This is a genomic window from Pseudomonas sp. G3-19, from assembly GCF_054855875.1.
The window spans coordinates 2,920,042-2,977,712 of record NZ_JBMPIQ010000003.1; the positions used below are offsets into that span (position 1 = coordinate 2,920,042).

45 protein-coding genes (2 of these 45 only partly in view) are annotated in these 57,671 nt (G+C 60.9%); 31 read left to right on the forward strand and 14 right to left on the reverse strand.

Annotated elements, in window-relative coordinates; translation table 11 throughout:
• Both ACOYXI_RS13410 and ybaK read right to left on the reverse strand, forming a co-directional pair.
• A protein-coding gene (locus tag ACOYXI_RS13410; protein ID WP_461674944.1) for a PhzF family phenazine biosynthesis protein crosses the window boundary here: on the reverse strand, nucleotides 1-620 show its 5' portion. It extends 163 nt beyond the left edge of the window; the window shows 620 of its 783 coding nt (coding positions 1-620); the start codon lies at nucleotides 618-620; its stop codon lies beyond the left edge, outside the window.
• Nucleotides 621-715: 95 nt separating this feature from the next.
• A complete protein-coding gene (gene ybaK / locus ACOYXI_RS13415) occupies nucleotides 716-1,186 on the reverse strand; it encodes a Cys-tRNA(Pro) deacylase (RefSeq protein ID WP_003227741.1) in 471 nt (156 codons plus the stop codon).
• A gap of 362 nt (nucleotides 1,187-1,548) precedes the next feature.
• Between ybaK and ACOYXI_RS13420 the strand changes: the two genes are divergently transcribed.
• The 14 genes from ACOYXI_RS13420 (at nucleotide 1,549) to ACOYXI_RS13485 (ending at nucleotide 16,189) form a co-directional block, all read left to right on the forward strand.
• Nucleotides 1,549-2,400 carry an MIP/aquaporin family protein gene (locus ACOYXI_RS13420; RefSeq protein WP_027612073.1) on the forward strand — a complete coding sequence of 284 codons (852 nt, stop codon included), beginning with the start codon at nucleotides 1,549-1,551 and terminating at the stop codon, nucleotides 2,398-2,400.
• Between the two features lie 78 nt (nucleotides 2,401-2,478).
• Nucleotides 2,479-3,981 carry a glycerol kinase GlpK gene (gene glpK, locus ACOYXI_RS13425; RefSeq protein ID WP_027612074.1) on the forward strand — a complete coding sequence of 501 codons (1,503 nt, stop codon included), beginning with the start codon at nucleotides 2,479-2,481 and terminating at the stop codon, nucleotides 3,979-3,981.
• 238 nt (nucleotides 3,982-4,219) lie between these two features.
• Complete coding sequence (locus ACOYXI_RS13430; RefSeq protein ID WP_007916700.1) at nucleotides 4,220-4,975, forward strand: DeoR/GlpR family transcriptional regulator; 756 nt, start codon at nucleotides 4,220-4,222, stop codon at nucleotides 4,973-4,975.
• Nucleotides 4,976-5,297: 322 nt separating this feature from the next.
• Entirely contained in the window at nucleotides 5,298-6,833 is a 1,536-nt protein-coding gene (gene glpD, locus ACOYXI_RS13435) for a glycerol-3-phosphate dehydrogenase (protein WP_461674945.1), read from the forward strand.
• A 492-nt stretch (nucleotides 6,834-7,325) separates the two neighbouring features.
• Entirely contained in the window at nucleotides 7,326-8,252 is a 927-nt protein-coding gene (locus ACOYXI_RS13440) for a glutamate/aspartate ABC transporter substrate-binding protein (protein WP_027612076.1), read from the forward strand.
• Nucleotides 8,253-8,442: 190 nt separating this feature from the next.
• Nucleotides 8,443-9,189 carry an amino acid ABC transporter permease gene (locus ACOYXI_RS13445; RefSeq protein WP_027612077.1) on the forward strand — a complete coding sequence of 249 codons (747 nt, stop codon included), beginning with the start codon at nucleotides 8,443-8,445 and terminating at the stop codon, nucleotides 9,187-9,189.
• On the forward strand, nucleotides 9,189-9,860 hold the full coding sequence (locus tag ACOYXI_RS13450; RefSeq protein WP_007963949.1) for an amino acid ABC transporter permease: 672 nt from the start codon (nucleotides 9,189-9,191) through the stop codon (nucleotides 9,858-9,860). The genes ACOYXI_RS13445 and ACOYXI_RS13450 overlap by 1 nt, the downstream gene beginning before the upstream one ends.
• Entirely contained in the window at nucleotides 9,857-10,591 is a 735-nt protein-coding gene (locus ACOYXI_RS13455; protein ID WP_007963947.1) for an amino acid ABC transporter ATP-binding protein, read from the forward strand. The genes ACOYXI_RS13450 and ACOYXI_RS13455 overlap by 4 nt, the downstream gene beginning before the upstream one ends.
• A gap of 216 nt (nucleotides 10,592-10,807) precedes the next feature.
• Nucleotides 10,808-12,709 (forward strand): two-component sensor histidine kinase AauS, encoded by a 1,902-nt coding sequence (gene aauS / locus ACOYXI_RS13460; protein WP_461674946.1) that lies wholly within the window; start codon nucleotides 10,808-10,810, stop codon nucleotides 12,707-12,709.
• Nucleotides 12,706-14,034 (forward strand): two-component response regulator AauR, encoded by a 1,329-nt coding sequence (gene aauR / locus ACOYXI_RS13465; protein WP_139054272.1) that lies wholly within the window; start codon nucleotides 12,706-12,708, stop codon nucleotides 14,032-14,034. Before aauS ends, aauR begins: the two co-directional genes overlap by 4 nt.
• An 8-nt stretch (nucleotides 14,035-14,042) precedes the next feature.
• Nucleotides 14,043-14,372 (forward strand): GlpM family protein, encoded by a 330-nt coding sequence (locus ACOYXI_RS13470; RefSeq protein WP_178082099.1) that lies wholly within the window; start codon nucleotides 14,043-14,045, stop codon nucleotides 14,370-14,372.
• A 110-nt stretch (nucleotides 14,373-14,482) separates the two neighbouring features.
• Nucleotides 14,483-15,403 (forward strand): arginase family protein, encoded by a 921-nt coding sequence (locus ACOYXI_RS13475; RefSeq protein WP_461674947.1) that lies wholly within the window; start codon nucleotides 14,483-14,485, stop codon nucleotides 15,401-15,403.
• Nucleotides 15,400-15,774, forward strand: coding sequence for a DMT family transporter (locus ACOYXI_RS13480; RefSeq protein ID WP_098965385.1), 375 nt, complete (start codon nucleotides 15,400-15,402; stop codon nucleotides 15,772-15,774). The genes ACOYXI_RS13475 and ACOYXI_RS13480 overlap by 4 nt, the downstream gene beginning before the upstream one ends.
• 31 nt (nucleotides 15,775-15,805) lie before the next feature.
• Nucleotides 15,806-16,189, forward strand: coding sequence for a DMT family transporter (locus ACOYXI_RS13485; protein WP_098965387.1), 384 nt, complete (start codon nucleotides 15,806-15,808; stop codon nucleotides 16,187-16,189).
• A gap of 103 nt (nucleotides 16,190-16,292) precedes the next feature.
• On the opposite strand, the gene ACOYXI_RS13490 is transcribed toward ACOYXI_RS13485, so the two are convergent.
• Together ACOYXI_RS13490 and ACOYXI_RS13495 are read right to left on the reverse strand one after the other, a co-directional pair.
• On the reverse strand, nucleotides 16,293-17,165 hold the full coding sequence (locus tag ACOYXI_RS13490) for a fatty acid desaturase family protein (protein WP_461674948.1): 873 nt from the start codon (nucleotides 17,163-17,165) through the stop codon (nucleotides 16,293-16,295).
• Between the two features lie 72 nt (nucleotides 17,166-17,237).
• Nucleotides 17,238-17,999 carry a MipA/OmpV family protein gene (locus ACOYXI_RS13495; protein WP_134787239.1) on the reverse strand — a complete coding sequence of 254 codons (762 nt, stop codon included), beginning with the start codon at nucleotides 17,997-17,999 and terminating at the stop codon, nucleotides 17,238-17,240.
• 230 nt (nucleotides 18,000-18,229) lie between these two features.
• Here ACOYXI_RS13495 and ACOYXI_RS13500 point away from each other — a divergent pair, with 230 nt between their 5' ends.
• Genes ACOYXI_RS13500 through ACOYXI_RS13525 form a run of 6 tightly spaced genes read left to right on the forward strand, consistent with a single transcriptional unit; the run spans nucleotide 18,230 to nucleotide 25,517 of the window.
• On the forward strand, nucleotides 18,230-18,940 hold the full coding sequence (locus tag ACOYXI_RS13500; protein ID WP_098965392.1) for an HAD-IB family phosphatase: 711 nt from the start codon (nucleotides 18,230-18,232) through the stop codon (nucleotides 18,938-18,940).
• Nucleotides 18,933-20,327 carry an aspartate aminotransferase family protein gene (locus tag ACOYXI_RS13505; protein WP_098965393.1) on the forward strand — a complete coding sequence of 465 codons (1,395 nt, stop codon included), beginning with the start codon at nucleotides 18,933-18,935 and terminating at the stop codon, nucleotides 20,325-20,327. The genes ACOYXI_RS13500 and ACOYXI_RS13505 overlap by 8 nt, the downstream gene beginning before the upstream one ends.
• Entirely contained in the window at nucleotides 20,324-21,202 is an 879-nt protein-coding gene (locus ACOYXI_RS13510) for an alpha/beta hydrolase (RefSeq protein WP_134787240.1), read from the forward strand. Before ACOYXI_RS13505 ends, ACOYXI_RS13510 begins: the two co-directional genes overlap by 4 nt.
• A gap of 37 nt (nucleotides 21,203-21,239) precedes the next feature.
• Complete coding sequence (locus ACOYXI_RS13515) at nucleotides 21,240-22,367, forward strand: GNAT family N-acetyltransferase (protein WP_461674949.1); 1,128 nt, start codon at nucleotides 21,240-21,242, stop codon at nucleotides 22,365-22,367.
• Nucleotides 22,364-24,136, forward strand: coding sequence for a sensor histidine kinase (locus ACOYXI_RS13520; protein WP_134787242.1), 1,773 nt, complete (start codon nucleotides 22,364-22,366; stop codon nucleotides 24,134-24,136). The genes ACOYXI_RS13515 and ACOYXI_RS13520 overlap by 4 nt, the downstream gene beginning before the upstream one ends.
• Complete coding sequence (locus tag ACOYXI_RS13525) at nucleotides 24,126-25,517, forward strand: sigma-54-dependent transcriptional regulator (RefSeq protein WP_098965400.1); 1,392 nt, start codon at nucleotides 24,126-24,128, stop codon at nucleotides 25,515-25,517. The genes ACOYXI_RS13520 and ACOYXI_RS13525 overlap by 11 nt, the downstream gene beginning before the upstream one ends.
• 10 nt (nucleotides 25,518-25,527) lie before the next feature.
• On the opposite strand, the gene ACOYXI_RS13530 is transcribed toward ACOYXI_RS13525, so the two are convergent.
• On the reverse strand, nucleotides 25,528-26,193 hold the full coding sequence (locus ACOYXI_RS13530) for a DsbA family oxidoreductase (RefSeq protein WP_134787243.1): 666 nt from the start codon (nucleotides 26,191-26,193) through the stop codon (nucleotides 25,528-25,530).
• Nucleotides 26,194-26,371: 178 nt separating this feature from the next.
• Nucleotides 26,372-27,406, reverse strand: coding sequence for an alpha/beta fold hydrolase (locus tag ACOYXI_RS13535; protein WP_461674950.1), 1,035 nt, complete (start codon nucleotides 27,404-27,406; stop codon nucleotides 26,372-26,374).
• Nucleotides 27,407-27,664: 258 nt separating this feature from the next.
• Between ACOYXI_RS13535 and ACOYXI_RS13540 the strand changes: the two genes are divergently transcribed.
• Entirely contained in the window at nucleotides 27,665-32,830 is a 5,166-nt protein-coding gene (locus tag ACOYXI_RS13540) for a dermonecrotic toxin domain-containing protein (RefSeq protein ID WP_461674951.1), read from the forward strand.
• A gap of 118 nt (nucleotides 32,831-32,948) precedes the next feature.
• The gene (gene metR / locus ACOYXI_RS13545; RefSeq protein ID WP_007968856.1) at nucleotides 32,949-33,866 is read left to right on the forward strand and encodes a transcriptional regulator MetR; all 918 of its coding nucleotides are present in this window, start codon (nucleotides 32,949-32,951) and stop codon (nucleotides 33,864-33,866) included.
• Between the two features lie 217 nt (nucleotides 33,867-34,083).
• Here the strand turns inward: metR and ACOYXI_RS13550 are convergent, their stop codons facing one another.
• The 4 genes from ACOYXI_RS13550 to ACOYXI_RS13565 all read right to left on the reverse strand — a co-directional run bounded on the left by ACOYXI_RS13550 (nucleotide 34,084) and on the right by ACOYXI_RS13565 (nucleotide 37,109).
• Nucleotides 34,084-34,581 (reverse strand): GNAT family N-acetyltransferase, encoded by a 498-nt coding sequence (locus ACOYXI_RS13550; protein WP_096795595.1) that lies wholly within the window; start codon nucleotides 34,579-34,581, stop codon nucleotides 34,084-34,086.
• Between the two features lie 2 nt (nucleotides 34,582-34,583).
• Nucleotides 34,584-35,222, reverse strand: a complete 639-nt coding sequence (locus tag ACOYXI_RS13555) for a LysE family translocator (protein WP_134787245.1) — start codon at nucleotides 35,220-35,222, stop codon at nucleotides 34,584-34,586.
• Nucleotides 35,223-35,245: 23 nt separating this feature from the next.
• Nucleotides 35,246-35,680: an NUDIX hydrolase gene (locus ACOYXI_RS13560; RefSeq protein WP_134787246.1), complete on the reverse strand. Its 435-nt coding sequence runs from the start codon at nucleotides 35,678-35,680 to the stop codon at nucleotides 35,246-35,248.
• Between the two features lie 67 nt (nucleotides 35,681-35,747).
• A complete protein-coding gene (locus ACOYXI_RS13565; RefSeq protein ID WP_134787247.1) occupies nucleotides 35,748-37,109 on the reverse strand; it encodes a response regulator c-di-GMP phosphodiesterase, NosR family in 1,362 nt (453 codons plus the stop codon).
• 241 nt (nucleotides 37,110-37,350) lie between these two features.
• Between ACOYXI_RS13565 and ACOYXI_RS13570 the strand changes: the two genes are divergently transcribed.
• From ACOYXI_RS13570 to ACOYXI_RS13590, 5 genes are read left to right on the forward strand one after another with little or no spacing between them, the layout of a single operon-like run.
• A complete protein-coding gene (locus tag ACOYXI_RS13570) occupies nucleotides 37,351-39,615 on the forward strand; it encodes a GGDEF/EAL domain-containing response regulator (protein ID WP_098965413.1) in 2,265 nt (754 codons plus the stop codon).
• Nucleotides 39,612-41,486 carry a putative bifunctional diguanylate cyclase/phosphodiesterase gene (locus ACOYXI_RS13575; RefSeq protein WP_139054259.1) on the forward strand — a complete coding sequence of 625 codons (1,875 nt, stop codon included), beginning with the start codon at nucleotides 39,612-39,614 and terminating at the stop codon, nucleotides 41,484-41,486. The genes ACOYXI_RS13570 and ACOYXI_RS13575 overlap by 4 nt, the downstream gene beginning before the upstream one ends.
• Before the next feature lie 40 nt (nucleotides 41,487-41,526).
• Nucleotides 41,527-42,480, forward strand: coding sequence for a cytochrome-c peroxidase (locus tag ACOYXI_RS13580; RefSeq protein WP_202368948.1), 954 nt, complete (start codon nucleotides 41,527-41,529; stop codon nucleotides 42,478-42,480).
• Complete coding sequence (locus tag ACOYXI_RS13585) at nucleotides 42,477-44,291, forward strand: DAHL domain-containing protein (protein WP_098965418.1); 1,815 nt, start codon at nucleotides 42,477-42,479, stop codon at nucleotides 44,289-44,291. Before ACOYXI_RS13580 ends, ACOYXI_RS13585 begins: the two co-directional genes overlap by 4 nt.
• Entirely contained in the window at nucleotides 44,288-45,691 is a 1,404-nt protein-coding gene (locus ACOYXI_RS13590; RefSeq protein ID WP_461674952.1) for an ATP-binding protein, read from the forward strand. The genes ACOYXI_RS13585 and ACOYXI_RS13590 overlap by 4 nt, the downstream gene beginning before the upstream one ends.
• A 6-nt stretch (nucleotides 45,692-45,697) precedes the next feature.
• Here ACOYXI_RS13590 and ACOYXI_RS13595 read toward each other — a convergent pair whose 3' ends face one another.
• Nucleotides 45,698-47,023, reverse strand: a complete 1,326-nt coding sequence (locus ACOYXI_RS13595) for an APC family permease (RefSeq protein WP_098965422.1) — start codon at nucleotides 47,021-47,023, stop codon at nucleotides 45,698-45,700.
• 294 nt (nucleotides 47,024-47,317) lie between these two features.
• On the reverse strand, nucleotides 47,318-48,139 hold the full coding sequence (locus ACOYXI_RS13600; RefSeq protein WP_461674953.1) for a carbon-nitrogen hydrolase family protein: 822 nt from the start codon (nucleotides 48,137-48,139) through the stop codon (nucleotides 47,318-47,320).
• A 125-nt stretch (nucleotides 48,140-48,264) separates the two neighbouring features.
• On the opposite strand from ACOYXI_RS13600, the gene ACOYXI_RS13605 reads away from it, so the two are divergent.
• Nucleotides 48,265-49,065 carry a helix-turn-helix transcriptional regulator gene (locus tag ACOYXI_RS13605; RefSeq protein WP_098965425.1) on the forward strand — a complete coding sequence of 267 codons (801 nt, stop codon included), beginning with the start codon at nucleotides 48,265-48,267 and terminating at the stop codon, nucleotides 49,063-49,065.
• A gap of 241 nt (nucleotides 49,066-49,306) precedes the next feature.
• Nucleotides 49,307-50,926 (forward strand): FMN-binding glutamate synthase family protein, encoded by a 1,620-nt coding sequence (locus tag ACOYXI_RS13610; protein WP_461674954.1) that lies wholly within the window; start codon nucleotides 49,307-49,309, stop codon nucleotides 50,924-50,926.
• A 6-nt stretch (nucleotides 50,927-50,932) separates the two neighbouring features.
• On the opposite strand, the gene ACOYXI_RS13615 is transcribed toward ACOYXI_RS13610, so the two are convergent.
• Both ACOYXI_RS13615 and ACOYXI_RS13620 read right to left on the reverse strand, forming a co-directional pair.
• The gene (locus tag ACOYXI_RS13615; protein WP_461674955.1) at nucleotides 50,933-52,420 is read right to left on the reverse strand and encodes a glucosyltransferase domain-containing protein; all 1,488 of its coding nucleotides are present in this window, start codon (nucleotides 52,418-52,420) and stop codon (nucleotides 50,933-50,935) included.
• 167 nt (nucleotides 52,421-52,587) lie between these two features.
• Nucleotides 52,588-54,006, reverse strand: coding sequence for an amino acid permease (locus tag ACOYXI_RS13620; RefSeq protein ID WP_461674956.1), 1,419 nt, complete (start codon nucleotides 54,004-54,006; stop codon nucleotides 52,588-52,590).
• Between the two features lie 625 nt (nucleotides 54,007-54,631).
• Here ACOYXI_RS13620 and ACOYXI_RS13625 point away from each other — a divergent pair.
• Both ACOYXI_RS13625 and ACOYXI_RS13630 read left to right on the forward strand, forming a co-directional pair.
• Complete coding sequence (locus tag ACOYXI_RS13625) at nucleotides 54,632-55,090, forward strand: REP-associated tyrosine transposase (protein WP_098965430.1); 459 nt, start codon at nucleotides 54,632-54,634, stop codon at nucleotides 55,088-55,090.
• A gap of 341 nt (nucleotides 55,091-55,431) precedes the next feature.
• On the forward strand, nucleotides 55,432-57,671 hold the 5' portion of the coding sequence (locus tag ACOYXI_RS13630; protein ID WP_461674957.1) for a transglycosylase domain-containing protein. It continues 874 nt past the right edge of the window; 2,240 of the gene's 3,114 nt are visible here — the first part of the coding sequence; it begins with the start codon at nucleotides 55,432-55,434; the stop codon falls past the right edge of the window.

Consider the following 57,671-nt stretch of genomic DNA (forward strand, 5'->3'; position numbering starts at 1 on the left):
CAATGCGTCGAGCCGGTCACCGGATCTTCGTTGATGCCGATTGCCGGGGCGAAGTAGCGCGAGACGAAATCGTGCTGATTGCCGCGCGCCGTCACGATGGCGCCGAGCCACGGCAGTTTCGCCAGCGCTACCATGTCCGGCGTGCAGTCGAGCACTGCCTGCTCCGACTCCAGCACCACGAACAACTCGTTGGAACCGAGCACATCCACCGCCTCGACGCCCAGCGCGCGCTCGACATCCAGCGTCACGCCAATTTCTGACGGCACAATCGACGGGAAGTCCAGCCACAGGCGATCGCCCTCGCGGCTGACGCTAAGCGGCCCGGACTTGCAGATGAAGTCCAGCCGCTCGGCATTTTCCTTGTAGACCTCGAACAACACATAGGCGCTGGCCAGTGTGGCATGCCCGCACAGCGGCACCTCGGTGGTCGGGGTGAACCAGCGGATGTGCCACGCTGCACCTTCGCGCACCACGAACGCGGTTTCTGCCAGATTGTGTTCGGCGGCGATCTTCTGCATCAAATCGTCCGCGAGCCATGCATCGAGCCGATACACCATCGCCGGGTTGCCACTGAACGGCCGATCACTGAACGCATCAACCTGATGAAATTCGAGCTGCATAACCTTCTCCCTAAGTGAATCGGCAGAGCATGCAGCCACGCTGCGCTCAGCGCCAGTGACAGAACCGGGCAATTTTCTTCATACAGAACGCAAGTTCATGCACGACCGATGTCGGCAAATTTGGCTTGGGTGTGTTCAGCCAGAACCGCCGGCGCCAATTCGACTTCCAGGCCACGTCGGCCAGCACTGACATAAATAGTCGCAAAGCCTTGGGCCGAGTTATCGATGAAGGTGCGCAGACGCTTCTTCTGCCCCAGCGGACTGATGCCGCCCAACAGGTAACCGGTGGAACGCTGTGCCGCAGCCGGGTCAGCCATTTCGACTTTCTTCACGCCCGCCGCGTGTGCCAGACCTTTGAGATCAAGACTTCCGACGACCGGCACCACCGCCACCAGCAATTCACCTTTTTCGCTGGCAGCGAGCAGCGTCTTGAACACCTGCGCCGGCTCCAGCGCCAGTTTCTCGGCGGCCTCCAGCCCATAGGACGCGGCCTTGGGATCATGTTCGTAACTGTGCACGCGATGTTCGGCACGAACTTTTTTCAACAAGTCCAACGCAGGGGTCATGGCAGCTCCAGGCTCGGCATCAACAGAAAAATCCTGCGCCGGATTCTAGGCCATCACATCGCAAAAGGCTCTAGCGCGAGCCCCGTTTTCCGGGCGTTGCAGGCGAATCGCCGGACTATCGCCGCCATCTTCCGCAGGATCATTCAGCAGGCTGATAGTTTAATTGTGACCGATGGTTCACTTTCGACCTTTGACAGGTTTGTTTCTTGTCTATATTTTTTCGAATCTGAATAATGTAAGAATTATCATCACCGCAGCACCCAGCAGTAAACCGGGAACAGGATGGGGATCCTGCCCCGGGGAAAATCGCGCCTTGCCCTGACGGCAAATGCGCCAGACAACAACAAAAATCGAGGTTTTCAATGACAACTGCTTTACAGCAACCATCGCTTTCCGGCCAATGCCTGGCCGAGTTTCTGGGGACTGCACTTCTGATCTTTTTCGGCACTGGCTGTGTCGCCGCGCTCAAAGTCGCGGGCGCCAGCTTCGGTCTGTGGGAAATCAGCATTATCTGGGGCGTCGGCGTGAGCATGGCGATCTACTTGACCGCCGGGGTTTCCGGCGCGCATCTGAACCCCGCCGTGAGCATTGCCCTGAGCATTTTCGCCGACTTCGAAAAGCGCAAACTGCCGTTCTATATCCTGTCGCAGATCGCCGGCGCGTTTTGCGGTGCGCTGTTGGTGTACACGCTGTACAGCAATCTATTCTTCGATTACGAACAAACTCACCACATGGTGCGTGGCACCGCCGCCAGCCTTGAGTTGGCCTCGGTGTTCTCGACCTTCCCCAATCCGGTACTGTCCACCGCTCAGGCATTCCTGGTCGAGATGATCATCACCGCGATCCTGATGGGCGTGATCATGGCCCTGACCGATGACAACAACGGTCTGCCGAAAGGCCCGATGGCTCCGCTGCTGATCGGCTTGCTGATCGCCGTGATCGGCAGCTCGATGGGCCCGCTGACCGGTTTTGCGATGAACCCGGCGCGTGACTTCGGTCCGAAACTGATGACTTTCTTCGCCGGCTGGGGTGAAATTTCCTTCACTGGCGGCCGCGATATTCCGTACTTCCTGATTCCGATTTTTGCACCGATTGTCGGTGCCTGCCTCGGCGCTGCCGGGTATCGCGGGCTCATCGCCCGTCACCTGACCGGCGCCACACCTGCTACAAAGGATGCAGAACCGGCCATTGACGGCAAACCAAGAACTTCTTGAAACAGTCGGCGCGGGCTCCTGCCCTTTTAGAGCCCGCGCCACGGCCCACTCTCCCTTATTTCGTCCAAGGCAATCGACATGACCGACATTCAGAATAAGAACTACATCATTGCCCTCGATCAGGGTACGACCAGCTCCCGCGCGATCATTTTCGACCGCGATGCGAACGTGGTCTGCACCGCCCAGCGCGAATTCGCCCAGCACTACCCGCAAGCCGGTTGGGTCGAGCACGATCCAATGGAAATCTTTGCGACCCAGAGCGCGGTGATGGTTGAAGCACTGGCCCAGGCCGGCCTGCATCACGATCAGGTCGCCGCCATCGGTATCACCAACCAGCGTGAAACTACGGTGGTCTGGGACAAGACCACCGGTCGTCCGGTGTACAACGCCATCGTCTGGCAGTGCCGCCGCAGCACCGAGATCTGCCAGCAGCTCAAGCGCGATGGCCACGAAGAGTACATCCGCGACAACACCGGTCTGGTTACCGACCCGTACTTCTCCGGCACCAAGCTGAAGTGGATCCTCGACAACGTCGAAGGCAGCCGCGAGCGTGCGCGCAATGGCGAACTGCTGTTCGGCACCGTCGATAGCTGGCTGATCTGGAAATTCACCGGCGGCAAGGTACACGTCACCGACTACACCAACGCCTCGCGCACCATGCTCTTCAACATCCATTCGCTGGAGTGGGATTCGAAGATGCTGGAAATCCTCGACATCCCGCGCGAAATGCTCCCGGAAGTCAAAGCCTCTTCGGAAATCTACGGTCGCACCAAGAGCGGCATCGCCATCGGCGGTATCGCCGGTGACCAGCAAGCGGCACTGTTCGGCCAGATGTGCGTCGAGCCGGGCCAGGCGAAAAACACCTACGGCACCGGCTGCTTCCTGCTGATGAACACCGGCGACAAAGCGGTGAAATCGCAACATGGCATGCTCACCACCATCGCTTGCGGCCCGCGTGGCGAAGTGGCTTACGCCCTGGAAGGCGCGGTGTTCAACGGCGGTTCGACCGTGCAGTGGCTGCGCGATGAACTGAAGATCGTCAACGACGCTCACGACACCGAATACTTCGCCAATAAAGTGAAGGACAGCAACGGCGTGTACCTGGTACCGGCCTTCACCGGTCTGGGCGCTCCGTACTGGGACCCGTATGCCCGTGGCGCACTGTTCGGCCTGACGCGCGGCGTGCGCGTGGATCACATCATCCGCGCCGCGCTGGAATCGATCGCCTACCAGACCCGCGACGTACTCGACGCCATGCAACAGGACTCCGGCGAACGCCTCAAGGCCCTGCGCGTGGACGGCGGCGCGGTCGCGAACAACTTCCTCATGCAGTTCCAGGCCGACATCCTCGGCACCCAGGTCGAGCGTCCGCAAATGCGCGAAACCACCGCGCTGGGCGCAGCGTATCTGGCCGGTCTGGCGTGTGGTTTCTGGGGCAGCCTCGACGAACTGCGCGGCAAGGCCGTGATCGAGCGTGAGTTCGAACCGAGCCTGGACGAAGCCGAGAAAGAGAAGCTGTACAAAGGCTGGAAAAAAGCCGTCAGCCGCACCCGTGACTGGGCGCGTGAAGACGCTGAATAAGCCAGTCTGAAGACTGACTTAAGCTGTCCAAACAGCGTGAAAGCGTAGCGAGCGAAGGCAAGACAAGGCAAAAACAGGCGAGGACGCGGAGTTTACGGGTTTGTAAATGAGCAGTCCGAGCCTGTTTTTAACGCAGGATTGCCGAGCGCAGTAGCTTTCACGTTGTTTGGAAACTGGTCGGGAGGAGATTCCTGCGTCATCATGGGCAAATTTTGCACGGCAGCCCAAAGGAAGCCCCATGAATCTGCCTCCCCGTCAGCAGCAAATCCTCGAGCTGGTCCGCGAACGCGGCTATGTGAGCATCGAGGAAATGGCCACGCTGTTCGTTGTTACCCCGCAAACCATCCGCCGCGATATCAATCAGCTCGCGGAAGCCAATCTGTTGCGTCGCTACCATGGCGGCGCGGCCTATGACTCCAGCGTCGAAAACACCGCCTATGCGATGCGCGCCGACCAGATGCGCGACGAAAAACAACGCATTGGCGAAGCCATCGCCGCGCAGATCCCCGATCACGCCTCGCTGTTCATCAACATCGGCACCACCACCGAATCGATTGCCCGCGCCCTGCTCAATCACAACCATCTGAAGATCATCACCAACAACCTGCACGTCGCCTCGATGCTCAGTGCCAAGGATGATTTCGATGTGCTGCTGACCGGCGGCAACGTGCGCCGTGACGGCGGTGTGGTGGGTCAGGCGAGCGTGGACTTCATCAACCAGTTCAAGGTCGATTTCGCACTGGTGGGTATCAGCGGCATCGACGAAGACGGCAGCCTGCTCGACTTCGATTATCAGGAAGTGCGCGTGTCGCAGGCGATCATTGCCAATGCGCGGCAGGTGATTCTGGCGGCGGACTCGAGCAAGTTCGGGCGCAATGCGATGATTCGATTGGGTCCGATCAGCCTGATCGACTGCCTGGTGACCGATCAGCAGCCAGTGCCGGCACTGGCGCAACTGCTGAGCCAGCACAAAATTCGTCTGGAAGTCGTTTAAACCCGTTCAACATCCCCTGTGGCGAGGGGATTTATCCCCGATGGGCTGCGAAGCAGTCCTAAAACCACCCAATGCGGTGTGCCTGAGACTCCACGGTAGTTGATTGAGGGGCCGCTACGCGGCCCATCGGGGATAAATCCCCTCGCCACAAAGATCATCTCCGCCTCAATAATGTTCGAAAATTTTCTTTTAGCCGCCCTTCGATGAGTTTTTTCAATCGAACGCGACTGGCTGCGCGCGTCTTTATGGGCTACCATTTTCGCAAATGAACATTTATGTTCGATTTCCAAGACAGAAAATCAAAAGAGCCCGAGGCCAGCCGATGTCCACATCTACCTTGCGTACGCCCCCTATCTCCGAGATCTACGACGTTGCCGTAATTGGCGGCGGGATCAATGGCGTGGGGATCGCAGCGGATGCCGCCGGTCGCGGTCTCTCGGTGTTCCTTTGCGAAAAGGATGACCTGGCCAGCCACACCTCGTCGGCCAGCAGCAAGCTGATCCACGGCGGCCTGCGCTACCTCGAACATTACGAATTCCGTCTGGTGCGTGAAGCGCTGGCCGAGCGCGAAGTGCTGCTGGCCAAGGCGCCGCACATCGTCAAGCCGATGCGTTTTGTGCTGCCGCACCGCCCGCACCTGCGTCCGGCGTGGATGATCCGCGCCGGCCTGTTCCTTTATGACAACCTCGGCAAGCGCGAAAAACTGCCAGGTTCGAAAAGCCTGAAGTTCGGTGCCGACAGCGCGCTGAAAAGCGAAATCACCAAGGGCTTCGAATACTCCGATTGCTGGGTCGATGACGCCCGCCTCGTCGTTCTGAACGCCATGGCCGCCCGGGAAAAAGGTGCCCACGTACACACCCAGACCCGTTGCGTCAGCGCCCGCCGCGCCAAGGGCCTGTGGCACCTGAATCTGGAACGCGCCGACGGCAGCCTGTTTTCGATCACTGCCAAAGCCTTGGTGAACGCCGCCGGCCCGTGGGTCGCCAAGTTCATTCGTGACGACCTGAAAATGGAATCGCCGTACGGCATCCGCCTGATTCAGGGCAGCCACATCATCGTGCCGAAGCTGTACGAAGGCGATCACGCGCATATCCTGCAAAACGAAGATCAGCGCATCGTCTTCACCATTCCATACCTGAACCACTTCACCCTGATCGGCACCACCGACCGCGAATACACCGGCGATCCGGCGAAAGTGGCAATCACCGACGGCGAAACCGATTACCTGCTGAAAGTGGTCAACGCTCACTTCAAGAAGCAGATCAGCCGCGACGACATTCAGCACAGCTACTCGGGCGTGCGTCCACTGTGCAACGACGAATCCGACAACCCGTCCGCCGTGACCCGCGATTACACCCTGGCATTGTCTGGCGGTGGCGAAGAAGCACCGCTGCTGTCGGTGTTCGGCGGCAAACTGACCACCTACCGCAAACTCGCCGAGTCAGCGATGGCCCAACTGATGCCGTACTTCACGCAGATGCGCCCGAGCTGGACCGCCACCGCGACCCTGCCCGGCGGCGAAGACATGACTACTCCGCAAGCCTTGAGCGCGCAGATCCGCGACAAGTTCGACTTCGTCCCGACCGAGATCGCCCGCCGCTGGGCCACCACCTACGGCAGCCGCACCTGGCGCATGCTCGAAGGCGTGGAAACCCTCGCCGACATGGGCGAACACATGGGTGGCGGGCTCTACACCCGTGAAGTCGATTACCTGTGCAGCGAAGAATGGGCCACCACGGCGCACGACATCCTGTGGCGTCGCAGCAAACTGGGCCTGTTCACTACCCCGGCCGAGCAAGAGAAACTGTCGGCCTACCTGGGCAAGGTCGAGCAGAACCGCAAGATTGAAGCGGCGTGATTTGAACATCGCTTAAACGAAAGCCCCTGAATTGAGAGATTCAGGGGCTTTTTGCTGCGTGACTTACTTTGCCTGCCACTAACCCTGTGGCGAGGGGAGTTATCCCCGATGGACTGCGAAGCGGTCCTCGCCTTGCGCTGAAAGAAGGCCGCTTCGCGACCTATCGGGGATAAATCCCCTCGCCACAAGGGAATGTGGGCTCGAACGATCATCAATATGAGGGCAGCGATTAAAAGATCGTTCGGTTTTCCGAACGCGACCTCCCGGTCAATTCGGATAACCGGATCAGTTCCAGCCAAAAACACCGACACAAAACTTTAATCACCTTATAAATCAAGCCATTAGCCACTATCGACTGCTCTGGCACGACTCATGCTCTACACTCTCTCGACGAATGCCTGCCGTGCCAACACTTCAGGAGCCGTCAGGCATTCGAAGCACAAAAGGGCCGACGAACTGGCCCCATAAAAAAAACAATTCGAGGAAAATTTGATGCGCATCGTTCCCCATATCCTGGGCGCAGCCATTGCGGCCGCTCTGATCAGCACTCCAGTTTTCGCCGCCGAACTCACCGGCACCCTGAAGAAAATCAACGATTCCGGCACCATCACCCTCGCTCACCGCGACAGTTCCATTCCGTTTTCCTACATCGCGGATGCTTCCGGCAAGCCAGTGGGCTACTCCCACGACATTCAAGTGGCCATCGTTGAAGCCCTGAAAAAAGACCTGAACAAGCCAGACCTGCAGGTCAAATACAACCTGGTGACCTCGCAAACCCGTATCCCACTGATCCAGAACGGCACCGCGGATATCGAGTGCGGTTCCACCACCAATAACGCCGAGCGCGCCCAGCAAGTCGACTTCACCGTCAACATCTTTGAAATCGGCACCCGCCTGCTGGTCAAGAAAGACAAGGATGGCAACCCGTCCTACAAAGACTTTGCCGACCTCAAAGGCAAAAACGTCGTGACCACCGCCGGCACCACGTCCGAGCGCATCATCAAAGCGATGAACGCCGACAAGCAGATGGGCATGAACATCATCTCCGCCAAGGACCACGGCGAATCCTTCAACATGCTGGAAAGCGGCCGCGCCGTTGCCTTCATGATGGACGACGCCCTGCTGGCCGGCGAAGAAGCCAAGGCGAAGAAGCCGGACGACTGGGTCATCACCGGTACTCCGCAATCGTTCGAAGCCTACGCGTGCATGGTTCGCAAAGACGACCCGGCCTTCAAGAAGGCTGTGGATGACGCCATCGTCGGCCTGTACAAGTCGGGCAAGATCAACGAGATCTACAAGAAGTGGTTCGAAACCGCGATTCCGCCAAAGGGCCTGAACCTCAACTTCCCGATGAGCGACAAGGTCAAGGAACTGATCGCCAACCCGAGCGACAAGCCGGCGCCTGACGTAAAAATCTGATTCCTGACTAACCTTATCCCCTGAGGGAGCCACCCTCCCTCAGGCGTCTGTTACCTGCTGGTTTTACAGTGGAACACTCGACCTGGCGGTTTTCGAGCCGATCGCGTGTGCCCGGCGTTCAACGTCGGACGGGAAAGGATCTTCCCCAAGCGGGTGCTTGTACATCGATCGATTTCGAGGGGAGACCCTAATGAATTACAACTGGGACTGGGGCGTGTTCTTCAAGTCCACCGGCGTGGGCAGCGAGACTTATCTCGACTGGTACATCGCCGGCCTGGGCTGGACCATTGCCATCGCCATCGTGGCATGGATCATCGCCTTGCTGCTGGGCTCCATTCTGGGGGTCATGCGCACGGTGCCGAACCGCCTCGTATCGGGCATCGCGACCTGCTACGTCGAACTGTTTCGCAACGTGCCGCTGCTGGTGCAGCTGTTCATCTGGTACTTCCTGGTGCCCGATCTGCTGCCGCAAAACCTGCAGGACTGGTACAAGCAGGATCTGAACCCGACCACCTCGGCCTACCTGAGCGTGGTCGTGTGCCTGGGTCTGTTCACCGCCGCCCGGGTCTGCGAGCAAGTGCGCACCGGCATCCAGGCGCTGCCACGCGGCCAGGAATCCGCCGCCCGCGCCATGGGTTTCAAGCTGCCACAGATCTATTGGAACGTGCTGCTGCCCCAGGCCTATCGCATCATCATTCCGCCGCTGACCTCGGAATTCCTCAACGTGTTCAAGAACTCCTCCGTGGCGTCCTTGATCGGCCTGATGGAACTGCTGGCGCAAACCAAGCAGACCGCCGAGTTCTCGGCCAACCTGTTTGAAGCCTTCACCCTGGCCACGCTGATCTACTTCACCCTGAACATGAGCCTGATGTTGCTGATGCGCATGGTCGAGAAGAAAGTCGCAGTGCCCGGCCTGATCTCCGTGGGGGGTAAATAATGGACTTCGATTTCAGCGGCATCATCCCCGCGATCCCGGGCCTGTGGAACGGCATGGTCATGACCTTGCAACTGATGGTCATGGGCGTGATCGGCGGCATCGTGCTGGGGACGATCCTCGCGCTGATGCGCCTGTCGTCGAGCAAACTGCTGTCGCGCGTCGCCGGCGCCTACGTGAATTATTTCCGCTCGATCCCGCTGCTGCTGGTGATCACCTGGTTCTACCTGGCGGTGCCGTTCGTGCTGCGCTGGATCACCGGCGAAGACACCCCGATCGGCGCGTTCACCTCCTGCGTCGTGGCTTTCATGATGTTCGAAGCCGCGTACTTCTGTGAGATCGTCCGGGCCGGCGTGCAGTCGATCCCCAAAGGCCAGATGGCCGCCGCGCAAGCGATGGGCATGACCTATGGTCAGACCATGCGGCTGATCATCCTGCCCCAGGCGTTCCGCAAGATGACCCCGTTGCTGCTGCAACAGTCGATCATCCTGTTCCAGGACACCTCGCTGGTCTACACCGTGGGCCTGGTGGACTTCCTCAACTCCGCCCGTTCCAGCGGCGACATCATCGGTCGTTCCAACGAGTTCCTGATCTTTGCCGGTGTCGTCTACTTCATCATCAGCTTTTCCGCCTCGCTGCTGGTCAAGCGTCTGCAAAAAAGGTTTGCCGTATGATCTCCATCAAGAACATCAACAAGTGGTATGGCGACTTCCAGGTGCTGACTGATTGCAGCACCGAGGTCAAGAAAGGCGAAGTGATCGTGGTCTGCGGCCCGTCGGGCTCGGGCAAGTCGACCCTGATCAAGTGCGTCAACGCGCTGGAGCCGTTCCAGAAAGGCGACATCGTCGTCGACGGCACTTCGATTGCCGACTCCAAGACCAACCTGCCGAAACTGCGCTCGCGCGTCGGCATGGTGTTCCAGCATTTCGAGCTGTTCCCGCACCTGACCATCACCGAAAACCTGACCATCGCGCAGATCAAGGTGCTGGGCCGCAGCAAGGAAGAGGCGACCAAGAAAGGTCTGCAACTGCTGGAACGCGTCGGCTTGTCTGCGCATGCGCACAAGCACCCGGGGCAACTGTCCGGCGGTCAGCAGCAGCGTGTGGCGATTGCCCGTGCACTGGCCATGGACCCGATCGTCATGCTGTTCGACGAACCGACCTCGGCGCTCGACCCGGAAATGGTCAACGAAGTGCTCGACGTGATGGTGCAACTGGCCCACGAAGGCATGACCATGATGTGCGTGACCCACGAAATGGGCTTCGCCCGCAAAGTGGCTGACCGCGTGATTTTCATGGACGCCGGCAAGATCATCGAAGACTGCCCGAAAGAGGAGTTCTTCGGCGACATCAGCGCCCGCTCCGAACGCGCGCAGCACTTCCTCGAGAAAATCCTGCAGCACTAAAAGCAACACACCGAACTCTGTGGCGAGGGCGCTTTGTGGCGAGGGGATTTATCCCCGATGGGCCGCGAAGCGACCCCAGCATTTCAAAATCAAACCGCATCTGCCGGTTTGACGACTGCTTCGCAGCCGATCGGGGATAAATCCCCTCGCCACAGGTTCCGCGCTCGAACAAACCAGGATGCTGTTAGCCACGCTGGTTGACCCAAGGCAACTGTGATGAAATGCGACCCCAATCTCTATCGCGCAGCGCCGCCATCACTTGCCGTGAAGCCCCGTCTGATTCGCCATCTGTTCCTGCCGCCGCTGATCATCATCCTGATGATCGGACTGGGTTACATCGGCTTCTGGACCAGTGAACATTTCGGCATCCGCAGCCTCAGCGAAAACGGCCAGCGTCAGCTCGAACTGCACGCGCGTACCGTCGAAAGCGAGATCAGCAAATACACCTACCTGCCCAGCCTGCTGGAACTGGAAACCAGTGTCCCGCAACTGCTGGCCGACCCGACTCCGGAACACCGGCAAACGGTCAATGCTTACCTTGAAGGCCTGAACCGGCGCAGCCGCAGTCGGGCTATCTACGTCATGGACACCACCGGCCGGGTGATGGCTACCAGCAACTGGCGCGACGTCGACAGTTACCTCGGCGAAGACCTGTCTTTTCGCGCCTATTTCCAGAACGCCGTGCGCGGCGAGCCCGGACGTTTCTACGGCATCGGCAGCACCAGCGGCGAGCCCGGTTACTACCTCGCCCATGGCCTGGAAGAACACGGCAAGATCATCGGCGTCGCCGTGGTCAAGGTGCGCCTCGAAGCGCTGGAAGAGCGCTGGCAACGCGCCCGCCTGGAAGCCTTCGTCAGCGACGAGAACGGCATCATCATTCTTTCCAGCGATCCGGCGCGGCGCCTGAAATCGGTGGTGCCGCTGAGCGATGAAACCAAAGAGAAGCTCGCGCGCAGCCTGCAGTACTACTGGTTCCCGCTCAACGAACTGCAACCGCTGGCCCGCGAAACCCTGGCCGAAGGTGTAGAGAAACTGACCTTCCCGGCCAACAGCGAACTGAGCGCCGATGACGACAGCATCAGCTATCTGGCGCAGACCCGGCCGCTGAGCGACACACCGTGGAATTTCACCCTGCTCACGCCGTTGCAGGACTTGCGCCGTGAAGCGATCAACCAAGGCATTCTGGTGGCCGTGGCCTTCGCCCTGGTAGCGTTCCTGCTGATCGCCTGGAACGAACGGCGCAAGGTCATCGCCACCCGCCTCGCCGCCCGCGAAGCCTTGCAGGAAGCCAACAATCAACTGGAGCGTCGGATTACCGAACGCACCGGCGATCTGCGCGCCAGCAACGAACGGCTGAAGAGCCAGATCCGCGAACGGCGCCAGGCCGAGGAAACCCTGCGCCGCGCTCAGGACGAACTGGTGCAGGCCGGCAAACTCGCGGCCATCGGCCAGATGTCGACCAGCATCGCCCACGAACTGAACCAGCCGCTGGCGGCAATGCGCACCCTGTCCGGCAACACCATTCGCTTTCTGGAACGCGGCCAGCTCGATGTCGCCAGCACCAACCTCAAGACCATCAACGACCTGATCGACCGCATGGGCCGGATCACCGCCAGCCTGCGCTCGTTCGCCCGGCGCGGCGACAATGAAGGCCAGGCCAGCCTCGGCAAAGCGGTGGACGCGGCCCTGCAACTGCTCGGCGCGCGGGTCGAGAGCATAACGCTGCAACTGCATCGTCAGTTCAGCGACGTACAGGTGCAGATCGACCAGACCCGCCTCGAACAGATACTGGTCAACCTGATCGGCAACGCCCTCGACGCCATGCAGATGCAACCTTCACCGCAGCTGTGGCTGGAAGGCGAAGAGTTCAACGGCAAATATCGCCTGCGGGTGCGCGACAACGGCCACGGTGTCGACGCCGAAGCACGCAAGCATCTGTTCGAGCCGTTCTTCACCACCAAACCCGGCGAACAGGGTCTGGGCCTCGGCCTGACCCTCTCCGCCAGCCTCGCTGCCGCCACCGGCGGACACCTGGGTGTCGAACACCCGGCCAGCGGTGGCACCACCTTCGTCCTCAGTTTACCGTTGGTAAGCCCTACTCCTGCCGAGCCAATATGAACCACGACCTTAGTGTGCTGATCGTCGAAGACGACCCCCATGTGCTGCTCGGCTGCCAGCAGGCGCTGACCCTGGAAGACATTCCCTGCATCGGCGTCGGCAGTGCCGAAGAAGCGCTGGAGCGGGTCGGCGACAACTTTGCCGGCATCGTCATCAGCGACATTCGCCTGCCCGGCATCGACGGCCTGGAACTGCTGACCCGCCTCAAGGCGCGCGACCGCAGCCTGCCAGTGGTGCTGATCACCGGTCATGGCGATATCTCCATGGCCGTCGGCGCAATGCAGAAAGGCGCCTACGATTTCATGGAGAAACCGTTCTCGCCGGAGCGTCTGGTGGATGTCGCTCGTCGCGCACTGGAGCAACGCAGCCTCGCCCGGGAAGTGTCTTCGCTGCGTCGGCAACTGGCCGAACGCGATTCCCTCGAAGGCCGGATCATCGGGCGCTCGCCAGCCATGCAGAACCTGCGCGAACTGATCGCCAACGTCGCCGACACTTCGGCCAACGTATTGATCGAAGGCGAGACCGGCACCGGCAAAGAACTGGTCGCCCGTTGCCTGCACGACTTCAGTCGTCGGCATGCCAAGCAGTTCGTCGCGCTGAACTGCGGCGGCCTGCCGGAAAACCTCTTCGAAAGCGAGATCTTCGGCCACGAGGCCAACGCCTTCACCGGCGCCGGCAAACGGCGCATCGGCAAGATCGAACACGCCGACGGCGGCACGCTGTTCCTCGATGAAGTGGAAAGCATGCCCCTGCCCTTGCAGATCAAACTGCTGCGGGTGTTGCAGGAACGCACCCTCGAACGCCTCGGTTCGAACCAGAGCGTAGCGGTGGATTGTCGGGTGATTGCCGCAACCAAATCCGACCTCGACGACGCGAGCAAGGCCGGCGAGTTTCGCAGCGACTTGTACTACCGCCTCAACGTGGTGACGCTGGAGCTGCCGCCGCTGCGCGAGCGCCGTGAAGACATCCTGCAACTGTTCGAACACTTCACCCAGCAGTCGGCGCTGCGTTTCGACCGGGTGTTGCCGGAGCTGGACAACCAGACCCTGTCGAACCTGATGAGCCACGACTGGCCGGGCAACGTGCGTGAGCTGCGTAACGTCGCCGAGCGCTTTGCCCTCGGCCTGCCGGCGTTCAAGAAGTCCGGCGCCAGCAGCGGCGGTCAGGGGCTGGCGTTCGCCGAAGCGGTGGAAGCCTTCGAGCGCAACCTGCTCAATGACGCCTTGCAACGCAGTGGCGGCAACCTGACCCAGGCCAGTCAAGAACTGGGCATGGCCAAGACCACGCTGTTCGACAAAGTGAAAAAGTACGGGCTGAGCCACTGATGGATCTGATTCTCAAAGCCGCCTTAGGCGCGGCAGTGGTGGTGATTCTCGCGGCGCTGTCGAAGACGCGAAACTATTACATCGCCGGGCTGGTGCCACTGTTTCCGACCTTCGCGCTGATCGCTCACTACATCGTCGGCAAGGGCCGCTCGATCGACGATCTGAAGGCGACGATTGTGTTCGGCATGTGGTCGATCATTCCGTATTTCATCTATCTGGCGACGCTGTACGTGATGGTTGACCGCATGCGCCTGGAGGCGTCACTCGCCGTGGCCGTTGTCGCGTGGCTGATCGCCGCCACCGTGCTGGTCTCGGTGTGGGTGCGTCTGCACGCCTGAGACAACGGCTGGCCCGTCCCTTGCATTTACCCCCGAAAGCCCTGCCCGGCTGGCGCTCATGCTCGATGAGGCCGGTGTCTGGCAGGGTCTGCCAAGGGTAAATAGCGACCTTGAATATTTTAGATCTCGACCACAGCCTGACCGCCCAGGCGCCGATTGCGCGGCTGCTCGACAGTGGCCGCGCCAGACGCCTGGACCTGCTCGACCTCGGCCCGAAACTCCGGCTCTGGTCCAGCGAACGCACTTGGCGACGCTTCGCCGAACGCTTGCAGCAACGGCCACGGCACAGCGGCCCGGCACCGGAAATCTTCTTCGTCGGCTCCGGTGACTATCACCACCTGACCCCGGCGTTTCTCACCGACCTGCCCGAGCCGGTCAGCCTGATCCATTTCGACAATCACCCTGACTGGGTGCGGTTTGCGCCGCGTCGGCATTGCGGTTCCTGGGTCAACCAGGCCCTGAAACTGCCGGACATCCGCCGCATCGTCACCCTCGGCCCGTGCAGCGATGATCTGCAAAATCCACAACTGAAGGGCGGCAACCTCGCAGCGCTCAAACGCGGGGTTCTGCAGCTGTTTCCGTGGCAGCACGCACCCTCCCGAGTCTGGGGGCGTGTCGGTGACGGCGCCGGCCATGAACAGCAGGAAAACATGCTGCACTGGCGCAATTTGTCCGAAGTCGACTGGACGCTGTTCCTCGACAAAATGATCGCCAGCCTGCCGACCGATGCGGTGTGGATCACCATCGACAAGGACGTGCTCGCCAGCGAAGACGCCGCCACCAACTGGGATCAGGGCGGCATGCGCCTGAGCCATATGCTTCAGGCCCTGCGCGCGCTGGCGGCGAGCAAGCGAATCATCGGCATCGACATCTGCGGCGAATACGCCCGTCCGGCCTTCAGCAACGTATTCAAACGCTGGGAGGCGAAGACCGATCAGCCGCCGGCCGAGCGCTGGAGCGACACCGATATCCTGCGCAACTCCACCACCAATCAAGCCTTGATCGACCTGTTCGAGGAACTGTTTCCATGACTTTCACCGTGATTGTGCTGGTGGCCCTGTCCATCGTTCTGGATGTGATCGGCCAGCTGTGTTTCAAACTGGGCCTGGATCGATTACCGGAGCTGGAGGGTGGTTTTCGGCTTCAGGTGTTTTGGGGCCAGGTGTTCAACGCACCGCTATTGTGGTGCGGGATAGGCGCTTACGCGATCGAGTTTTTCGTCTGGCTCGGCGCTCTGTCGCGGGCACCGCTGAGTCTGTTGTTTCCGGCAGCCGCGCTGGCCTATTGCGGCGTGGTGCTGGCGGGCAAACTGGTGCTTGGCGAAACCGTCAGTCGGCGGCGCTGGCTGGGCACGCTGGTGATTACGGCGGGCGTGATGCTTGTGTGTGCCGGCCATGTCTGAAGCTCGCCTGGAACTGCAAAGGAACGACGCAATGCATTGGCTACACGGGCGCGTGGGCACCATTGTGCTCTGGGCGCTGTTGATCATTCTGGAAAGTGGCGGACAGATCGCGAGCAAGGTCGGTGGCGATCAGTTGGGCCAGATGGACTTCAGCCTGCAATGGCTGCAAGGCATCGTCATGACGCCCGGGGTATGGGTGGCGGTTGCCTGCTACATCGGCGCGTTTTTTGTCTGGATGCTGATTCTGCGACGCAGCAGCCTGTCACTGGCGTTTCCCCTGAGTTCGCTGGTGTTTGTCGGGGTGCTGCTGGGGTCGTGGCTGGGGCTGGGTGAGCAGATCAGCCTGCTGCACTGGATCGGCGTGGCGGTGATCATGGGCGGGATAGCCCTGCTCGCCGAGGGCGAAGAGCACTGAAATGCTCCGTGTAGGAGCTGCCGCAGGCTCGGGCCGCGATCGGACGATCTTTGCTTTTCAAGATCAAAAGATCGCAGCCTTCGGCAGCTCCTACACAAAGCAGTCAGGCGTCAGGCTTTTGGTGGTTCAGCAGGAAGCCCAAACCGTGCGCCAGCGGAATATCCTTCACCCCCGCTTCCTGCTGTTGCCGGGCGATCTGCCGGTGATAGGCCTTGACCTGAGTCCAGTGCATTTTCGGCCGGTAGTGGTGCTCGGCGTGATAGCCGTTGTTCATCCACAACAGGTTGTACAGCGGGCTGTAGGCACTCACGCCCCAGGCAATCGGTAAATCCGGGTTGCCGCCAAAATGCTCGTAGTAACCGTTGAGCGATGACAGCGCCTGGCCCAGATACCAGAACGGCAACAACACCAGCACCGCCTGCCAGTCATACACCGCCAGCAGCAGATAAAACGCCACCGTCACATAGATCTCGACCTGAACCCAGCGCGCATCCTTCGGGCGTTTGCGGCGCATTTCGTTGTAGATCGGCTTGGGATCGTCGCGAAAAAAACTCAGGAAGGTGTAGGCCCAGGGATTCTCCGGCTGACCGTTCTTGCCGCGCAGATAGATCGACAGCGGATCAATGGTCTTGCCGTCCGGCCCCGGCAGATCCGAGTTGCCGCGGTGATGGTGGTTGTGGATATCGCGATAGAGGGTTTGCGAAAAACCGATGGTCACCGATAACAGCAGATCGAACGCCCGGTTCAGCCACGCCGGGGTGAAGTAGGCGTTGTGAATCTGGTTGTGGGAAATGCTGTTGATGCTCCACGACAGGCTGATCGCATAGCCCAGCGCCAGCGGCACATAAGCCCACCAGGACAGGTCGTGGAAGGCCGCAACCAGCCACAGGACGAAAGCGAAATGGGCCAGGCCCAGAGCGATGGGGATCAGATCCCACAACGAATGAGCCAGCAGACGATAAGCAGGGCGAGCCATGAAGAACATCCTGAAGGAATGGATTCGACATGGCTGTCTGCAAACCGCAGACCAATTCGCCCGTGGCTGAAATCAGTCGAACTTGTAGGCGATGGCCGCCTGCACTTCGCCCTGATTGGTATCACCCACCGCTTTGACGATGCTGCTGTCCGCCGCCGAGCGAGTCAGGTGAATCCAGCTCGCGCTGGTGACCAGCGACCAGTGTGGCGCCAGAGGGAACTCGAAGCTCTGGGTCAGCGCCACGTTCTGCAAACCGCCGCCGGCGTTGTACGCGCGGATGCCCGAGGCCTGCGCCTCGCGATCACTGACACCGAAGAAGGTCTGGGTGCCCTGCGCATCGGCAAAATGCGCGGTCAGGTTGCTGCTGCCGATCACCCCGCCGCCCAGTGGATAGCCAATTTCACCGCCCACTTTGCCAAACACGCCGCCCTGCCCGCTGCCACCGCCGACGGCCTGGCCAACGAAGGCGAATACGCGCCAGAAATCGGCCGGAGCGTATTGCACGAAGCCGCCAGCCTCGGCCATGTCGGGCACATCACGCAGGCCGCGCAACTCGCCGTTGGCGGTGCGCCCGGAGAGGTAATTGACGTATGGCCCGGCGCTGAAACCGTTGCTTTTCAAGGCGCTCCAGGTCAGGCCATCGTCGGTACCGAGGCTGACATCGCCCCAGTCCAGATCCAGATACGGGATCGGTCGGGTTTCGTAGCGGCTGCCGCTCGGATCATGCGGTTGGTACCCCACCCCGATTCCTGCTTCACCTGTAATGCCATCCGCCAGGGCGGGCCCGGAAAAGCAGGCCAGTGCGGCCAATAACGCCAGTGTCTTCCTCTGCATGAGGTCATTCCTTTTCTGAACTTGCGCGCATCAATCCCCGGATACCGCCCTTGGCGCAAGCACTCATGTTGTTTGTAGCAAGCTACAAAAATTGTAGCTCCACTTTTCGAAAACCGCGCAGCGCCCCCGCCAGCACGGGGCTTTGGCCAATTGGCACAGTCCCTGCTCCCACCCTTGCCAGGCGCAGACCGCGCACCCTGACAACTGCCTCGACCCAACAGGTACTGCAGATGATTGACTGGCATATCGTGTGTGATTTCGACGGGACGATCACCCGTACCGACGTAATCGACAGCATCCTTGAACGCTTCGCCGACCCGAGCTGGGAAGCCATCGAAAATGAATGGCTGGAGGGCAAGATCGGTTCCCGGGAATGCCTCAGCCGTCAACTGGCGCTGATCAAGGCCACGCCGGCACAACTGCTGGAATTCTTCGACAGCATCGACATCGACCCGGACTTCCCCGATTTCGTCGACCACGTGATCGGCCTCGGCGCTTCGCTGGAAGTGGTCAGCGACGGCATCGAACAAGGCATCGCGCGGATTCTGGCGCGCAACTACGTGACGCTGCTGCCGATCCTCGCCAACCGCCTGCGCCAGATCGACCACGACAAGTGGCGCATCGATTTCCCTTACGCCAGTGACGCCTGCCGCGCGGCCTCCGGCAACTGCAAATGCAAATCCACCCCCGGCAGCAAACGCGTGCTGGTGATCGGTGACGGCCAGTCCGACATGTGCGTGGCGTCCACCGCCGATTTCGTCTTCGCCAAGGATCGCCTGGCCGAGCACTGCGAGCGCAACGGCATCGCCTACGCGCGCTTCGACAGCTTCGCCGAACTGCCACAACTGCTGGCCCGCCTGCCGCTGGCCCCGGCCGCCAACGCCGTCACGTTCAGCACCGAATCCACTTCTGAAGCACAGGAAACCCTGCACCATGTCTGATATCCGCATCGCGACAGCCGAAGACCAGGTCCTTCTGGAAAAAGAAGCCAGATACTGCTCCTACGGCGACACCGTTCACTACATCGAACCGCCGCGCATCTTCAGCCGCTGCGAAGGCTCCTACGTCTGGGACACCGAAGATCAGGCCTACCTCGACCTGCAAATGTGGTACTCGGCGGTCAACTTCGGTTACGCCAACCCGCGTCTGAACAATGCGCTGAAACAACAGATCGACACCCTGCCGCAAATCGCCAGCCAGTACCTGCACAAGGGCAAGATCGAGCTGTCGGAGATGATCGCGGTCGACGCCAAGAAAAAATTCGGTCTCGACGGCCGAGTGCACTTCAACGTCGGCGGTTCGCAGTCGATCGAAGACTCGTTGAAAGTCGTGCGCAACGCCAGCAACGGCAAGAGCCTGATGTTCGCCTTCGAGGGCGGCTACCACGGGCGCACCCTTGGTGCTTCGTCGATCACCTCCAGCTACCGCTATCGCCGCCGCTACGGTCACTTCGGTGAGCGCGCGCAATTCATCCCGTTCCCGTATCACTTCCGTGGCCCGAAAGGCATGACCAAGGAAGAGTACGGCAGCCACTGCGTGCAGCAATTCGCGCGGTTGTTCGAGACCGAATACAACGGCGTCTGGGACCCGAAAGTCGGGCAGAGCGAATACGCCGCGTTCTACGTCGAGCCGATCCAGGGCACCGGCGGCTACGTGATCCCGCCGATGAACTTCTACAGCGAACTCAAGCACGTGCTGGATCAGCACGGCATCCTGATGGTGGTCGACGAAATCCAGATGGGTTTCTACCGCACCGGCAAGCTGTGGTCGATTGAACACTTCGACGTCAAACCCGACGTGATCGTCTTCGGCAAGGCGCTGACCAACGGCCTCAACCCGCTGGGCGGCATCTGGGCCCGTGAAGAGCTGATCAACCCGAAAGTCTTCCCGCCAGGCTCGACCCACTCGACCTTCGCCTCCAACCCGCTGGGCACTGCGGTGGGTCTGGAAATGTTCAAGATGACCAGCGAAGTTGATTACGGCGCAATGGTCATGGCCAAGGGCAAATACTTCCTTGAAGGCCTGCAGGATCTGCAAAAACGCTACCCGATCATCGGCGATGTCGACGGCCTCGGTCTGGCGCTGCGCTGCGAGATCTGCACCGCAGACGGTTTCACCCCGGACAAGGCCACCCTCGACTTCATGGTTGAAGAAGGCATGAAGGGCGACATCGAAATCGACGGTCGTCGTCTCGGCCTGATCCTCGACGTGGGCGGCTACTACAAGAACGTCATCACCCTGGCACCGTCGCTGGAAATCAGCTATCCGGAAATCGATCTGGGCCTGGCCCTGCTCGACCGCCTCCTGCATCGGGCGATGAAACGATGATCGACGCTGAGATCGACATGGGCGAAGGCAACGCCGGTTTCGTTCTCGGCGACGGGGAGGTCGCGGTGCTGTTGATCCACGGCCTCACCGGCACCCCGACGGAGCTGCGTCGGGTGGCCGTGGGCCTGGCGAAAGCCGGGCACACGGTCTATGTGCCGACCCTGGCCGGGCACTGCGGCGGCAATGCCGACCTGCAAGCCACCGGCTGGCGCGACTGGTACGAAAGCGCACGCAACACCTTCGTCGGCGTACGCCGCAAACACCGCAAAGTGTATGTCGGCGGCCTGTCCATGGGCGCCGTGCTGTCGATGTACCTGGCCGCCGAACACCCGGGACAGATCGAAGGTTTGCTGCTGTATTCGACCACCCTGCGCTACGACGGCTGGAGCATCAACAAACTCGCGTTCCTCACCCCGTTGCTGATGAAAATCCCGTTCGGCGTGCACCTGTGCAGTTTCGAAGAAAAGCCGCCCTACGGGATCAAGAACGAGCGCCTGCGCGCCATCGTCGAACGCCAGATGAAAGAAGGTCAGAGCAGCCAGGCCGGGTTGCTGACCATGGAAGGCGTCACCGTGCGCGAACTGCACCGGCTTAACGCCGTGGTGAAAAAACGCATGCCGTCGATCACCACGCCGGCGCTGGTGCTGCACTCCATCGAGGACGACATCACCAGCCGCTGGAATGCCGATTACGTCGAACGCACACTCGGCGGGCCGGTGACCAAGGTGCTGCTCGACGACTGCTATCACATGATCACCGTGGATTTGCAGTACCGCCGGGTCGTGGAGTTGAGCGCCGATTTCATCGAGCGCGGCGTCACGCAACCGGTCGCCATAGCCGATACGCCATCACTGGAAACCCGGCAACTGGCTTGAGCAGTTGCAGTCCGACTCGCCGACACAAGGAACCGACGTGATCACCGCTCAAGCCTTTTCAACGATCGAAGCAATCGACCGCTGCGCCTGGAATGACTGCTTCGTCGATGAGCTGGAGGACTGGGATTACTACCGCGCCGTGGAACGGGCCGGCATCGACGGCTTTCACTGGCGCTATCTGACGCTGCACGAGGATGGTCGCCTGATCGCGGCCACCGTGGCGTTCACCACCTCCTATTCGCTGGACACCACCCTGCAAGGTGCGGGCAAACGGGTCAGCCAATGGCTGCGCCGGCGTCTGCCCGGACTGTTCGATATCCGCCTGTACGCCCTCGGCTCGCCGGTGGCGGAGCAATGCCATGTCGGCAGCGCTTCGCACATTGCCTCGACACAGCGCCCGGCACTGCTCAGGCAATTGCTCGAGCTGGCCCGGCAAGATGCCGAGCAGGCCGGGATCGGCCTGCTCGCGGTCAAGGACGCCTCGCATCGCGATCGACAATGGCTCGACGTCTGCCGCCAGGCCGGCCTGCAAAGCATGCCCGGTCTGCCCGGCGCCGAATTGCCGATCAACTTCGCCTCGGTGGATGCGTATCTGGGCAGCCTCGGCAAATCCACGCGCAAGGACCTGCGTCGCACCCTGCGCAATCAGGGCCCGCGCACGGAATGGCGGCGCTCGGTGCACGACCTGCTGCCGCGCATGATGGAACTCTACGAAGCCACTCTGGCCCGCAGTGATCTGGCCTTCGAATGCCTGCCTGCGGCGTATTTTCGCGAAGTGCTCAATCACCTCGATGACCGCGCAGCCTGTGTGCTCTATTGGGTCGAGGATGAACTGGTGGCGTTCAACCTGCTGTTGCTCGACGGGCAACGGATGGTCGACAAGTTTTTCGCCCATGATCTGGCCCGCACCCGCCAGTACAACCTTTACACCCGTAGCTGGCTGGAAAATGTCGACTACTGTATTGAACACAAACTGGCGATCTATGTGTGCGGGCAGGCCGGCTATGCCAGTAAGCTGCGTCTGGGTTGCTCGTTTGTCGGTAACACCGTGTTCTTCCGCCATCGCAATCCACTGCTCGACCAACTGTTGCGTCTGGTGAAAATATTCGTCCGCCCGGATCGCAGCGATCCGGCCCTGGCCGCTGCAATAAGCGAAATCCAATGATCAATGACCGACGCGCCACGCCCCGCCCTTTCGCCCTCTCCGGCTGGAGCCTGCAACGCAAACTGGTGCTGGCCTTCTGGCTGGTCAGCGTGATTCCAACCATGATCGCTGCGGAACTGGCGGCCACCACGCTGTCGCAGATCTTCGACAGCAACGTGCGCATCTGGCTGCAGGAATCCTCGAAGATCGTCGAGGACGAAATCAGCGAAATCCTGCGCGACAACGCCCGCGCCGCTCAGCTGTTTCTGCGTTACACGCGCCCTCCCACCGATCGTCAATCGGCCAAGCACAACAAGCTGACCGCCGACGTCGCCGACTCCATGGGCATCGACGTCGTGGCCCTGGTACGCAACAGCGATCACAAAGTGGTGTACAGCACCGCCGCCGACGACATCGTCAGCCAGATCAGCACCGCCCCGAAAGCGGTACTGCAAACCCTGCAGGTAGGCGGTGTGGCCACCGGCACGGTGATTTCGACGTTCGAAACCGCTCAGGACGGCGTCGACTACAAAATGATCGTCGGCACTTATCTGGACAACAGCTTCCTGACCAGCGTTGCCGATGTGCATTCGCTGGACCTGCGCCTGTACCTGGCCAAGGGCGATGATTTCTCGGAGATTTTCTCCACCCAGCGTTTCCAGGATCATCCCCTGCAAGTGCCGGAAGACATCGAGCAGATCCTGCGCGAGACCAAAGGCCCCTACGAACAATTCACCAATAACTACAGCGGCATCTACCGGCCGATCTTCAATGAAAACGGCCAACTGCAAGGCGTCATCTTCAGCGGTCTGCTGCGCCACACCAGCCTGGTCGGCCTGGTCAATCAGAGCAACCTGTTCATTCTGATTTTCCTGCTCAGCTCGGCAGCGTCGCTGGCGGTTGGCTGGCTGGTCTCGCAACGCTTGACCAAACCATTGCGCGGTCTGGCCCGTGGCGTACAGGCGGTGATCGCCGGCGATTATCATCAGCGCCTGAGCGTGAATGGCGGCGACGAACTGGCAGAACTGAGCAGCACGTTCAACCACATGAGCGAACGTCTGGAAGAGTTGCAGCATCTGGAGTCGCAACTGCGCCGCCGTGATCGCCTGCACGCGCTGGGCGAAGTCGCCATGGGTCTGGCCCATGAAATTCGCAATCCGCTGGGCATCATCAAAACCGCCACGCAACTGCTGCATCGCCGTGCCGATCTGCCGGAAACCGACAAGCGTCACCTGGAATACGTGGTCAAGGAAGTCAGCCGGATCAACGACCTGATCACCGAATTTCTCGACTTCGCCAAACCCAGCGCGCCGATCCGCGCTACGCAATCAGCACGCACCCTGGTCGACGAACTGGCCGGATTCTGCGAGCCGGAACTGGCCAGCCACAACATCGATCTGCACATCGCCGATCACGCGCCGGGGGCAACGATCTACGCCGATGCCAAGCAACTCAAACAGGTGGGCCTGAACCTGATCGTCAACGCCATCGACGCAATGCCCGACGGCGGTCGCCTGACCCTGAGCATCGCCAACGCTGGAAAATTCACCATCATCGGCGTCGCGGACACTGGTCAGGGGATCGAAGCCGACATGCTCGAACGCATCTTCACCCCGTTCGTCACCACCAAGGCTTCGGGCACCGGTTTGGGTCTGGCCAAGGTGTTTTCGGTCATGGAAAGTCATAACGGGCGCGTAGAATGCGTCAGCGAAAAAGATGCCGGCGCCACCTTCAGCCTGTACATTCCGGCCAATGGCGAAGACTTCGACGAGAGCGACGATGACGCATAACATTCTGGTAGTGGACGACGAACCGAAACTCTGCGACCTGCTGGCCTCGGCCCTCGGGCAGAACGGCATCAGCGTGTTCACCGCCGGCAATGGCCTGCACGCACTCAAAGTGCTGGAAAGCGAAGACATCGATCTGCTGATCAGCGACTGGCGCATGCCCGGCATGGACGGCCCGCAGTTGCTGGCTGAGGTGAAGACCCGCTATCCGCAGTTGCCGGTGATCGTCATGACCGCCTACAGCACGGTGAAAAACGCCGTGGAATCGATGCGCAACGGCGCGTTCGACTACATCGCCAAGCCGTTCGACATCGACGAGCTGGACATCACCGTCAGCAAGGCCCTGCAGTTTCGCGACATCCTCAAAGACAACCAGCGCATGCGCGCCGAGCTCGACGAGCATCAGCAGATCGACAGCCTGATCGGTGACAGCCCGAGTTTTCGCAGCGTGCTGCAAGCGGTGGACTCGGTACGCGAAAGCGCCGCCACCGTGCTGCTCAGCGGCGAAAGCGGCACCGGCAAGGAAATGGTCGCCCGGGCCATCCACAAGCATGGCAATCGCGCCGACAAACCGTTCGTGGCGGTGAACTGCGCGGCCATCCCTGAAGGGCTGCTGGAAAGCGAAATGTTCGGTCACCGCAAAGGCGCGTTCACCGGCGCCGTGGCCGATCGCATCGGGCGCTTTCAGCAGGCCGACAAGGGCACGTTGTTTCTCGATGAAATCGGCGAAATGCCGCTGGCACTGCAGGCCAAGATCCTCCGTGCCCTGCAGGAGCGAGTGATCGAGCCGGTGGGCGATACCAAGGAGCGCAAGGTCGATGTGCGGGTGATCGCCGCCACCAACAAAGACCTGCTGCAAGCGGTGGCGAATAAGGAGTTTCGCGAGGATCTCTACTACCGCCTCAATGTCTTTCCCATTCCGCTGCCGGCATTGCGCGAACGGGTCGAGGACATCGCGCCGCTGGCCCGCCACTTCGCCCACACGCTGGGCGCCGCTGCCGGCAAACGCATCAGCGGCTTCAGCGCGCAGGCCTTGCAGGCCATGACCCGCTATTCATGGCCGGGCAACATCCGCGAACTGCAGAACTGCGTGGAGCGCGCGACCATCGTCGCCTCCGCCAACATCATCGAGGAGCACGATCTGCCGGCTTACCTGTTCGCCGCACAGGCCTCGGACAGCAGCGGCCCGCTGAGCGAAATCAACGGTGTCCCGGCGGATCTGGATGCGGCGCTGGCCGAAGTCGAGAAGGCCTACATTCTGGCGGCCCTGCAACAGAGCAATGGCGTGCAGGCTGCCGCCGCGCAGTTGATCGGGATCTCCGAGCGCAGCTTCTGGTATCGCCTGAAGAAGCTCGGGATTCACGTCGACAAGATCGTGCGCTGACCCCGCAAGGTCAGTTGACGGTGCCGCCGCGGGCTTCACTGATGATCTGCCGAATCGCCCCGACAAAGGTGTCCACCGGTTGCCCGCCCGTGACCGCGTACTGACCGTTGAACACCACGGTCGGTACCGAACTTACGCCGCGTTGCAGCCACAGCTGCTCTTCTGCACGCACGTCATCGGCAAACTCGTCAGAAGCCAGAATCGCCTCGGCACGCTGCCGATCCAGGCCCACGCTTTCAGCAATCTGCGCCAGTTGCGCGTGATCGGACGGATTACCGCCATCGGTGAAATAGGCTTTGAACAGCGCCTGCTTCAACGGCAACTGCCCCCCCTCAAGCCCGGCCCAATGCAACAGACGATGAGCATCAAAGGTGTTGTAGATGCGGCTGTTGCCATCGGTGCGAAAGGCAAATCCGACCTCGGCGCCACGGGCACGAATCGCCTCGCGGTTCTTCTGTGACTGCTCCGGAGTCGAGCCGTATTTTTCGCTGATGTGTTCGGTGATGTTCTGCCCGTCCGGGCCCATCTTCGGGTTCAGTTCGAACGGCTGGAAATGAATCTCGGCCTGCACTTCATCGCGCAGAATCTCCAGCGCCTGCAGCAGGCCATTCAGGCCGACGACACACCACGGGCAGGAAACGTCGCTGACAAAATCGATTTTCAAAGCGGAACTCATCACACACCTCGCGGGCGGAAATCGTGCGGGAAAGTTTGCACGATACACCTGCCTGCTCTTGCGATGACAGTGATGGCCCCTTCGCGAGCAAGCCCGCTCCCACATTCGGAATACGGTTCCCCTTGTGGGAGCGGGCTTGCTCGCGAAGAGGCCCGAGTCAACACCGCCAAAACCTCAGCTACAGCAGGTTGCCGCTCGCCACCGGCTCGATCTGCGCCCAGTGCGAGGTGTCTTCACGGTGCGCCTGCAAATACGGCAACACCGCCGCCAGCAAGGGCGCCTTGAACGCCTCCTGAAAACGATGAGCCAGCCCAGGAATCAGCTTCAACTGACTACCGCGAATGTGCGCCGCCAGATGCACCCCGTGCATCACCGGCAACAGCGGATCGGCCGTGCCGTGCACCACCAGCGTCGGCACCCGCAGTTGATTGAGCAAGGCCACCCGGCTCGGCTCGGCAAGGATCGCCATGATCTGGCGCTTCACACCTTCAGGGTTGAACGCCCGGTCGTAAGCAATCGCCGCCTGATGCAGCAACGCCTGCCGATCATCAGTGACTGACGGGCTGCCGAGCGCCGCCAGCAGATCGGCCTGCTGCTCCAGCGCCACTTCGCGATTCGGTGCGCCACGCCGCGCCAGCAGTTGCACCAGCGCCGCACTGGGCGCCGGCAAACCTTCGGCGCCGGAACTGGTCATGATCAGCGTCAGACTCTCTACCCGCTGCGGTGCCATCGCCGCCAGATGCTGGGCGATCATCCCGCCCATGCTCGCGCCCAATACGTGAAACTGGTCGATGTGCAGCGCGTCCATCAAGCCCAGCGCATCGTCGGCCATGTCCGTCAGCGAATAGGGCGCCGACACCGGCAAGCCGAGTTTGTAGCGCAGCACTTCAAAGGTCAGGTTGGCGTCGGCCGGGGCCTGACGCCAGGTCGACAGGCCGACATCGCGGTTGTCGTACCGGATCACCCGAAAGCCTTGCTGACACAGCGCAACCACCACTTCGTCCGGCCAGTGGATCAACTGACCACCCAGGCCCATGACCAGCAACAGCGCCGGATCCGAGGCACGGCCGATGCTCTGGTAGGCAATGCTCACTTGTTGCAGATCGACATGCGCGGTCGGCACATTCACATCGCAACGCGCCGCCGCGAACGCTGACGTACCGAATAAAAACGCGACCAAAACGGCCGCGAGCGAAAAAAATCCCTTGCTCATGAAAAACACCGAAACGCAGAACCCCAGTAGAGCGCGAGTCTGATGAAGTTTGTTCAAGCGCGCTGCCACAGTTGCGTGACAGTTTGATGAAGATTGCCGAGCGGTCATTTGTGCAGGCCGTTGAGCAGGCGGACACACTCTGCAAAACAGACCAGCGCAAAGCGATACCCCAGTACCACACCCGCCTCCGACGTCTGACCTCTAATGGCTTGAAATCCGGCTCAGCCCGGTCTTTCAAGCCATTGGAATCCTTTCATCATGTTCGACCTCCCCACCCCCGCCACGGTCGATTTCGGCCTGCCCCATTCGTTGCCGAAAAATCTCGATCAGAACCTCCACCAGCAGTCCAGCGCGTGTTTGCGCGATTGTCATCGGCAGTGGCGGGCATTGATGGCGCAAGCCGCGCGCGACGATTGGGATCAGCGCGCAACCGGCACGCCGTTTTCGCGTCGGGATCAGGCGCTGCTTATCTATCGCCAGCACTTCGAGGCGAGCTGCCTGAATGCCCATGCACAAGAAACGCTGCAGGCCGCGCCCCTGCAGAGGCTGCTGACAAGCGTTGACCAGCAGACCACACACAGCGACGTTGCCATCCGCCAGCCACGACTCGCACGCCGCGATGACAGCCAGGTCACGTTGCCCGGTGCGCTGCTGATTCGTCTCGACCCGACGCGACATTTACTGTATCTGCCCTCGCACGACCCGGCACTGCAGCTGTTCCGGCAACACGCCGATCTGCAGGACTGGCTGATCAGTCATTGCCGGCAGAGCGGGCAATACTCACGGCTGGAGGCGGTGACACTGGTCGAGCCGGTGCTCGGTCAGGATCCGCTGCGCCTCAACCTGCAAATGCTGTTCACGGGTTCAGCGTCGACGACTGACTTCCACGAGCTGATCGGCGCACCGTCCGAACTTGCGATCGACGCGTTGCCTGCCTCCGATGACGTCGCGCTGTTCGGTCTGCTGAGTCCGGACATTCCCTTCAACCAGCGCAGTCGGGCGCTTGATGTTGAGCAGCGGGCCCTCGAGCGCTTGCTCGGCGAAGCCGCTGCAGCAGAGCTGAACAACCCGCAACGCCAACAACTGGCGCAGCATTTCGACGCACTGAGTGAAGCCCGGCAAGCCAGCCACGCTGCCGCTTCAGCACTGCTTGAGAGTCGCGATCCGCTGAAAATGCTCGAGCTGCGTCATGCCACGAATGTCCATCACCACGCCCTGCTTCAGGCCCGTATCGCAGGGCTGCGCGCCGAGGTCGAACTGCAAAGGGCGCTGGATCATCTGACCGTCGAGGAGCATCGGCGAATCATCGCGATGCTGGACGCACCGGCGCGCCATCTGCCGACAGCGGACGGGGTTATCGCCCGCCTATCGATGGCGGCGGCAGATCAGAACATGACCGCCGTCGAGGAGCTGCATGGCGTACTGATCATAGCGACGACCGCCGCACTGGAGCCTGACTCGAGCGACAGCCTGCTGCTTTACTGGCCGGGCGAGTTCGGCGGGCTGCAACGTTTTACTTCACGTACAGCGCTGGCACAGGACCTGTTCAAACATTCGCCGAACGACGGCGGGCTGACCCTGCACCTGACGCCGCTCACGGGGGACCCTCTGGCCTGGTCCCTTGATCGACAGCTCTATCAATGCGAACAGCAGGCCGCGCAGATCCTGCGTGACAACCCGCTGCCCGGCCGTGCCGACGAGCGCCGGGCCGAGATGGAAAAGCTGCGCGAACAATATCTGCCACGCCTGACCGTAGCGGTCGCGCAAGCCCGTGAACGGGCATTTACCGAACGTCAGGCGCAAGACCGCAGCGCGGCGCTGGCCGGCCACCTGCCGGCATGGTTTGAAAAGCTGGACGACGCGCCACGAGCACGGATCAAAACGCTGATCAGCCAGTACCTCGGCGCCATGCAACGCGCTCATGCGTTGCTCGAACGGGAATTACCGCCGCGTCAGGCCTTCGCCGAACAACGCATCGACGCCCGCTTGCGCGCAGACTTTGCGCTCAAACAAAGCGCGAGCGTGAGCCTCGACCTGCCCGATTCGACCTTCTGGCAAAAAACCGTGATGGAAGGCGCCGCGCCTGGCACACCGCAACGCATTGTCCTGACCGCGAGCGACAAGCGCGGCGACCTCACCCTTGAACAACTGGCACAGGAAAACATCGATCAGGAGGTGCAGTGGCGCCTGTCCTTCATGCGGGCCAGGATCCGCGCCGAGAACCCCACTGATCGACAGCGCCTCGAAGCCGGGATCACCCCGGCCTATTTGCGCAATCTGGTAACAGAGCTGGATCTGCCCGGACGTTACGAAGAACTGATTCGCCAGGCATTTTTCGGCGCGCCGGGAGAACCGGCGTTTCAGCAGGCCTGGCGCCGTGAATGCCTGAGCGAACCGTGGCGGCTGATGCTCAGGTTGCAAGGTGAGTTCGCGCTGCTGCAACGGCACATCGACAATGCCGGCCATGCCGTGCTGAAAGTCGCCATCGAGGCGACTACACCTCAGGCGTATGCCGTGAATGGACAACGCATCGCGCTGCTGCCGGTGCACCTGACCGTCGGTGGAGAGGACACCGCGCATCAAGGACCGAGCACGCTCGCGGGTGTCACGTTCATTGTCGAGCAAACCAGTGGCCTGACCCTGCTCTACTTGCCCGACAGCCCCGACGCGATCTTCCTCCGTCAATACGAAACGCTGGAGCAGGCGCGGGTGGATCTGTTCAAGCGTTGTGTGGACAGCAAAATGGTCAGCTACTTGGCGGGACGCGCGGTAAGCGGCGAGTTTGCCAGCCATGTCAGCCGGATCAACCAGGCACAGCTGCGCAATTTCGATGCGCTGATCGGCGTCGGGATGGCCTGGCCGGCGACCACATCACTGGCCATTCATTTACTGAACGTGCACATGGGCCGGTTGCTGGAGGCCCATCGCAGCAGTTCACGTTCCAACGATGCGTTGTATCTCGAACGCTGTGCACTGAAGTCCGGGGCGTTGTTCAACTATCTGAAAATGGCCATCGGCATGCTGCCGTTCGTGGGCGCGGCCGTGGCCCTGTATGACGCCTGGAACAGTGCCAATCTGGCCGTCGCGGCGTTCTTGCGCGGCGAGCTCGGACATGGTCTGGCGGAGGTGGAAGCGGTGCTGCTGTCGCTGATCGACGCGGCAATGGATGTGCTTCCCGGAACAGTTTCGGCACCCGCAGCCGCTCGTCTGGCCAGCCGCCAGCGGCAACGCGCGGCATTGGGCAGATCCGCCGCGATACCAACATCCTGGCAATATGCCAGGCAGTCGCTCGAGCGCTTCACGGGATACGAGTACGAATTCGACATCTCCCTCGCCGGCCTGCACCCGGCCACCCACGGTGTCTATCGCAACGTCTACCGCCACGCCGATGGTGACTTCATCATTCGTCAGGGCCGCATCTATCGGGTTCAGCTCAGCGACGCGCCACGTGGCTGGAGGCTTTACGGCTCACGGCTGCGCAGCTACAAACAACCGATCGCCCTCGACGAATACGGCCAGTGGAACACCCATTACGCGGTGTACGGCACCGTTATGGACGGCGGCGGTGCTGGCGGCGGCGCCGTGCTTGGACATCTGGCCGACGGCATGGACCCGCTCTGGCCCGCGCCAATTCGCCAGTGGTTACCGCGCTGGTGGACCGATCGGCAACTGCGCAGGCAATTGACCCTGACCAACACCGCCGACGCCTATACCCGGCGCCTTGATACCCAGACACGCGCTTCCAACCAGTTGCTGGAGAACTACCAGAAACTCGACGTTGCCCAGCGCAAGCCACTACACACAGCAGTCGACGCAGCATGCCTGAATGACATCGACCTCGCGATCGCCCAATACGACAACCTTGCCGAACTGTTGCCCTTGAGCCATGGCCGCAAGCGTCTGCAGATCGAAGACATCCGCAGCCGCTGTGCCTGGATCGTGGCCGACCGCGCCGTGCAGCGCGTCACTGTTGCCCGCGACCGCTTGCTGGAACACCTGAACCGGATCGACGCACTGGTCGCCGAATCCGATGCCACCCCTTTCGGCAATACAGCGGCCCATATAAAACTCATGGCCCGGCGCAAGCAGGTACGCAAGGATTTCCTCAAGGAGTTCGATCAACTGCACGCAATCACCGAGCAGGCCAACCTGTGGAACAACCGCATCAGCAATCGCGCGCAGAAAACCCAGATGGCGAAAGACATGACCGCGCTCAACCGCAACCTGGGCGACAACACGCACCACTACCTGAGAACTGCACATCTGCTGGAAATCATTACTCGCTACGATGCGGTCAGCGACCTGTCCTGGGTGTATTTTCATACCCAGCTCAAAGACGCCCGGGTCAAGGTCGGGCGCGCACTGCTGACCCAGCATCACCTGCCAGAAGTCAGCGCCAGCCTGGTCGAGCGCAAACAGGTGATCGAGGATTGCCTGCAGATCTATGCCGGTTTCCGTCGTCAGCTCAACGCCTGGACGCTGGGTTATGCGCAGCATCTGGATCTGGAACAGGTCGAGCCATTCCTCGATGGCCTGACCAAGGTCGAAGCACACGCGCGGCACTCGATCAAACAGCGCCCGCCGATCAAACCGCGAGAGCCGGGCGGCAGGCAACTGTTCGAAACCGAGGACAACCAGTTGCTGATCGGTACCGAAAGCATTGACCCCGGCACCCGGGAAAAACGCTTTACCGTCGAAGGCATCGACGGTTTCCGCGAAACCTGGCTGCCGCGCTCCAGCGGCAAATATCATCTGCAAGCCCGCCCCGCACCTGCCGCAACACCGCTGCCGACCGATGTTCAACCATTGCTCGCGGAAGCGCGAAAACGTCTGGAGGCGGTTGCGGCCTACAGCGCCAAGGTGCAGGGCTACACCCGTCAGGACATGTTGCCGGTGGATCTGGAACACATGTTCAGCAGCGAAGCGACCGAGCTGAGCATCCGCGCCCAGGCCATCGAACGGTTATCGCCGACCGAACCACTGGTGGTGCAATTGCGCGCCAAGGCCGGTGAGCTGCGACGTACCGGTCGTACCCTGCGCATTGATCAGTCACTGCGCAGCAAGACACCCACCGAAGGCTATCTGGACTATTTGCTGCAACAGCAAGTGGTGGATATCCGCCGCGAAGGTTCATTACGGGCACTGGGCAAGCGCGCTGACGGACGCAAGGATTTCCTTCAGGAATACCAAGTGCGCGACCTCACCAGCACCCCACCGCGCACGCTGTGGTTCGCCCACTTTCACTACACCTCGGACAAGGTGCCGTTCGCCGACTTCGTCAAAGCCCACCTGAAATTGCCGGAACAACGCAATCTCGGCATGCAATGGCAGCAGGCCCAGGCCGCCGGCGGTGCGCAGGTCGAAGCGATCTGGCGTGGCGATATCGGCAAACCGCTGGGCATTCGGCATTTCGCAGATCTCTAAGGCAAAAAACAGCGGGGCACTGACTGTGCCCCGCTGCTTGAGCGGTCGACAGCGCCGTCAACATGAGACAAACTCACCGCTTTCGTCATGATCACAAATTTTCTTCATGGGGCCAGCAGTGCTTGAAATCCGTCATCTGAAAACCCTGCACGCCCTGCGCGAGGCTGACAGCCTGGTCGATGCCGCCGACCGTCTGCACCTGACCCAATCGGCGCTGTCGCACCAGTTCAAGGAACTGGAGGAACGCCTGGGCATGCCGTTGTTCGTGCGCAAGACCAAACCGGTGCGTTTCACCAGCGCCGGCCTGCGCCTGCTGCAACTGGCTGACGCGACTCTGCCGCTGCTGCGCGCTGCCGAACGCGACATCAGTCGTCTGGCCGGGGGTACCGCCGGGCGTTTGCACATGGCGATCGAATGCCACAGCTGTTTCCAGTGGCTGATGCCGACCATCGACCAATTCCGCGACGCCTGGCCGGAAGTCGAACTCGACCTCGCCTCGGGCTTCGCCTTCGCCCCGCTGCCGGCGCTGGCCCGCGGCGATCTGGATCTGGTGGTGACCTCCGATCCGCTGGACATCGCCGGCATCACTTACGTGCCGCTGTTCACTTACGAAGCGATGCTCGCGGTGGCCAACCAGCACCCGCTGGCGAGCAAACCGTACATCGTTCCCGAAGACCTGCTGACTGAAACGCTGATCACCTATCCGGTGGAGCGCGATCGGCTGGACATCTTCACCCGCTTCCTCGAACCGGCCGACATCGAACCGGCGCAAGTGCGCACCTCGGAGCTGTCGGTGATGATGATGCAACTGGTCGCCAGCGGCCGTGGCGTCTGCGGCATGCCGCACTGGGCGCTGCACGAATACAGCTCACGCGGCTACGTAAAGGCCAAGCGCCTGGGTGAGAAAGGTCTGTTTGCCACGCTGTACGCGGCGATTCGTGCGGACATGCTCGATGCGCCGTACATGCGCGATTTCCTGCTGACCGCCAAGGACACATCGTTCTCGACACTGGATGGGGTCAGCGCGGTTCGCTGACACCAAGGTGCCTCATGACTGACGGTAAACCGAGAACATTTGAGAGACAAAAAGATTCATTGTGGTGAGGGGATTTATCCCCGATGGGCTGCGCAGCAGCCCTGAGACCTGTGCACTCGGTGTTTCAGATAGCCCGCGTTTGTAGGATTTGGGGCTGCTTCGCCGCCCATCGGGGATAAATCCCCTCGCCACAAAAACCTCTCACTTAGGGGGACGATCAGAGTTGTCGCCACATGTGGATCTTGTCGAAGTAGTCTTCGCCGACCCGCACCGCCAGCGGCTCAAGGCCGAACTGGATGAAGCCGCAGCGTTGGTACAGGGAGAACGCGGCGTCGTTGCCGGCGGTGACGGTCAGTTGGATGAGTTTCAGTGCAGGATGGGTGTGTGCTTCGGCGATGGCGGCCTGCACCAATGCATGGCCCAGGCCGTGCTGGCGAAAATCGGCTGAGACGTACATGCCGAACAGGGTCGACTTATGGCGGGCCTTTTCTCGCGGCTCGAATGCCAGGCCGACGATGCCGGCCAGTGTGCCTTCCTCGAACGCACCGAGCACCACGTCGAGCTTGCTGGTCAGCCGCGCTTCCCACCAGCTCAGCGGCATCACCGCGCGCTCGCGCACGCTGGAGGTGAAGGCCTGCGGATGGCGGTCGTAGGCTTCGAGCATCAGCTCGCGATAAGCCAGGGCATGACTGGCGTCGAGGCGTTCGATCCACATGTTCAGGCCGTCCTGCGTTGTTCAAGCATCAGACGCACCGCCAGACCGGCGAGTACAAATCCCATGAAGTAACGCTGCAGCGCCAGCCATGTCGGATTGCGCACGAACCACGACGCAATGCCCGCCGCGAACAGCGCGATCAGCAGATTGACGCTGAAACTGACGCTGATCTGGGTCAGGCCAAGAATGATGCTCTGGGTGAACACAGAACCGTGTTCGGGGCTGATGAATTGCGGAAACACCGAGAGGTAGAACACGGCGATTTTCGGGTTCAGGGCGCTGGTAAGAAAGCCCATGGTGATCAGTTTGCGCGACGAATCCGCCGGCAGTTGCTGGGCTTCGAACGGCGAGCGCGCACCGGGTTTGACCGCTTGCCAGGCCAGCCACAGCAGATACAGCGCACCGGCCCACTTCAGCACTTCATAAGCCAGCGGCACCGCCAGAAACACCGCGGTCAAACCGGCGGCCGCGGCAAACATATGCACGAAAAATCCCGCGACCACACCGAGCAACGAGGTGACTCCGGCCTTGCGTCCCTGACAGATCGAACGCGAGATCAGGTAGATCATGTTCGGCCCCGGCGTCAGTACCATCAACAGCGCGGCGGCGGCGAAGATCAGCAGGTCTTGAAGCGGGATCATGGCAATGTCCTTTGCGTGAATGATCAGGCGAGCGCCGTCAGTGAGCTGCGATAAAACGGCAGGATCAGGTCGCGTGTCAATGGCGCCAGAACCAGACCCGCGTCAGTGGCCGGATCGATCCAGATCACTTCCTCGATTTCGGCAGCGGGCGTCACATCGGCGTCGATGGTCAGCTGAAAAATCTCCGCTTGCACGACGAATCCCGGCTCGTTGGCGGCCGGCGCCGAGAACTGGCCAAGGAAGCAGGCCTGAGCCGGGTCGATTTCCAGGCCCAGCTCTTCTTCCAGCTCGCGGGCCAGTGCGTGCACCGGCAACTCATGCGCTTCGATCTTGCCGCCCGGTTGCATGAACGCCGTGGTGCCGCGCTTGCGCACCAGCAGAGTCTGGCCTTCGGCGTTGAGCAACAGCGCAGCGGCGATACGGATGAGGTTTGGAGCGACAACGGATGCAGAGGTCATGGGTCAGCCACCGGCCTGGAAAAACCGCAAGGATCCCATGCCCGGCCTGATTCAGTCACCTCACAGGTCACTCCCCCTGAGCCTTGAGCGCGGTTTCATCCTCGTCGGGCAGCTTGACGAAAATCTTGTATTTGCCGCCCTCCATGGCTTCGAAGGCAATCAGCTTTTCCACCAGCAGCGCGCTGAGCACCTTGCCGGCGTTGAGCAGCAGCATGCCGTTATCGGCATTGAGATTACGCGCCAGAATCATCCCCGCCGCCAGGTCCCGGGTGGTCAGCACCTTGACCGACGGGTCGGCGAGGGTGACGTCGCCCAGAAATGCCGCGCACACCTGAATGAAATCTTCGACCAGCTCGGGATCATACAAACGCCCTGCGTACTGGCGCAGGTAGAGCAGGGCTTCGTCGCTGTTCAAATGCCGTTCGAGGATCAGGCCGCGTTGCAACTCGACGAAATCCACTGCCAGTTTCAGCAACCGCGCCCCCAACGGAATCGCCTCGCCCTTGAGCCGGTCAGGAAAACCGCTGCCGTCCCAGCGCTCCTGGTGATGCAGGATCAGGCGCGCCGCGTCCTTCATCGGGTCAAGCGTCATCAACAGCGATTCGCTCTGCTTCGGATAGCTGCGATAACGCTCGCGATCGGTATGGCGCAGCAAGTCCGAAGGCGTGGTCATCATGCCGTCGGTCCAGCTCAGTTTGCCGATGTTATACAGCGCGGCGGCCATGGTCAGATCGCGGCTTGAGGCCTCGTCCAGACCGTGCTGTTTGCAGTAGCTGCGCACCAGTTCGATGATCTGCCGATTGGTCTGCTTCGCAGGTGGCAGACGCAGATTGGCCAGCAGCGAGAACACTTCGGTGCCGGTGACATAGCTGTGTTTGAGTTCTTCGTAGGCCAGGTCAAGCATGTCGGCGGTCTGCTGCAGTTCGGCAGTGCGCGCCGCGACGTGCTTTTCCAGGGTGCTGTTGAGCAGCTTGAGCTGGTCGTTCTGCACCTGGGTCAAGCGCTCCAGACGTAGGCGCTCCTGCTCGGAATGCTGATGTTCGAGGGCTTGGCGCAGGATCAGCAGCAACTCCTCGTCATTCCACGGTTTGCTGATGTAGCGGTGAATCTGCCCGTCGTTGATCGCCTTGATGATTGCCGACGGGTCGGCATAACCGGTGAGCATGATGCGCACGGTCGCCGGATAGCGTTGGCGGACATGCGCCAGTAACGAGGCGCCATCCATGTTCGGCATGCGCGCATCGCTCATCACCAGGTCCACGGGCTGCTGCTCCAGCATCTCCAGCGCCTGGGCACCGCTGGTCGCCAACAGGACGTCATAGGGTTGTCCCCGCAGCAGACGACGCAGGCTGTTGAGGATCGATTCCTCGTCATCGACCAGCAACACCTTGGGTCGATGTATCGGCAAAGGGGCGGATTGCTCTTCCATGGCTTGGCCTCAAGAAACAGGGTTAAAGACACATCGACCGACCGCCTCACTGGCCCGCGCCTGAGTCCAAGGCTAGATGATTTTTGACTGCATTCACGCAAATCTTCGCTCACAGGCCACGGCGTCGCGCCGGGACGACTATGCTGAACACGGCGCAATACTCCATCGGTCGAACCGACAAGTTGCGAGGGAAAAGGATGCCCCGGATGACACCCGCCAGCGGCCTCATGGGCGGCGCGGCATGAACCAGCCAACAGCGCAGATCAATCGCCGAGTGCTCATCGTCGACGACAGCCCGTCGATCCATGGCGATTTCGCCAAGATTCTCTGCCCGCTCGTCCCCGCTGATGACGGCCTGGGCGAAACCGAGAATCTGTTGTTTGGCACCCCGTCCGCGACACCGTCCCAGCATTTCGAGCTGGACTCGGCCTTTCAGGGCCGCGAAGCGCTGGAAAAACTCGAAGCCGCGCTGGCTGAAAACCGCCCCTACGCCATGGCGTTCATCGACATGCGCATGCCGCCAGGCTGGGATGGCCTGGAGACCATCGAACGGTTGTGGCAAGTCGACCCCAAGCTGCAAGTCGCGCTGTGCACGGCGTATTCCGACTATTCCTGGGAAGACATCGACCAGCGTCTGGCACTGAATGACCGCTTGCTGATTCTGAAAAAGCCGTTCGACGCGATCGAGATCCGGCAGATGGCCAGCGCGCTCACGGTCAAATGGCAGATGACCGAAGACGCCGAGCTGAAAATGAACCAGCTGGAACAGGCGGTTCAGGAGCGCACCCGCGAGCTGTCCGACGCCAACATGATTGTGCAGAACAGCCCGACCATCCTGTACCGGCTGCGCGGCGATCCGTCGTTTGCCCTGATGTACATCTCCCACAACATCACCCGTTACGGCCATGTCGCCGCCGACCTGCTGCGCTCGCCCAACTGGGCGCAGGAACTGATTCACCCGGACGATCAGGCCAGCGTCGATGCCGCCATGGCGCGGGTGCTGGATCGGCATGCGTCGGGCGCGTCGATCGAATTTCGCCTGAGAACCGGCCAGGGCACTTGGCGCTGGGTGGAAAACCGCTATATCCCGGTGCGCGATGATGACGGCCGTCTGCTGGAAGTGGAAGGCATCATCCTCGACATCACCGAGCGCCGCGTGGCCGAGGAAAAACTGGCGTTGCTGGCGCGCTCCGACGGCCTGACAGGCCTGGCCAATCGCGCCACGCTGATCGAACGCCTGCATCAGGCCTTCGCCGCCGCTCGTCGGGGGGCCGCGCCGTTTGCGGTGTTTTATCTGGATCTTGACCACTTCAAACGGATCAACGACACCTTGGGCCACCCGGTGGGCGATCTGCTGCTGCAGGAAGTCGCCCGCCGCATCAAATCAGGCGTGCGCGAAAGCGACGTGGTGGCGCGCCTGGGCGGCGATGAATTCGCGATCCTGCAACTGGACGTCAGCGATCCGACCCAATCAGCCGCCATGGCGGCCAATATCCGCGACACGCTGCTGGCGCCCTACAACCTGGCCGGCAATGCGTTGCACATTTCGGTGAGCATCGGCATCAGCAGTTACAGCGAGCTCAGTCTCGACGCCGACAGCCTGCTGGGCCAGGCCGACATGGCGCTGTACCGCGCCAAGGAAATGGGGCGCAACCAGTATCACTTCCACTCCGAGGACATCTCGCGGGAAGTGGCCGAACGCATGACCCTCGTCGACGAATTGACCAGCGCCCTTCAGGGCAATCAACTGTTGCTGCATTACGCACCGGAGATTGACCTGCACAGCGGCAGGATTCTGGGCATGGAGGCGCAAATCCTCTGGCAACATCCGCGCCTCGGCCTGCTGCCGGCCTCCGCTTTCGTACCGATAGCGGAGAAAACCGGCGCGATCATTCCGCTCGGACGCTGGGTACTGAATCACGCCTGCCACCAGATGCACCTGTGGCGAAATGACGGGGTCGCCCCGCCGGTGATGGCGATCAAGATTTCCCTGGCACAGCTCAAAAGTGGCCCCGAACTGATCTACGACGTTCTGCGCACCACCGCACGCTGGGAACTCGCCCCCTGGGACCTGCGATTCGATGTCACCGAAGCCACGCTGGCCCAGACCAAGTGGACCCACAATGATGCATTGCCGCGCCTGCGTGAGCTGGGCGTGGCGATTGCCATCGATGATTTCGGCACCGAATATTCCTCGTTCGATTACCTGAAAACCTACCGGGTCAATCACCTCAAACTGGCCCAGAGCTTTATCGCCAGCGCGTCCCAGGATGTGGCCGGAGCCAACGCCCTGCGAGCGATCGTCAATTTCGCCCGGGATCTGGACATCGGCATCATCGCCGAAGGCCAGACACCCCTGAATCGACCCGATGTACCCCGTGCCGAAGCACCGCTGCCCAGCGCACAGGGGCTGTATTTCAGCGAAGCGGTCAGCGCCGAACAGGCGGGCCGGCTGCTCCGGGACGTGCCCCGCGCGGCGCCCTCCCCCAAGGAGGATGAGGCATGAAAACGGCCTTCCCCCAGACCAACCGGCGCATCCTGATCATCGATGACACGCCAGCGATTCATGAAGACTTTCGCAAGATTCTGGCCCCGCAGGCGCAGGACGACGTCGACTTGCATCAGTTGGAACAGACGCTGTTCGGTACCCGCCAATCGCCGCACCTGACCTTCCAGCTCGACTCCGCCTATCAGGGCCAGGAAGCCCTGGCCCTGGTCAAACACGCGCTGGCCAGCGGTAACCCGTATGCTCTGGCGTTCATCGACATGCGCATGCCACCGGGCTGGGATGGCCTGGAAACCATCGAGCAGCTATGGCGTGTCGATCCAAATCTGCAGGTTGCCCTGTGCACTGCGTACAGCGACTACAGCTGGGAAGCGATGGCCGAACGGCTGGAATTCGGCGACCAGTTGCTGATCCTGAAAAAGCCGTTCGACAGTCTGGAAATCCGTCAGATGGCCAACGCCCTGACCTGGAAATGGCAACTGGCGCAGGACGCGGCGCTGAAGATGCTCAGCCTTGAGCAGACCATCGAGGCGCGGGTTCACGAATTGCTCAAGGTCTCGCATCTGTTGCAATACGACAGCCTCACGGAGCTGCCCAACAGCACCCTGCTGGGTGATCGCCTGAGCCAGGCCATGGCTGCCTGCCGGCGCCATGACAAGCAACTGGTGGTGATGTTTCTCGGTCTGGATCGCTTCAAGCGCATCAACAATGCGCTGGGCCATCCGGCGGGCGATGAAATGCTCAAACGCACCGCCCGCCAACTGCTGTCATGCGTGCGTGATTCCGACTCGGTGTTTCGCTATGGCTCGGACGAGTTCGTGGTGATCCTCGGCGACATCAACCATCCCCAGCAAACCCACGGCGTCGCGGAAAAACTGCTGGCCGCCATTCGCCTGCCGCAGACGATAGCCGGGCATGACGTCAGCGTCACCGCCAGCGTCGGCATCAGCGTCTACCCCGATGACGGCCTCGAAGCCACCGAGCTGATCAAGAAAGCCGAGACGGCGATGCGCAACGTCAAGGAACACGGCCCTGACAGCGTTGGCTTCTTCATCGAAGCCATGAACCAGCACGCCCGCGAGCAGCACAGCATCGAGTCGGGCATTCGCCGCGCTCTGCACGAGCACGAGTTTGTCCTGCACTATCAGCCGAAAATCGACCTGCGCAGCGGCACCGTGGTCGGCGCCGAAGCGCTGATACGCTGGCAGAAACCGGGACACGGCTGGATCTACCCGGCGGAGTTCATTCCGGTGGCCGAAGACAGTGGACTGATCGTGCCCTTGAGCAAATGGGTACTGGGCGAAGCCTGTCGCCAGACCCGTGCCTGGCAAACAGCCGGTCTGCCGCCGATCCGCATGTCGGTGAACATGTCACCCATCGATTTTCGCCAGCGTGACTTCGTTGCGGGCGTCGAACGCGTGCTTGAGCAGACAGGCCTGGCCCCTGACTGGCTGGAGATCGAGATCACCGAAGGTGTGCTGATGCAGAACGTCGAAACAACGATGGTAGCGCTCAATCGTTTGAAGGCGCTGGGCACCCGCCTGGCCATCGATGACTTCGGCACCGGCTATTCCAGCCTGAGTTACCTGCGCCGGTTTCCGATTGATGTGCTGAAGATCGACCAGTCGTTCATTCGCGGCCTGTGCAATGACAGCAATGATGCCGCACTGGTCAGCGCCATCATCAGCCTGGGCAGGAGTCTGGGGCTCAACGTCATCGCCGAAGGCATCGAAACCGCCGAGCAACTGGCGTTCCTCAAGGCCCACGACTGCGAAGAAGGTCAGGGCTACTTTTTCAGCAAGGCATTGCCGGCTGACGACTTTGCGCACTGGCTGGCCAGCGCAGCCCCGCCACCGTGGACGGCGCGATGAACGCCTCGATACCGGCCTTGAGTCAAGGAGACGATTGCCGATGAACCTGTTCCGTCCCGCCATGACGCTGCTGCTGTGCGGACTCTGCGCCGGGGCCAGTGCCGACCCGCTGGACGAGCCGCTCAAACCGTTGCCCGCCGTGCCACAGCAGGACGCCCGGCGCGTGGAACTGGGACGTCGTTTATTCCACGAGCCACGCTTGTCGATCAACAACACACTGTCCTGTGCCAGTTGCCACCAACTGGACAAGAACGGTGCCGACAGCCGGGCGCTCTCGCTGGGGTTCGACGGCAAACCGGTGGCGGTCAACACACCGACCGTGTTCAACGCCAGCCTGAATTTCCGCCAGTTCTGGGACGGCCGCGTCGAGACGCTGGAAGAACAGAGCAATGTCGTCATCACCAGCCCCCATGAAATGGGCAGCGACTGGAGCACGGTCGTCGAGCGGATCGCCAACGACGCCGATTACCGCCGCGATTTCGCCGCCACCTACCCGGACGGCGTGACCAAGACCAACATCCAGCAGGCGCTGGCCAGTTTCGAACGTACCTTGCTGACCCCCAACTCACGCTTCGATCAGTACCTGCTGGGCAATACCGACATCCTCACGCTGGACGAAAAATACGGTTATCAGCGCTTCAAGGAGTACGGCTGTATCTCCTGTCACCAAGGGGTGAACATCGGCGGCAACATGTTCCAGAAGTTTGGCGTGTTCGGTGATTACATTGCCGATCGCGGCAACCCGACCGTGGCCGATCAGGGCCGCTTCAACGTCACTCGAGACGAAGCGGATCGTGAATTTTTCAAAGTGCCGAGCCTGCGCAACGTCGCGCTGACCGCACCGTATTTTCACGACGGGTCAGCGCCTACCCTCGAACGAGCCGTGGATGTGATGTTCCAGTATCAGTTGGGACGCACGCCGACCGAAGACGACAAACGGCTGATTGTTCTGTTTCTCGAGACCCTGACCGGCCAAAGGGAAGGCAAGCCATGATCAACATTTCCCGTCGCCGTAGTCTGTTGTTGCTCACACTGGTCGTCCTCGCGTTGGCCTCGATCCTGCTGTTTCTGTACTTCAAGTCCAGCTCCGACCAGACCATGACATACACCGAATCGCGGGATCTGATCCGGCAGATCAAACAGCAGAATTCGCTGTGGGAAAACGAGATTCTCAAGGCGCGGGTGGCGCTCACCCACAACTATGATCCGCTGGTGTCGCCGATGAACGAGATGAACCGGCTCTGGGAGCGCTTCGACGCCATAGAATCGGGGCATGGTCGAAACGATTCGACGCAGTGGAACGAGGCCTATGAGAGTTTCCTGCAAGCGATGCAGGAAAAAACCCGGCTGGTCGAACAGTTCAAATCGCACAACGCCTTGCTGCGCAACTCTCTGGCGTTTTTGCCCACCGCCGAAGACGACATTCAGCAACAACTGGCCAACCTGTCGGACTTCGATAAATCCCAGTTGGAGAACATCACCACCGATACCTACGACCTGCTGCTCAGTGCGCTGGAGTTTGCCCAGGTCACCTCCGATGACCGGGCCGCCGACATCGAGGTGGGTCTGAACAAACTCACCGTCAACGCACAGCGCCTGCCGCAGGCGTTTCAAACCCCGGTCAAAATCCTCAGCAACCACATCAGCCTGATCGCTCGCGAGCAGCCACTGGTGAATCAGTTGCTCGAAAGCATCGAAAACATTCCCGTCGCCGAACGCCTCGACAACATCACCACCATGCTCGATCGCGATCAACAGCGTGTCGATCAGGTCGACCGCCAATACCATTTCTACCTGCTGCTGTTCTCGGTGCTGCTGATGTTGTCGCTGGTGTGCCTGGCCATCCGCCTGATCGGCAGTTTCGCCGAGATCAATCGGGTCAATACGGCCCTGCAAACCGCCAACGATGCGCTGGAGCAACGCGTCGAGGAGCGCACCCGGGAACTCAAGAACGCCCAGAGCGAGCTGCTCGACGCTGCACGTCAGGCCGGCATGGCGGAAATCGCCACCAACGTGCTGCACAACGTCGGCAACGTGCTCAACAGCGTGAACATTTCCAGCGATCTGATCGCGCGCAAGCTGCGCAGCAGCAAGACCCAGGGCCTGGGCAAGGCGATGCAACTGATCAACGAGCACCCGCACGACCTCGGCGCCTTTCTCAGCGAAGACGCCAAGGGCAAATTGCTCCCCGGATACCTCAATCAGCTGGTCGGCGCGATTGCCCAGGAACAGCAGGAAATGGTCGACGAACTGAACCAGATGAACAAAAGCGTCGATCACATCAAGGACATCGTCGCCACCCAGCAATCCTACGCCGGCGCCAACAGCATGACCGAGCCGCTGTTTATCAACGAGCTGCTCGAAGATGCGCTGCGCATGAACGCCGGAGCCCTGACCCGGCATCACGTCACGGTGGTCAAGGAGTACGCCGAGGTGCCGCAGGTGATGGGCGACAAACACCGTTTGCTGTTGATCCTGATCAACCTCATCAGCAACGCCAAATACGCGATGTCTGACCTCAGCAACCGCCCCCGCACCATGACCCTGGCGGTAAGGATCGTCGATGACAATTTCCTCGAAATCAGCGTCAGGGACGACGGCGAAGGCATCGCGCCGGAAAACATGACGCGGATCTTTGCCCACGGTTTCACCACCCGCAAGGAAGGTCACGGCTTCGGCCTGCACAGCTGCGCGCTGGCGGCCATCGAGATGAACGGGCACCTCACCGCGCACAGCGACGGACCGGGCAAAGGCGCGCTGTTCACCTTGCAGATCCCCCTGATCAGCGTCACGGAGAACGCATGAGCGAGCTTGTGAACCGCCGCATTCTGCTGATCGACGACATGCCGTCGATTCATGAAGACTTCCGCAAGATTCTCGCGCCACCGGCAGCACAGTCAGTGGAACTGGACGAGATGGAAGCAGCACTGTTTGGCGCTCAGATTCGCGCCGAACGTCCGCCGTTCGAGCTGGACTCGGCCTACGGCGGCGAGGAAGGTCTGGGCAAACTGATGCAGGCCTTGCAGGAACAACGCCCTTACGCGCTGGCCTTCGTCGACATGCGCATGCCCGACGGCTGGGACGGCGCGAAGACCATCGAACACCTGTGGCAGCAGGATCCGCAGTTGCAGGTGGTGGTGTGTACCGCCTACTCGGATTATTCCTGGGATGAACTGCTCGAACGTCTGCAGGCGCATGACCGGTTACTGATCCTGAAAAAACCGTTCGACAACATCGAAGTGCAGCAGATGGCCAACACCCTGCTGACCAAATGGCAGATGACCGAACGCGCCTCGTTGCAGATGCATCACCTGGAACATCTGGTGGATCAGCGTACCGCGCAGTTCAAGCAGGCCAGCGAAGAACTGCAGCGCGAAATAGATGAACGCAAGCAACTGGAAAGTCAGTTGGTGCAGTCGGAAAAGCTTGCGTCACTGGGGCAAATGGCGGCCGGAGTGGCCCATGAAATCAATAACCCGATCGGCTTCATCTCCTCCAACCTCGGCACCCTCGACGGCTACTTCAACCAATTGTTGAGCGTACTCGATGCCTGGCAGACGCTGGGCCCCACGCCGGACAGCGAATCCGTGGCCCGGCTTGAGCAACTGCGCAAAGACGCCGATCTTGATTTTCTGCTCGAAGACATCCCGGTGCTGATCCGCGAATCCAAGGAAGGCATTGGCCGGGTCGGACAGATCGTCAAGGATCTGAAGGATTTCTCCCGGGTCGATACCCATCAGCAATGGCAGTGGGCCAATCTGCAACAAGGCATCGACTCGACGCTGAACATCGTCGCCAGCGAACTCAAGTACAAGGCCGATGTGATCAAGGAATATCAGCCGCTGCCGGACATCGAGTGCCTGCCCTCGCAAATCAATCAGGTGATCATGAATCTGGTGGTCAACGCGGCGCAGGCCATGGGCCCCGAGCGCGGCACCATCACTCTGCGTACCGGGCAGCAGCAGGACACGGCATGGGTGGAAGTCGCGGATACCGGCGCGGGGATCGCGCCGGACATCCTGCAGAAAATCTTCGATCCGTTTTTCACCACCAAACCGGTCGGTCAGGGCACCGGGCTGGGCCTGTCCCTGTCCTACGGCATCGTGAAAAAACACGGTGGAGACATTTCAGTCCGCAGCGAACCGGGCGTGGGCACAACCTTTCGCATCGAGTTACCGATGCGCCAGAGCCGACCCGCAGCCTGAGGTGTCTCAGGTCGCTTCCTGAAAATCCATCTCCGGCGGCTGACGACGAAAGCCGCCGGTGAGCACCGCCAGATACACCACGCCAATCGCCAGCCAGCTCAGGCCCAAATACACCGCCAGGTGATCCAGGCTGACCATCAGCCACAAGTCCGCCACCAGCCCGATGAACGGGAAGACCAGAAACAGCACCAGCTCACGCGGGCCCTTTTTCTCGCCGCCGATCCAGTAGTGAAAGATCACCGACAGGTTGACCAGACTGAACGCCAGGAACGCGCCGAAGTTGATGAACGAAGTGGACGTGGTCACGTCGAGTTTCAGCGCCAGCAACGCCACCACTGCACACAGCAGGATGCTGTTGACCGGTGTGCCAAAGCGCGCATGCAAGGTGCCGAAAAATGACTTGGGCAACACGCCGTCGCGGCCCATCGCAAACAGCAGACGCGAACCGCTGGCCTGGGCCGACAACCCCGAGGCGAACTGGCCGACGATCAAGCCAATGAGGAAGATCGAGACGAACAGATCGCCGCCGATGTTGCGCGCAATTTCATAGGCCGCCGAGTCGACGCTGTCGAATTCAAACGACGGATGTGCGATCTGCACAAAGTACGACACCCCGACGAAGATCAGCCCGCCAATCAGCGTAATCAACATGATCGCCCGTGGAATGGTGCGGCGTGGGTCGCGGGTCTCTTCGGTCAGCGTACTGACCGCGTCGAAACCGAGGAACGAATAACAGGCGATGGCCGCGCCGCTCATGATCAGCGGCATCTGCATGTCGCCGTTGAAAAACGGTTTGATCGACCACAACGGCGTGCGCGCATCGCCGCCGACGTAGTGCACGCACAACGCGACGAAAGCGATCAGCACCAGAAATTGCACCAGCATCAGCAAGGCGTTGATGCCGTTGGCCAGTTTCAGACCGATGATGTTGATCGCGCTGGTGATGCCGATGAACGCCAGTACCCAGATCCACTGCGGGATCGACGGGAAGGCCGAAGCGAGGTACGCCGCGCCGATCAGCCAGATCGCCATCGGCAAAAACAGATAATCGAGCAGCACCGCCCAACCGGCGATGAAGCCGAGCTTGGGGCTGATCGCCTTGCGCACGTAGCTGTAGGCGGAACCGGCGACGGGGAACGCGGCGGCCATGCGCCCGTAGCTCATGGCGGTGAAGAACATCGCCACCAGTGCCGCCAGATACGCGGCCGGGACCATGCCGGCGGTGGATTGCGCGAGGATGCCGAAAGTGCCGAGGACAATGATCGGCGTCATGTAGGCGATGCCGAACAGCACCACCGACCCTAATGACAGGGTGCGTTGCAAACGAGCCATGGGCGACTTACTCCGAATGTTATTGGATTTATGGCAGAGCCGAGTTCGGCGTATGTTTCGGGTGTGGCTTTGTTGTTTTGGGTAAAACTCAAAGGTGCGTCAGAGTCAAAATCCACCCCTCATCGGAACGCCCCCCGCCCAGCCCTCTCCCCAAGGGGGAGAGGGGGAGAGGGAGCAGATCTCCATGATTTTCAGATCCTGAGTTCGACTGGGTATTTCAGGTCGATGTACTTCAAAAGAACACCTCGGTCAGTCCCCTCTCCCTCCGGGAGAGGGTTAGGGTGAGGGCAGCGGTCAACAGGCAGGAATCAAAAGCTCCCGGACCCCACCCTCCCGCTCCACCACCTCCCCCGGCAGTTTCAAACGCTGATCATCCAGGTAGTGGTAATCCTTGCGCGCAATCACCAACCGGTCGAAATCCAGCTCGACGCTGAACTGCCCCTCTTCCCGCCCCGCTTCGAACAGCAATTCCCCCAGCGGATCCACCAGCGCACTGCCACCGGCAAACATCAAACCGTCATCCCCGGCCTCGACGCGGTTGACCATCAGCGCAAACGCCTGGTTTTCCTGGGCGCGGGCCATGATTGCGGTACGGTGCGTCGGGGCGTACGGGTCCATGTTGCCGTTGGTCACGATCAGCAATTCGGCACCCAGTTGCGCCAATGCGCGGGCGGATTCGGGGAACTCGATGTCGTAGCAGATCAGCAGGCCGACGCGCACGCCGTTCCACTCGCAAGTGGCATAGCGGTCGCCGGGTTCGAACACGCCGCGATCCGAAGCCCAGAGGTGGGTCTTGCGATATTTGAGCGCGATGCCTTCGGGGGTGATCAGCAGGGTGGTGTTGTAGAAGCGACCGTTGTCGTTTTCGGCCATGCCGATCACCACAGCGATGTTGCGCTCGCGGGCGGCGGCCAGCACCGCGCGGACGGTCGGGCCATCCAGCGGCTCGGCGATCTGCGCCACAGTGTCGGCGCTCGGAAAGCCCATCAGGTGGGTTTCCGGGAACACGATCAATTGCGTGTCGGCCGCGCATGCGGCAATCGCCGCGAGGGCACGTTCGAGGTTGTACGCCGTGTCTTTGTCACGGCCCGCCAGTTGGGCGAGTTCGACTTTCATGAGAATTCCTTGTGATGGGCAGCGGGCGCCGAAAGATTGCCCGGTGGCTGTCTGTGGGCCAGTATGCGCAGCAAGCAACCGGCCAGGGAATCACGCGGCCGGGGTAACCCGATAGGGGTAGATCCATGACCGTTTCGTTTGATGACATCACCTGGCACCGCGCCGTCGGGCAACTGATCGACGCGCTGGACAAGCCGAATTTCTGGGCGCAACTGGTGCGCCTGCTCGACCAGTACGTGGCGTTCGATAGTTGGGTGGTGCTGCTGTTCAGTGCCGATCAGCACCCGCAGGTCTTCGCCGAATGCCCCGGCGAGGACGGCAGTCCCGACCCGCTGTTTCAGGATTATCTGCGCGGGTTGTACCTGCTCGACCCGTTCTACATCGCCTGCCGCGAACAGTCGCGCACCGGGTTGTACCGCCTGTCCGAGGTGGCGCCGGAGCATTTCGAGCTGACCGAGTATTACCAGCGATACTTTCGTCTGAATGTGGTCGCCGACGAAATCCAGTTCAATTGCCAACTCGAAGGCGAGCGCACGTTGTGCCTGTCGCTGGGCAGTGAAAAACGTTTCACTGGCGAACAGATCGCTTTGCTGTCTTTGATCCAGCCGTGGGTGCTGGGCCTGTTGCGTCAGCGCCTGCCGTACGAGATCAACCAGACCGTGGCCCTCGCTGCCGCGCCAGCTGCGGCCGACTGGCGAGTGCAACTGGAAGCCTCGGTGCAACAACTCAAGGGTGCGCAACTGACCGCCCGGGAGCTGGATGTCGGGCGTTTGATGCTCAGCGGTTGCTCCAGTAAAGAAATCGCCCGTAAGCTGGAAATCTCCGTAGAAACCGTGAAAGTCCATAAGAAACACATGTACAGCAAGCTGGGGATCAAATCCCAGTCGGAGCTGTTTTCGATTTTTCTCCAGGCGCAGAACGCCTGATAACGCGTGGAAATGCTTTCCTGTGTCGACAGATTCTCTGTGGTGAGGGGATTCATCCCCGATGGGCTGCGCAGCAGTCCCAAGTCTATGCATGCGGTCTTTCAGTTAAACCGCAGTGAATGGTTTTGGGGCGGCTTCGCCACCCATCGGGGATAAATCCCCTCACCACAATAAATCTCATCAACAGGCCCGCCTGCTGCCACAGGTTTGCAAACCATTGAGTCCGAACCAAGGAAACCGTATGAGCCTGTCACTCCTGAGCCGCTACGCCTTCTTTGCCGTCTGCGTGATTTTCACCCTCGCCAGCCTGCCCTTTCTCGAACACGACTGGCTGTGGCCGATCACCGCCGTCACCGGCGTGCTGAGCCTGCTTGGTCTGTTCGACCTGCTGCAGAGCCCGCACGCGGTGCGCCGCAACTACCCGATCCTGGGCAACATCCGCTATCTGGTCGAAGGCATCCGCCCGGAGATCCGCCAGTACCTGCTGGAATCCGACAGCGACGCCCTGCCCTTCTCCCGCGCCCAGCGTTCGCTGGTGTACTCGCGGGCGAAAAATGAAAGCGCCGACAAACCCTTCGGCACGCTGATCGACGTGTATCAATCGGGCTTCGAATTCATCGGCCACTCGATGCGCCCGGCGCCGTTGAGCGACCCGAGCGGTTTCCGCGTCACCGTCGGCGGCCCGCAGTGCACCCAGCCGTATTCGGCCTCGGTGTTCAACATCTCGGCGATGAGCTTCGGCTCGCTCAGCGCCAACGCCATCCGCGCGTTGAACCAGGGCGCCAAACTCGGCAACTTCGCCCACGACACCGGCGAAGGCAGCATCAGCCCGTATCACCGCGAACACGGCGGCGACCTGACCTGGGAACTGGGCAGCGGTTATTTCGGCTGCCGTACCAGCGATGGCCGTTTCGACCCGGAACGCTTCGCCGCCCAGGCGCAGAATCCGCAGGTGCGAATGATCGAAATCAAGATGAGCCAGGGCGCCAAACCCGGCCACGGCGGGATCCTGCCCAAGCACAAAGTTACCCAGGAAATCGCCGACACCCGTGGTATCCAGATGGGCGAAGACTGCATCTCGCCGTCACGCCACAGCGCGTTTTCCACGCCAATCGAAATGATGCATTTCATCCAGCAACTGCGTGAACTGTCCGGCGGTAAACCGGTGGGCTTCAAGTTCTGCCTCGGGCATCCGTGGGAATTCATGGGCATCGCCAAGGCCATGCTGGAAACCGGCATCCTGCCGGACTTTATCGTGGTCGACGGCAAGGAAGGTGGCACCGGCGCAGCGCCCGTGGAGTTCACCGACCACATCGGCGTGCCGATGCGCGAAGGCCTGCTGTTTGTGCACAACACCCTGGTCGGCCTGAATCTGCGCGACAAGATCAAACTCGGCGCCAGCGGCAAGATCGTCAGTGCCTTCGACATCGCCAGCGTGCTGGCCATCGGCGCCGACTGGGCCAACTCCGCGCGCGGCTTCATGTTCGCCATCGGCTGCATCCAGTCGCAAAGCTGCCACACCAACAAATGCCCGACCGGCGTCGCCACCCAGGACGCTCTTCGCCAACGCGCCCTCGTCGTCCCGGACAAGGCCCAGCGCGTCTACAACTTCCACCGCAACACGCTCAAGGCGCTGGCGGAAATGTTGGCGGCAGCCGGTCTTGAGCATCCGTCGCAACTGTCGGCCAAGCACCTGGTGCGCCGCATGTCGGCGACCGAGATCAAACTGTTCTCGCAGCTGCATGTGTTTCTGAAACCGGGGGAATTGCTCACGGGTGAGGTGAATGGCGAGTTCTATTCGCGGATGTGGCAGATGGCGCGAGCAGACAGCTTTGAGCCGCAGGAAGTGGCGGCAGCCTGAGCGTCGTCACCAACTGAGCAGGCGGTGAGGCGGCGGCTCTTTCATGACGATGAAACCGTAATCGCCAATCAGGTAAATCCGGTAATACAGGCTGTCCACCAGCGCTGGAAACCCCTGATAGCCGACGCGGGTGGCATTGCGCCGTTCGCGTTCGGCGACCACGTTGGTAATGCCTGCTGACGGCAGATTTTCCGCGAGGATGAAGTAGTCGACGTTGAGCAGATAGTGCAGCACCGGCAGCCGCTTGAATGAACCGGTCGCACTGGCCAGCCAGCGCTCGGAGTAGCTCACCGAGAGGTAGATCCGCTTGGCTTCACGCAGCTCGCGATGGGCGGCGATGTCGTGGCTCAGGCTGTACAGCGCACTGCTGGCGAAGGTTTTCTGCAGATTCAGTACCCGGCCGTAGGCGAAGGACAGCGAGAGAGTCGCCAGCAGCGCAATGATCAGCAGCAAGGGCAAGCGGCGGTGCGCGGATGCCAGCGCAACGTGCGCCAGATAGAACAACCCCAGCAACAACACGCCGAACCCCATCAGGGTGCGCGCGCCCTCATTGAAATCACGGAACAGCAGCGTGATCCCCGGCACCAGCAAGACCAGCACTGGCAGCGTCAGCAAGCACAGCAACAGGGTTGACCAACGGTTCTGGCGGCACTGAATCAGGCGCACACAGCCGGCGATCGCACACAACACCAGCGCAGCGAAAACCCACGGGTAGCCACCGTGAAACAGCAGCGCGACTTTCTCCAGGACCCGAGCGAAATTGATGCCGATCTGCAACAGCGGATCGGCGTCCAGGTTCAACAGATCGGTTTTTCGCAACGTTTCCATGAATGGGTACGCCGTGGCGCTGTAGATCAGGATGCCCAGGCCCGCTTGTGCGAGTTTCCAGCCCAGCATCCGCAGAATCTCCGGCCACTGCGTTCGCCGCTGAACAGCCCTGATCAACTCGACACAACACAGCCCGAGAAACACATTGAAGCTGATCTGATAAAGACCGATTGCCAGCGCCAGCAACGCCGCCGGCACCAGCCAGCGCTGCACCCGCGATGAACCTTCGAACGTGATGGCGTAGATCGCCGCGACCATGCTCAGGGCCATGATCGGGCCGTCGTATTGATAGGACAGATTCTGCAGCAGGAACGGGTTATACCAGAGCGGCAACGGCACCAGACAGCAGGCCAGCGTCGGTTCTGCAAAGTAGTGAAAGGTCAGGCGCGTCAGGGCCAGACTCATCGCTACGACGGCGAGCAACAGCGGCAACGGAAAGATGTTCGGCGCGGCGCCGGTGAACGTCAGCGCTTGATAAAACCAGTCGGCAAACAATCGCCCCTGCCCGGCCCAGGCATTGCCGGCGGCCAGCGTGCGCCAGTTGTCGTCGATGTAGGGAAAGTCGGCGAGGATCAGGGGCAGGACGTACAACGCGGTAGCCAGCAGGAAAAACAGCGCGACCTGACGCTGACTGAGTTCTCGTTGGAGAAATGCGCTCGTTCTCATGTGCGCGCCCCGTTTCAATGCCGCGCGAAATTGCGAAGTGATACAGGTTTGAGCCTTGCTTCGAGGTTTTTATCACGCTTTCAGACCGGCGGTTAAAGCACCTGAAGCACCCATGAAAAAAAGCCCCGACCAATGGGCCGGGGCTTGTGTATCACCGTACTGTCGACTTACGAAACCGAACGCACCGCACCCTGCGTTTCACCGGTCGGCTGCAGCTTGAACACGTAGAACAACAAAGTCAGCAGCACCAGGAACACCGGCCCCACATACAGCGCCACGCGGGTGTCCGGGAAGTACGCCATCAGGCCGACCACCAGCACCAGAAACGCCAGCGCGAAGTACGAGCTGACCGGGTACAACCACATCTTGTATTTCAGGCCGGCACGTTCGCTGGCGCTCAGGCCTTTGCGGAATTTCAGTTGCGCCAGCAGGATCATCACCCAGGTCCAGATCGCGCCGAAGGTGGCGATCGAGGTGACCCAGACGAAGACTTTCTCCGGCACCAGGTAGTTGAGCAGCACGCCGATCAGCAGCGCGAAAATCGACAGCAGCAATGCCCGACGCGGCACGCCGTTGGAGGTCTTGGCGAAACCGGCCGGGGCCTGGCCGTTCTGCGCCAGGCTGTAGAGCATGCGCCCGGTGCTGAAGATGCCGCCGTTGCACGACGACAGCGCCGCAGTGATCACCACGAAGTTGATGATGCCGGCGGCGGTCTTGATGCCCAGACGCTCGAAGGTCATCACGAACGGGCTGCCCTGGGTGCCGATTTCGTTCCACGGGTAGATCGACAGGATCACGAACAGCGCGCCGACGTAGAACAGCAGAATGCGCCAGAACACCGAGCCGATCGCATCGGGAATGGTCTTCTGCGGGTTCTTCGCTTCACCGGCGGTGAGGCCGATCATCTCGACACCGAGGTAGGCGAACATGACCATTTGCAGGGACATCAGCACACCGGTCACGCCGTTGGGCATGAAGCCGCCGTGGGCCCACAGGTTGGAAATCCCCAGCGCCACGCCGTCGTTGCCGAAACCGAAAGCAATGATGCCGACGCCGCCGATGACCATGGCGATGATGGTGACGATCTTGATCAGGGCGAACCAGAACTCGAATTCACCGAAGGCTTTTACCGCGATGAGGTTGATCGAGCCCATGCTGATCAGCGCCGCGAGGGCCCAGATCCAGCGCGGTACATCGGGGAACCAGATGCCCATGTACACGGCAACGGCGGTGATTTCCGCGACGCAGGTCATCAGCCACAGGAACCAGTAGTTCCAGCCGGTGAGAAAGCCCGCCAGCGGGCCGAGGTAGTCCTGGGCATAGCGGCTGAACGAGCCGGCCACCGGGTTGTGTACGGCCATTTCGCCGAGGGCGCGCATGATCACCAGGATCGCCAGGCCGCCGAGAATGTACGACAGCATGATCGCCGGGCCGGCCATTTCAATGGCCTTGGCCGAGCCGAGAAACAGGCCGACGCCGATACAGGCACCGAGTGCCATCAGGCGAATATGCCGTTCGCCGAGTTCGCGTTTAAGCGGGCCGCCGTGAGCGGTCTCGCCATGGGGCAGGTGATTGCCGACTGGCATAGGGATACAACCTCGTCTTGTTATTGGATATGACCACCGTGTGTCGAAGCCTCGACCGATAGGCCTCAGCTTCCCGACACCGCGCCTGCTTCGTGGGCAGACACGTCATGCAGGACCCTGCCTGCAAGATCAGCGGGGCGTGCAGTATAGAAAGCTTGTCACAGGGCTTTTCACTCTATAAGTGACAACATTCAGCTAGAAGTCTCGGCAAAAAGCCGCTTTGCGGAGAGATATTACCTGATATGCGTAGGAATATTCACCACAAAAAATCCCGGCGAGTATTGCACGATGATGGTGCACCGTCATGGCCCTGCTTTGGTGGTATTGAAGATTAAAGAGCTCTAAACCGGTACTCCTCAGTTCATATGGCCTATTGCGTTGAAAGCTTTCTGTGGTGAGGGGATTTATCCCCGATGGACTGCGCAGCAGGCCCAAGCTCTTAAAATGTGATCACCCTTGGTCAGGGCCGCTTCGCGCCCCATCGGGGATAAATCCCCTCGCCACACGTGACGTCAATATTCCCCGCCCCGCCTGAAAAACGAAAATTCCTACGGCATTTACAGACCCGGCTCAAGTAATCCGCCACTAGCCTTCAGGCCTTGATGACTGAACGCAGGGAGCGAACATGCCAGTCAAACCAAATACTTACCGTCTTCGTTTAGGCCGACATTCCGAAACAGACCGAGCCTATTTCGTTACTTCAGTTGTATATGACCGCCAACCCGTATTTTCCGACTGGCGCACAGGCCGATTATTGGTTACAGAGTTCCGCCACGCCCATGAACAAGGCTTAGTGGAGTCCATCGCCTGGGTGGTCATGCCTGATCACTTTCATTGGTTGATGCAGTTGAAAAGCGACAACCTTGGCACAGTCATTGGCGCGGTAAAGGCGCGCTGCACCCAAGCCGTTAACAGGAAAACCGGTCGGCGCGGTCGATTGTGGCAAACCGGTTTCCACGACCGCGCTATCCGTGATGGTGAGGACTTGAAACCATTCGCCCGGTACATCATCGCCAATCCGCTACGGGCGGGATTGGTAGAGCGGATTGGCGACTACCCGCTTTGGGACGCCTGCTGGCTCTAGGTCCATTACCTAAACTCAATCATGTCAATTCATCTGTGGTCAGGAGATTTGAATGTGGTGAGGGGACTTATCTGTGGCGAGGGGATTTATCCCCGATGGACTGCGCAGCAGGCCCAGCTATTAAAATGCGTAGCCCCTTGTTCAGGGGCCGCTTCGCGCCCCATCGGGGATAAATCCCCTCACCACAGATAAATCCCCTCACCACAGTTAACCTCCACTCAAAATAGCCAGCGACTCCAGTTTTGTTCAGATGGCTTCCCCGCACTTTTTTTTCCCCATCACCAACCACCGTCTAAGCTTCAGTCAAGTCCGATCAATCTGCGTGAATGGATCAATCGACTATGGGCGCTTTGTGGCAAACCGATTCGAGTAAAGCCGTGGTTCCGACTGAACGTGTGGATGAAGCGCCTGTTCCCCCCCAAAAACGCCGCAGCCGGCATGGCTGGAAGGCGTTCTGGTTATTGCTGCTGATTATCGCCATCGTGGTGGGTCTGGCCGCGAGTAAGGAGATGCGTACCTCGCGTTTCCAGTCCCGGGAGCTGAGCCAGTACGCCGCCTCGCTCAAATATCAGTTGGAGCCCGGTCCCAGCGAAGCGATCCGCTATCCGGGCAACGGGCCGTTCGATCTGCGTCTGGGCTACAGCTCTCTCGATGAATTCCTGCCACGCCTGCTCAAGCGCAATTACGTGATCACCGAGCAGACACGATTTTCACCCGCGCTGCTGAGCTACACCGACAAGGGCCTGTTCGTGCCCTATTCGGAAAAGATCCAGGCCGGGCTGTCGATCACCGATTGCCGCGCTGCGCCGTTGTATCAGTACAAGTACCCGCAGCAGCTGTATTCGAGTTTTGCGGCGATTCCGCCGGTGGTGGTCAGCAGTTTGCTGTTCATCGAAAACCGCTTTCTGCTCGACCCCAAACAACCGCTGGCCAACCCGGCGGTGGACTGGCCGCGTTTCGGCATGGCCGCGTGGTCGCAGGTAGCGAAGTTGCTGCACCTGCCGGGGCAATCGGCGGGCGGCAGCACCCTGGCGACACAGCTGGAAAAGTACCGGCATTCGCCCGATGGCCTGACGGTGTCTGGCGCCGAGAAGATCCGCCAGATGATTTCCGCCAGCGTGCGCGCCTATCAGCCCGGCCCGGAAACCCTCGGCGCGCGGCAGAACATTATCCGCGACTACCTCAACAGCGTGCCGCTTTCCGCTGTGCCGGGGCACGGTGAAGTACACGGCATGGCCGAAGGTTTGCGGGTTTGGTACGGCAGCGATTTCAACCAGGCCAATGCACAGCTGAACAGCCCGGCCACCGATGCGAAAACCATGGCCGACAAAGGCCTGGCCCTGCGCGAAATGCTCTCGCTGATGATCGCCCAGCGCCGCCCTTCGCATTACCTGACCAAAGGCCGCGAAGAACTCGCCGACCTCACCGACAGCCACTTGCGCCTGCTCAAACAGGGCGGCGTGATCGACAGCGCGCTGGCCGATGCCGCACTGGCGAGCAAGGTCACTTACCGCGACTGGCAGACCCAGCCGACCCTTCAGCCGATCGAAACCAACAAGGGCATCAGCGTCGCCCGCAGCCGTCTGGCGAGTATGCTCAACCGTCCGCTGTACGACCTTGATCGCCTCGACCTCTCAGCCACCAGCACCTTGCAGGGCGAGTTGCAGACCCAGGCCACCGATTACCTGAAAAAACTCGCCGACCCCACGTTTGCCGGGCAGATCGGCCTGATTGGCGAACGCCTGCTCACCCCCACCAGCACCACCCAGGTGCGCTACAGCTTCACCCTGTTCGAACTGACCCCGGACGGCTCGCGGGTGCGCGTGCAGACCGACAGCACCGACCAGCCGTTCGACATCAACGAAGGCAGCAAGCTGGAGCTCGGCTCGACGGCGAAGATGCGCGTGCTGACGACTTACCTGCAGATCATCTCCGAACTGCACGACAAGTACGGCGCCATGAGCGTGCCGGAACTGAAGAAGGTCGAAGTACCGGATCAGGACCGCCTCAGCCAATGGGTGATCGATTACCTGATCCAGAACAAGGACCACGACCTGTCGAAAATGCTCGGCGCCGCGCTCGACCGCAAATATTCGGCCAGCCCCGGCGAGGCGTTTTTCACCGGTGGCGGCCTGCATGTGTTCCACAACTTTCGCAAGGAAGACAACGGCCGCCTGCCGACTCTGCGCGATGCGCTGCGCGAGTCGATCAACCTGCCATTCATTCGCCTGATGCGCGACGTGGTGCGCTACGTCACCTACTCCGGCCCCAACAGCAGCGCCGAACTGCTCAAAGACGACCGCGATCCGCGACGTCAGGAATACCTGGCCAATTTCGCTGACCGCGAAGGCACCTCGTTCCTGCTCAAGTTCTGGAAGAAGTACAAGAACAAGGACACCCAGGCGCGCCTCGACACCTTCCTCGACAGCATGCGCCCGACCCCGATCCGCATGGCCGCGGTGCATCGTTATCTGCTGCCCAATGCCAGTCAGGAAGACTTCAACAGCTTCGTGCGCGCCCACCTCAAAGGCGCCAAGCTCACCGAGAAACTCACCGACGATCGCCTGATCCGGTTGTACGA

Excerpts from the sequence above, each read along its gene's own strand:
- aauR (WP_139054272.1), top strand. The coding sequence starts at position 12,706 with ATGAACCACGACCTTAGTGTGCTGATCGTCGAAGACGACCCCCATGTG.
- ACOYXI_RS13440 (WP_027612076.1), top strand. The coding sequence starts at position 7,326 with ATGCGCATCGTTCCCCATATCCTGGGCGCAGCCATTGCGGCCGCTCTG.
- ACOYXI_RS13500 (WP_098965392.1), top strand. The coding sequence starts at position 18,230 with ATGATTGACTGGCATATCGTGTGTGATTTCGACGGGACGATCACCCGT.
- ACOYXI_RS13570 (WP_098965413.1), top strand. The coding sequence starts at position 37,351 with ATGAACCAGCCAACAGCGCAGATCAATCGCCGAGTGCTCATCGTCGAC.
- ACOYXI_RS13585 (WP_098965418.1), top strand. The coding sequence starts at position 42,477 with ATGATCAACATTTCCCGTCGCCGTAGTCTGTTGTTGCTCACACTGGTC.
- ACOYXI_RS13525 (WP_098965400.1), top strand. The coding sequence starts at position 24,126 with ATGACGCATAACATTCTGGTAGTGGACGACGAACCGAAACTCTGCGAC.
- ACOYXI_RS13495 (WP_134787239.1), bottom strand. The coding sequence starts at position 17,999 with ATGCAGAGGAAGACACTGGCGTTATTGGCCGCACTGGCCTGCTTTTCC.
- ACOYXI_RS13600 (WP_461674953.1), bottom strand. The coding sequence starts at position 48,139 with ATGAAAGTCGAACTCGCCCAACTGGCGGGCCGTGACAAAGACACGGCG.
- ACOYXI_RS13560 (WP_134787246.1), bottom strand. The coding sequence starts at position 35,680 with ATGACCTCTGCATCCGTTGTCGCTCCAAACCTCATCCGTATCGCCGCT.
- ACOYXI_RS13535 (WP_461674950.1), bottom strand. The coding sequence starts at position 27,406 with ATGAGCAAGGGATTTTTTTCGCTCGCGGCCGTTTTGGTCGCGTTTTTA.
- glpD (WP_461674945.1), top strand. The coding sequence starts at position 5,298 with ATGTCCACATCTACCTTGCGTACGCCCCCTATCTCCGAGATCTACGAC.
- ACOYXI_RS13450 (WP_007963949.1), top strand. The coding sequence starts at position 9,189 with ATGGACTTCGATTTCAGCGGCATCATCCCCGCGATCCCGGGCCTGTGG.
- ACOYXI_RS13575 (WP_139054259.1), top strand. The coding sequence starts at position 39,612 with ATGAAAACGGCCTTCCCCCAGACCAACCGGCGCATCCTGATCATCGAT.
- ACOYXI_RS13605 (WP_098965425.1), top strand. The coding sequence starts at position 48,265 with ATGACCGTTTCGTTTGATGACATCACCTGGCACCGCGCCGTCGGGCAA.
- ACOYXI_RS13455 (WP_007963947.1), top strand. The coding sequence starts at position 9,857 with ATGATCTCCATCAAGAACATCAACAAGTGGTATGGCGACTTCCAGGTG.
- ACOYXI_RS13445 (WP_027612077.1), top strand. The coding sequence starts at position 8,443 with ATGAATTACAACTGGGACTGGGGCGTGTTCTTCAAGTCCACCGGCGTG.
- ACOYXI_RS13510 (WP_134787240.1), top strand. The coding sequence starts at position 20,324 with ATGATCGACGCTGAGATCGACATGGGCGAAGGCAACGCCGGTTTCGTT.
- ybaK (WP_003227741.1), bottom strand. The coding sequence starts at position 1,186 with ATGACCCCTGCGTTGGACTTGTTGAAAAAAGTTCGTGCCGAACATCGC.
- ACOYXI_RS13590 (WP_461674952.1), top strand. The coding sequence starts at position 44,288 with ATGAGCGAGCTTGTGAACCGCCGCATTCTGCTGATCGACGACATGCCG.
- ACOYXI_RS13430 (WP_007916700.1), top strand. The coding sequence starts at position 4,220 with ATGAATCTGCCTCCCCGTCAGCAGCAAATCCTCGAGCTGGTCCGCGAA.
- ACOYXI_RS13530 (WP_134787243.1), bottom strand. The coding sequence starts at position 26,193 with ATGAGTTCCGCTTTGAAAATCGATTTTGTCAGCGACGTTTCCTGCCCG.
- ACOYXI_RS13505 (WP_098965393.1), top strand. The coding sequence starts at position 18,933 with ATGTCTGATATCCGCATCGCGACAGCCGAAGACCAGGTCCTTCTGGAA.
- ACOYXI_RS13485 (WP_098965387.1), top strand. The coding sequence starts at position 15,806 with ATGCATTGGCTACACGGGCGCGTGGGCACCATTGTGCTCTGGGCGCTG.
- ACOYXI_RS13490 (WP_461674948.1), bottom strand. The coding sequence starts at position 17,165 with ATGGCTCGCCCTGCTTATCGTCTGCTGGCTCATTCGTTGTGGGATCTG.
- ACOYXI_RS13625 (WP_098965430.1), top strand. The coding sequence starts at position 54,632 with ATGCCAGTCAAACCAAATACTTACCGTCTTCGTTTAGGCCGACATTCC.
- ACOYXI_RS13550 (WP_096795595.1), bottom strand. The coding sequence starts at position 34,581 with ATGTGGATCGAACGCCTCGACGCCAGTCATGCCCTGGCTTATCGCGAG.
- ACOYXI_RS13555 (WP_134787245.1), bottom strand. The coding sequence starts at position 35,222 with ATGATCCCGCTTCAAGACCTGCTGATCTTCGCCGCCGCCGCGCTGTTG.
- ACOYXI_RS13565 (WP_134787247.1), bottom strand. The coding sequence starts at position 37,109 with ATGGAAGAGCAATCCGCCCCTTTGCCGATACATCGACCCAAGGTGTTG.
- ACOYXI_RS13420 (WP_027612073.1), top strand. The coding sequence starts at position 1,549 with ATGACAACTGCTTTACAGCAACCATCGCTTTCCGGCCAATGCCTGGCC.
- ACOYXI_RS13615 (WP_461674955.1), bottom strand. The coding sequence starts at position 52,420 with ATGAGAACGAGCGCATTTCTCCAACGAGAACTCAGTCAGCGTCAGGTC.
- ACOYXI_RS13520 (WP_134787242.1), top strand. The coding sequence starts at position 22,364 with ATGATCAATGACCGACGCGCCACGCCCCGCCCTTTCGCCCTCTCCGGC.
- glpK (WP_027612074.1), top strand. The coding sequence starts at position 2,479 with ATGACCGACATTCAGAATAAGAACTACATCATTGCCCTCGATCAGGGT.
- ACOYXI_RS13610 (WP_461674954.1), top strand. The coding sequence starts at position 49,307 with ATGAGCCTGTCACTCCTGAGCCGCTACGCCTTCTTTGCCGTCTGCGTG.
- ACOYXI_RS13480 (WP_098965385.1), top strand. The coding sequence starts at position 15,400 with ATGACTTTCACCGTGATTGTGCTGGTGGCCCTGTCCATCGTTCTGGAT.
- ACOYXI_RS13620 (WP_461674956.1), bottom strand. The coding sequence starts at position 54,006 with ATGCCAGTCGGCAATCACCTGCCCCATGGCGAGACCGCTCACGGCGGC.
- ACOYXI_RS13595 (WP_098965422.1), bottom strand. The coding sequence starts at position 47,023 with ATGGCTCGTTTGCAACGCACCCTGTCATTAGGGTCGGTGGTGCTGTTC.
- ACOYXI_RS13540 (WP_461674951.1), top strand. The coding sequence starts at position 27,665 with ATGTTCGACCTCCCCACCCCCGCCACGGTCGATTTCGGCCTGCCCCAT.
- aauS (WP_461674946.1), top strand. The coding sequence starts at position 10,808 with ATGAAATGCGACCCCAATCTCTATCGCGCAGCGCCGCCATCACTTGCC.
- ACOYXI_RS13580 (WP_202368948.1), top strand. The coding sequence starts at position 41,527 with ATGAACCTGTTCCGTCCCGCCATGACGCTGCTGCTGTGCGGACTCTGC.